This is a genomic window from Paracoccus bogoriensis (genome assembly GCF_019431455.1).
Taxonomy (GTDB): Bacteria; Pseudomonadota; Alphaproteobacteria; order Rhodobacterales; family Rhodobacteraceae; genus Paracoccus; species Paracoccus bogoriensis.
This window is the reverse complement of record NZ_JAHYSR010000026.1, coordinates 1-43,426: the sequence shown is the minus strand read 5'-3', so window position 1 is coordinate 43,426 and position 43,426 is coordinate 1. Positions and strand designations below refer to the sequence as shown.

The following is a 43,426-nucleotide window of genomic DNA, read 5'->3' as shown; positions in this document are numbered from 1 at the left end:
TTCAGCCTGACCGGCCGGATCGCAAATCCGCTGCCCTGCTGGAGCCGCTGGCCGACGCCATCGGACGCCATGCCCTGACCCGCATGGAACGCCTGCGCCCCTACCTCGATCACGGCATCCTGGAACTGGATAACAACGCGGCCGAACGCGGCATGCGCGTCATCGCGCAGGGCCGGAAAACCCATCCTCGTCGGCTCCGAGGCAGGCGCCAAGGCCGCCGCCTTCGCCTGCACCCTGGTCGAAACGGCCAAGCGCAACGCCGTCGATCCCTGTCCCTGGCTTGCCGAAACCCGCACCCGCTTCCCGGACGGCAAGATCAACAGCCTGCTGCCATGGCGATGGAACAGGTAGCGGTCAGGCCGGATGGTGACATCGGATCAGCGGATTTGACCGAATGTATCCGATCTGGGCCGCCGACAAGAGCAAGCGGCCTGGCAGAAAGTTCACGCCAAGCGACATGAATGCGCCGAGCAGCCCTACTGGCGACACAATGATGAACTGGATTGCGAGCAGATTGAAAACGTCCCGACTCATCATCAGCATCTTTCCCGCACTTGCCACGAGCAGCACCAGCAGCAGACCCTGGCCTGCCGAAATTGGCAGGCTCGCTCGGCGGGTCATTATCAAACCCACTTCGCCAAGGGCGGCAGACTCATCAGCACCGCATCCGCGTTGTGCCCGGTCTCCAGACCGAATCTGGTGCCCCGGTCATAAACGAGGTTGTATTCCGCATAGAGTCCGCGATGGATCAGCTGCGCATCTCGGTCGGCGTCGGTGAAAGGCTGGGTCATGCGCGCTTCGGCCAGGGGCAGGAAAGCGGGCAGGAAGGCCTCGCCCACCGCGCGGGTAAAGGCGAAGTCGGCCTCCCAGTCCCCGGTGTTCAGGTCGTCGTAGAAGATCCCGCCGACGCCGCGCGCGCGGCCGCGATGGGGGATGAAGAAATATTCGTCCGCCCAGGCCTTGAAGCGGTCGTAGTAGTCGGCGCCATGCGGCGCGCAGGCCGCGCGCAGCGTGTCGTGGAAATGCGCCGTGTCCTCGGGGTATTCGAGGCAGGGGTTCAGATCGGACCCGCCGCCGAACCACCACGCGCCGGGCGTCCAGAACATGCGGGTGTTCATGTGGACAGCGGGCGCGTGCGGGTTCTGCATATGCGCGACGAGGCTGATCCCCGAGGCCCAGAAGCGCGGGTCGTTTTCCATCCCCGGCACGCCGCGGGCGGCCATCGCGGCCTGTGCGCGTGGGGCAAGGGTGCCGTGGACCTCGGACCAGTTCACGCCGACCTTCTCGAAGACGCGGCCGCCGCGCATGACCGACATCAGGCCTCCGCCGCCATCATCCGCGCGTTCGGTCGGCGTCACCTCGAACCGGCCCGCCGGCAAATCGCCCGGGCCGCGATCCTCCAGCGCCTCGAAGGCGGCGACGATCCGGTCGCGCAATTCGCGAAACCACTTGGCGGCGCGGCGGCGCTGTTCTTCCATGGCGACCCTCATTCGTGATTTGCCTTTACCGCCCGGCTGCGGCTAGCTGTCGGAAAACCTGTAACGAGACCTGCCATGCCTCGCAACATCACCGGTGCCATGATCATGGCCCTGCCGCTCGCGCTTGCCGCTTGCGGCACGCCGCAGGAACGCTGCATCAGCCGTAACACCAGCGAATATCGAACCGTGAACAGCCTTCTGGCCGAGGTCGAAGGCAATCTGGCGCGCGGCTATGCCTGGGGCGAGCGACAGATCGTGCGATCACGGCTTGCGCAATGCCAGACCGTCACGACCGACCGTGAGGGCAAGCCCGTCATCACCACCTATGGCTGCTGGCGCGACGAACTGGAGACCGAGCGTTTCCGCGTGCCCATCGACCCCGTCGCCGAGGCGCGCAAGCGCGACGGCCTGATTGCGCGCCGTAATGCGCTGTCGGCCAGCGCCGCACGCGCGGTCGAGGCCTGCCGCGCGGCCTATCCCGAAGGCTAGAGGATCTGGGCTGCAACCGGATCAACCAGGCTGCGCCCGCCATCAACCGTGATGATCTGCCCCGTGACGAAGCGCGCCGCGTCGCTGACGAGGTAATGCACCGTCTCGGCCAGTTCGTCGGCGGGGGCGATCCGGCCCAGGGGCGTGCCCGCGATGATCTGTGCGCGCTTCTCGGGGATGTCTTTCAACATGCACTGCATCTCGTGCGACATGACGCTGGCGAAACTGACGCCGTTCACGCGAATACGGTGCGGTGCAAGCGACAGCGCAAGACCGCGCACGGCCTGTTCCTGTGCCGCACAGGCGATGGAATAGCCCAGCATCGAGGGCTGCGGCCGCCGCGCCGCCAGAGTCGAAATCGTCACGATGGCACCATTTTGCGGGTGGCCCGGCTCGTCCTCGGCCTGACGGATCATGCGGCGCGCGACCATCTGCGACAGGCGCAACCCGGCCAGCAGGTTCTGTTGCAGCATTTCGTCCAAGGTCTCGATATCGGTGTCCAGCGGGTCAGACGAGCGCACGAGGCGATGGGCGTTGACCAGCATATCCACGCGATCAAAGGCGTCGATCGTGGCCGAAAGCAGATTCGCCATGGCCAGCTTTTCGGCCATGTTGCCCACAAAGCGGCGCACATGGGCGTCACCGTCATAATCCGCGACGGCCTTGTTCAGAACCGCCTCGTCCCCGTCGGCGAACATCACATTGGCGCCGCGTTCGGCCAGATGGCGCGCAATGGCCAGACCCACCCCACGCCCTGCGCCGGTCACGATGGCGGTCTTGCCCTGGATCGACAAACTCATCGCCGCCGCCTCACGGTATTCGCCGGGTTCGCGCGTCGGTCGGCCTGACCTTTGCCGGCGCCTGTCGCCTCGATCACCTTGAAGCGGTTGTCGCCGCCGATCTCGTGATACTGACCGAAATGCTGTGCCAGCACCGTTTCGTAGGGCAGGTGGCGATTCGCCACCATCCACAGCCGCCCTGCCCCCGTCAACAGCCGCGCGGCGGTGGCAATGAAGGCCGCGCCCAGTTTCGGGTCGGCCTGCCGACCCTCATGAAAGGGCGGGTTCATCACCACGCCATTCACCGGATCAGGCAACCGGAAATCGCGGGCATCGGCCCAGTGGAAATGCAGACGCGCATCGTCCAGATTGCGCCGCGCCAGTTGCAGCGAAGCATGGTCGGCCTCGACCAGATGCATCTGCTCGACGCCGGGTCGTGCCAGAACCTGCGCCGAGAGCCAGCCCCAGCCCGCGCCCAGATCGACGACGCGCGTCGGCATCCGTTCCGGCAGATGCGCTACCAGCAGGGCCGATCCCGGGTCTATCCCGTCAGCCGAAAAGACGCCGGGCCCGGTCACGAAGCCCGGCGCGATCTCGGTCCGAGCCGCGCCCCATTCCGCAGGCAGCCAGTCGCCCGAAGGCATCGTCACGCGAAAGATCTTGCCATGCGCCTTGCTGTGCACTTCGTCCACCGGCGCCAATGTGCGCAATTCCCGCAAGATGGCGTCCACGCCATCGGTCTTTTGTCCGTCAATCCAGAGAGCAGCGCCAGGCCGAAGCCGCTCTGCTGCATCGGCGATGGCCGCCCGCGCCGCCGCCTTGGCGCGCGGCAGGAACAGCAGGACCAGATCGAAACTGCCCTGGACGGCCGGATCGACGCGCCAGCCGCGCTCGGTCAGGGCCCGATGGTCCGGGAAATGGCCCTGGAGGATACGGGTGCGCGCGGGATCAAGCGATGTCAGCGGATCGGCGGCACGCGCCCCGATCACAAGAACCTCGCCTCCGGGATGGCCGTCCGGGAAGGCCAGGTCCAGTCTGGATTGTGTCACGGGCTACTCTTTTTCCATGGTGCATTGCAGCGGGTGCTGCTGGCGGCGCGCCAGTTCCATCACCTGCGCGACCTTCGTCTCGGCCACTTCATGCGAAAAGACGCCGACCACCGCCACGCCCTTGCGATGGACGGTCAACATGATCTCGATCGCCTGCGCATGGGTCATGTGGAACAGTCTTTCCAGCACATGAACCACGAATTCCATCGGCGTGAAATCGTCGTTCAGCATCAGCACCTTGTACATCGGCGGGCGCTGAGACCTCGTACGCGGCTTGACCGCGAGTTCGGACTGGTCGTCGGGACGGTCGCTGTCTGTCATCCGGTGGGTCATCTGCGTCTGTGTCGTATCAACGGGGGCGTCATGGGCCGCGAGGGCCGCGCCCGGCGCGAAGCGTGCAAGACCAATATAGTCGAAACCTGCAAGGATGAAAGCCCCCGAGACCGAGGCCAGCCGTCGCAACGCCAGTTCGGACATCCGGATGGAGGGCAAAATATCTCGAATGCGTGGTTTCAAGGAAAAAAGCCCCATGCTATTGTCGATTCATAAACGAAGGGCATGCGAGAAACGACATGCCCGCTGTGGCAGAGAGACCGAGACAGTGAACCGATTCCTTTCCGCATTCCGGCTATGGGCAGTGGCATTTCCTGCGCTGGCTGCACTGGCCGTGACAATGACGCCGACGGCATCGGCTGCCCCTTTCGCGGCCTATGTGATGGATGCCCGGACCGGACAGCCGGTCTTCCGGCAGAATGCCGATACGCGGTTGCATCCGGCCTCGCTGACCAAGATGATGACGCTCTATATGGCATTTGATGCCATCGAAAGCGGCCGGGTCCGGCTGGATTCGCGCTTCACCATCTCGACCAAGGCCGCAAACGAGCCGCCGTCAAAGCTGGGGCTGCGGCCAGGCCAACAGATCGAGCTGCGCTATCTGATCCGCGCCGCTGCGATCCGGTCGGCCAATGACGCCGCCACGGCCATCGGCGAGGGCTTGGCAGGCTCGGAAGAAGCCTTTGCCCAGCAGATGACCCAGATGGCGCGCGCGCTCGGGATGAACAACACCCAGTTCCGCAATGCGCATGGCCTGACGCAGCAGGGGCATTTTTCGACCGCTCATGACATGAGCGTTCTCGGGCGCCATCTGTTTTATGATTTCCCTCAATATTACAATCTCTTCTCGCGCCGCTCGGCGGATGCGGGCGTGGCACAGGTCGCCTCGACCAACCGCCGCTTTCTGGACGATTATCCGGGGGCGGACGGGATCAAGACGGGATATACGAGGGCAGCGGGTTTCAACCTGACCGCCTCGGCGCAACGCGGCAACAAGCGGCTGATCGCGACTGTGTTCGGCGGCACATCGACCGCGCATCGCAATCAGGTCATGGCGGAATTGCTGGATGCCAGCTTCCCGCGTATCCCGGACCGCGTCCGAGAGGTGCGCCCGCAGCGGCCGCGTATGCTGAGCCAGACGACGACCCGCCGCGCGCAGGTCGAGCCGACGCCTGCCGCCACCCAGCCCGAACCGCAACGTCTGGTTCTGGCGGCCTCGCCCGCCCCAGCCGCCCGCCCCTCCGCTGAAGTGCCCACGGCCAGCCTTGTTGCCACGGCAGCCCCCGTGCCCGACCTGACCGAGGCGCTGCGCCAGGCCGGCGCAACGGTTGCCACACCCGCACCAGTCGCGGGTCTGTCATTGTCCAACAGCCTCAGGCCGCGGCCAAGGCCCGGCAGCAGAATGGCCGAAGCCGTTGCGGAAGCCGTTGCAGAGGCGACATCTGCTGTCCCGGCACCCGCTGCCTCGGCCAGCCTCGCCGCGCCGGTCCTGGCATCCTCGGTCCGTCCTCGCGCCGCGCCGAACCGCGCCAGCCCGGTCAACACGACCGCAACGGCCAGTCTGGCGGCTGCCGCCGCTACGCCCGCAACCGCACCGGTCGAGCAGACGCCGTCCGGCAGTCTCAAGCTGAACAGTTCTTCACCGCCGCGCCCGCGATCCGAGACCGTAATCCTGGCTGCGATGGGCGAAGGCGACCTTGGCAACGCCGAGGCGCTGGAAATCGTGCGCCGACCGGCCGATTCGGGACGCGGCTGGGCGGTTTCGCTTGGCCTCTATGCATCGCAGGCCGAGGCTGAGCGCGAGCTTCTCAGCCTTGCGCTTCAAGATGGCGGCGTTCTTGGCACCGCGCGGCGCCAGGTCGCGGACACGCGGCGTGGTTTCGAGGCACAGTTCGTCAATCTGACGCGCTCGCAGGCACAACTGGCCTGTGAGAGGCTGCACAGCAAGGCGCGCGACTGTCAGGTGATCGCTCGCTGAAGTGCCGATCCTGGCCGAAGCCAGCTGCCCTCGGGACTCCCCGGAGAACCGATACGCGATCCATTTCAGGAAGGCGGGTCTTGAGCCTGTCCGCTCGGAAGGAAATTCCCTCTATCGCGTTTGCGCCATCTCGCAGAGCAGTGAATAAGATCGAGCTTGAACGGCAGGGTTACCCGTGCGGCCGGGTGCGTTGCCTGCGGTATCGAAACACCGATAATCGGGCACTTCGGAAAGGCTTTCGCCGCCTAGGATAAGCAACTGACGTGGCCGCGTTTTTTGGTGAGCCACGTCATGCCTTGGCCGGAACAGCGATTTTGCCCCTCGGGGACAGGACACGCAGAAAGGATGACGGGCGGCGATCGAAATCGCCGCCCGCTTCCCCTGATCCGGGGGCTTCTCCCAGATCCAGACCCGCACCCAGACCCGGCAATGATCAGTCCGTCTGACCTCGCACCAGCGCGCCCGGCGTGACCACCTTGCGCTGCCACAGATAGAGCGCGACCGCGACCGATAGCCCCACCAGATCGGTCAGCCAGCCAACCGAGATCATCGACAAGGCCGCCGCCAGAAGGATCACCCGCACGATCGTCGCAGCCGGCCCGAAGAAGTAGCCGATGACGCCCGCCGATAGCAGGAACATGCCCAGAAGCGCCGTCCCCGTGGCGTGGATGATATTCATCGTCTCGCCCTGCATCAGCAATTCGTGCGAGTTGAAGAACATGAACGGCACGATGAAGGCGGCAAGACCCAACTTGAAGGCCTCGACCGAGGTCTTCATCGGGTCCGAGCCGGAAAGCCCCGCCCCCGCATAGGCAGCAAGCGCCACGGGCGGCGTGATCGCGGACATGACCGCATAATAGAAAACGAAGAAATGCGCGACCAGGACCGGAACGCCCAGGCTGATCAGGCCCGGCGCCACGACCGCCGCCGCGACCGCATAGGCCGCCGTCGTCGGCATCCCCATGCCCAGGATGATCGAAATGCACATGGCGAAGAACATCGCCAGCAACTGGCTCTGCCCCGCGATGGTCAGCAGCAGCGCCGAGAATCGCGCCCCCACCCCGGTCAGCGCAATGACGCCGACGATGATCCCCGCCGCCGCGCAGACCGCGACCATCTGGATCGACATCTTGGCGCCCAGTTCCAGCGCGCGGAAGATCCGGATCGGCCCCATCCTGTGCGGCGTGAGCCAACTGACCATCGCGGCCGCCGCCATCCCCATCGCACCCGCACGGATCACGGAATAGCCCGCAAACAGCGTGTAGATCAGGATGATGATGGGCAGGAACAGATAGACCTGCTTCACCAGCACGTCAAAGCGCGGCAGTTCCGAACGCGGCAGGCCCTTCATGTTCAGCTTCAGCGCCTGAAGATCGACCATGAAATAGACCGACACGAAATACAGCAGCGCCGGAATGATGGCAGCGATGACGATGTCGGTATAGGGAATGCCCGTCACCTCGGCCATGATGAAGGCGCCTGCGCCCATGATCGGCGGCAGGATCTGCCCGCCCGACGAGGCTGTGGCCTCGATGGCGGCGGATGTCTTGGGCGCATAGCCCACGCGCTTCATCAGCGGAATGGTCAGCGAACCGGTCGAGACCACATTGCCTGCCGAAGTGCCGTTGATCATGCCCATCAGGCCGGATGCGAAAACCGCGACCTTGGCCGGACCGCCCCGCGCCCGGCCCGCGCAGGCAAAGGCGAAGTTCACGAAGTAATCGCCCACCTTCGAGGCTTGAAGAAAGGCCGCGAAGACGATGAACAGGATGATGTAGGTTGAACTGACCGCGATGGGATCGCCCAGCACGCCCTGATCGGTGAAGATGTAGGTAAAGAACCGGGTCGCCGTATAGCCGCGATGGTTCAGGAATCCCGGCAGCCATGGCCCGAGGAAGCTGTAGGCAATGAAAACACCAACAATGACGACCAGCGCCAGGCCCGTCAGGCGACGCGCCAGTTCCAGGATCAGCAGGACGCCCGTCAGCGCCGCCCACAGATCGCCCGGCTGTGCCAGGGCTGTCCCTGCCCGCATCCGCAATGCGCCAACGACGAACAGGATATAGCCCAGGACCGCGATTGCCGCGAGGCCCAGTAACATGTCGGGCAGATGGATGCGCGACCGCGCCCGGGTCGAGAACAGCCAGCCCGACAGGATCGCAGCCATGGTGCCGATGACCAATGGCAGGCCATAGGTCTGAAAGACCATGCGCGGCGGTTGCGCTACACCCGCCAGCCACCAGCCGCCCCAGGCATAGGCGACCATCAGGACACCGTAGCCGATGCCCCCGACCGACACGGCCAGAAGCGCCAGTTCCAGCGGGCCGCGAGGCCGGTCCTCGGCCTCGGTCGAGGATTGGCTCAGCGCCGAATAGGTAAGAAACCCGATCAGCAGCCCCCCGCAGAGATGGAACATCCGGTAAGTCCACGTCTCCAGCGGGTAAAAGACCATGACCACGAGGTGAAAGACGGTATAGGCGGCAGCGAGAACCGCGATCAGCATTCCCACGCGGCCCTTGGGGTCGCGCTGGTTGGATGCCATCGGCTCGTCATCCACACCTTGTGCGATGACGGGCCCGGTCTCTGCCGATGGGGCAGCTTGGGCTGACATGTCGGGGTCTCCGTCGGCGCGGGCGCGCGATCGGTTGACCGCAGCCGGGCCGTTCAAGGATTGGAACGGACCAGAGGCCCGCCAAACGGGGCCTCCGGCAAGGTCTTGTCGCGATCAGCCGCGCAGTTCGGCCGGGATCTCGATGCCCTTTTCGTCGAAATAGCGCAGCGCGCCGGGATGATAGGGCAGGAAGGTGTTCTGAGCCGCATTCTCGGGCAGGGTCTCGGCGGCAGTGGCATGGATCTGCATCATCGCCTCGTTGTTCTCCATCACCAGCTTGGTGATCTCGTAGGCGAGGCTTTCGGGCATGTCCTCATGCACGATGGCAAAGTTCCACATGGCAACCGTCAGGTGCCCGTCGGGGAACCCCTGATACAGGCCGCCCGGCACGTCAAAGGCCGAGACTTCCGGCAGCGCTTCCAGGATCCGGTCGCGCTGCTCCTCGGTGAAGCCGAAGATGTTGACGGGGTTTTCCGCCGCGATCTGGGCGAAGGCGCTGATCGGCACGCCGGCGGCAAAGGCGAAGGCGTCGATCAGCCCGTCCTTGACCTGGCTGGTTGCGTCATTGGCGCCCGAATAGCTGATATTGGCCTGAACGCCCAGCACCTCGAAGAAACGCGGCCAGTAGGTCGCCGCGGTGCCGCCCGCCGGGCCGACCGAGACGCGCTTGCCGTTCATGTCCATCACGTCGGCGATGCCCGAGGATTGCAGCGCCACCGCCTCGAACGGGGTCTGATACATCGGGAAGAGCGCGCGCATCGAGGAATGTTCGACGCCCGGCGCCAATTCGCTGTTGCCGGTCCAGGCTTCGTAGGCCGGGCCCATCGTCACCAGACCGATCTGGTGGTCGCCCGTCTCGACCAGGGTTGCATTCTGCACCGGCCCGCCCGTCACCTCGGCCGAGGCATTGATGCCCAGGTTCTGGGTGATGAGCCCCGCCAGACCGGTGCCATAGATGAAATAGGTGCCACCCTGGCTGGCCGTGCCGATCGTCAGGCTCGAAGGCCAGTCCGAACGGTCCTCCTGAGCGAAGGCGGGCGACAGGGCAAGGGCGGCGGCGGCCGCAACGGCGGCAGTGGTCAAACGCATGAGATCCTCCCAATGGAAAAGGGGCGAGGCGCTTTGCCCTCCCCGAAAACGCGCCCAGCTAGCGGCTGCCATGCGTCTGGCGCAATTCCGCCATGCGGCCAGACCGGAAATAATCGACCTTTTCAGCGCGTTTATGGGTGGATTTGGTAACATCCGCGCCGGTCGATGGGTGGAAATCCCTACATCAGGGGCTGTCATCCTCGGCTGCATCGACATAGTGGGTCTTGTCGATGCGGTATTTCTGCATCTTTTCGTAAAGCGATTTGCGCGACAGGCCGAGTGTTTCATAGACCGGCTTCAGCCTGCCGCGATGGGCCGCCAGCGTCGCCACGATCAGATCGCGCTCGAAGGCGGCGACGCGATGGGCCAGGCGCATCTGCTCGGGGGCGGGCTTCTCGGCGGGCTGCAGGGCGATGCCAAGCGCGTGGCGGTCGGCGGCGTTGCGCAATTCGCGGACATTGCCGGGCCAGTCGCGTTCCGCGATTTCGGCCAGCAATTGCGGCGGCACCGGAACAGGCACACGGCGATGGCGGGCGGCCGCCTCCTGCACCAGCTTGATGAACAGAAGCTGCACATCCTCGCGCCGGGCCGACAAAGGCGGCACGTTCAGCGTCACGACATTCAGCCGATAGAGCAGGTCCGCCCGGAACCGCCCCGCCGCGACCTCGTCCTCCAGCGGGCGCCGCGAGGTGGCGATGAAGCGCACGTCCAGTGCCCGGTTCTCGTTGGCGCCCAGGGGCGAGATGACGCGGTCCTGCACGACCCGCAACAGCTTGCCCTGCATCTCCCAGGGCATCGAACCGATCTCGTCCAGAAGGATGGTTCCGCCGCGGGCATGTTCGAACTTGCCATAACGTGCCCGCAGCGCGCCGGGAAAGGCGCCTGCCTCATGGCCGAACAATTCGGATTCGATCAGCGCGGCGGGCAAGGCCGCGCAGTCGATGGCGATGAAGGGCTTGCGGGCGCGGGGCGACAGATCATGCAGCGCGCGGGCCACGACCTCCTTGCCGGTGCCGGTCTCGCCCACGATCAGCACGTCGGCTTCGGTCGGGCCGATGGTGCGCAGGCGGCGGCGCAGATCGACCATCACGTTCGAGCGGCCGACCAGCCGCAATTCCAGATCGTCGGCCTGACCTGCCGCCGCCCTCAGGACGCGGTTTTCCAGAACGACGCGGCGATATTCCAGCGCCCTGTCCACGATCTTGGACAATTGCCCGGTATCGAAGGGCTTTTCGATGAAGTCATGCGCCCCCTCGCGCATGGCGCGGACGGCAAGCTGGATGTCGCCATGCCCGGTCAGCAGGATCACCGGGATCTCGGCGTCGATCTCGCGGATGCGGTTCATCAGGGTCAGCCCGTCCATGCCGGGCATCCGGATGTCGGTGATGACGATGCCGTCAAAGCCGAAGCCCACCCGGTCCAGCGCCGATTGCGCGTCGGGCAGGGCCTCGATCTCGAACCCGTCAAGGTCGAGGGCCTGCGCGGTGGACAGGCGCATGTCCTCTTCGTCATCGACCAGCAGGATGCGGCCCCGGCTCATGCGACGGCCTCGTTGGCCGAAAGGCGCGGCAGGTCGATCTGGAGACAGGCCCCGCGCGCCTGCCGCAGCACCCGAAGTTCTCCCCCGAAATCCTTGATGATGTTGAAGGAAATTGACAGGCCAAGACCAAGGCCCGCGCCGACACCCTTGGTCGAGAAGAACGGGTCGAAGATACGTTCCTCAAGCCCCGCAGGAATGCCCGGCCCGTTATCGGAAACCTCCAGGATCAGCCGGTCGCCCGCCTCGCGCAGGGCGATGCGGATGACGCCATCCTGCTGCCCCTCCAGCGCGTCCAGCGCGTTCGACAGCAGATTGACGACGACCTGCTGAAACCGCACGGCACCTGCGCGCACCAGGATCGGGCCCTCGGGCAGGTCGGTCTCGATCCGGGTCGGGTTCTTGCCCATGCGCCAGGCGATCACCTCCAGCGCGTCGCGCAGCACGTCCCTCAGGTCGATCACCGCCAGTTGCGAATTGGGCTTGCGGGCAAAGTTGCGCAGGGTGCGGCCGATTTCGGTCATGCGGTCGGTCAGGCCGATGATGCGGCCGATATTCTCGCGCGCCTCGGGCACGCGACCCCGGTCCAGCAGCCTCTGCGCGTTCGAGGCGAAGTTGCGGACCGCGCCAAGCGGCTGGTTCAGCTCATGCGACAAGGCCGCCGACATCTGGCCAAGCGCTGCCAGCTTGGCCGATTGCACCAGATGCCGCTGTGTGCGGCGCAGTTCCTCCTCGGTGGCGCGGCGCTCGGACACCTCGGCCTCGAGGCGGGTGTTCAGCGCGGCCAGTTCGCGGGTGCGTTCGGCCACGCGGGTCTCAAGCTGGCTCTGCGCCTCGCGCTGCAATTGCAACCGCTCGCGCTGCCGCGCGCGGCGCTGCGCCAGCGCAAACAACCCCGCCACGCTGAGACCCAGCAGCAGCAGCGCCCCGACCAATGCCCAGAAAGCCTGCCGATAGGCCGGCGCCGTGTCCAGCAGGACTTGCACCGTCCAGTCGGCCTCGGGCATGGGTTCCGAGATGACGACGAATTCGCGCATTCCCTCGGGCAGGGCCAGCCGCATCAGGCGGTGGCTGCCGACCCAGCCCAGCTTCTGCAGCGGCAAGGGCTCCAGCGGCTGATTGTCGTAGCGCCGCGTCTCTTCGACCCGCATCCGGGCCGAGGGCGACAGCGCCGAGAACGCGCGGAAATGCCAATCGCGGCGGCTGGCCAGAAAGACGACGCCCTCGGCATCGGTGACGATGATCTCGTATTCGGCGGCCCGCCAACTGTCCTCGATCGCGTCCACATCGACCTTGAGTGCCAGAACGCCCACGATCCGCCCCCGGTCGCGCACCGGCGCGCCGAAGTAATAGCCCCGCTTGCCCGAGGTGGTGCCAAGTGCAAAGAACCGCCCCTTGCCGCCATTGGCGGCGTCGCTGAAATAAGGTCTGTAGGCGAAGTTCTGACCGACGAAGCTGACATCGTCGTTGAAGTTGCTGGCCGCGATGGTCGTGCCGTCAAGCCGCATGATGTAGCTGTCCGACAGGCCCATCATCCGGTTCACATGCCGCAGATAGAGGTTCGCCGCCGCGATCTGCGCACGCGGCGCATCATCGGCCAGGGCATCGGCCAGCACTTGTTCCTGGGCAATCAGTTCCGGCAGGCGTTCATAGCGCGCCAGCTCGCCGCGCAGGCCGGACAGCGACAGGCGCAGCACGTTCTCGCCCTGCGGAACCGAAGCCGTGATGAAGGCGCGGCCAAGCTGATCTGCGCCCACGGTCAAAACCAGCGCCGCCAGCGCCAGGACCGCCCCGGTCAGCGCAAGCCGCCGCCCCCATCGTCTGTGACCGCCGCGCGTCATCAAGCCTTCCGTCATCCCTGCGCCATGATTGCGCGCCACGCGCCGCCGGGCAAGCCTTCAGGCGCGCGGACGGGCGGCCTGACGACGGCGGGCAACCTCATAGGCGATGGCGCCCAGCACGGTCGCAACGATGATGACCAGCGCCAGTGCGTTCACGGCGGGCGTCAGCCCGGTGCGGACCTTGGTGGCGATGAACACGGTCAGCGGCGTCTCGAAGCCACGCACGAACAGCGTCGTGTTGTAGTTCTCGATGGATTGCAGCACCGCCAGGCCGCCCGAAGCCAGCAGCGCGGGTTTGAGGAAAGGCAGGGTCACGCGCCGGAACACCATCCCGCGCGAGGCGCCAAGGCCAAGCGCGGCCTCTTCCTGCGTGCGGTCGAAGCGTTGCAGACGCGCCGTTACCATCAGCATGACGTAGCAGATGATAAAGGTCGATTGCGCCAGCACGATCAGAAACACGCCTCCGCCCACGCCAAGCTGGCGCCACAGGATCAGCGTCGAGATCCCGATGACGACGCCCGGCGTCAGCAGGGGCGAGACCATGACCGCATAGGCGAAGCTGCGCGCCCGCGCATGAAGCGAGGTCAGCACCAGGGCCGCCGCCGTCCCCACCGGCACCACCACGATCACCACGCAAGCCGCCACCAGAACCGAGGTCCACAGCGATCGCCACATTGCGCGGTCGGCCGACATCGCGCCGAACCAGTCGGTCGTGGTGCCCTGCCACGGGATCACGGTCGGAAAGCGGCTTTCGTTGAAGGCTGCCGCACTCATGATGATCAGCGGCGCAAAGAGATACAGCGCAAAGGCCGCGAGATAGAGGACGAACAGCCCCCTGAAGATCCGGTCTGCCACGCTCATTTCGCGACATCCGCCAGATTGACGCGCGCGATCCGCAGCGTGATCAGAACGACGGCAAGGCAGAGCACAAGCAGCACCAGCGCATAGGCCGCGCCGCGGTTCCAGTCGCCGCCCTCGAAGAACCAGTTGTAGATGATCTCGGTGAACCAGCGGCTGCCGGGACTGCCCAGCAAAGCGGGCGCGACATAGCTGCCCGCCGCCAGCATGAAGGTGAAGACGAAGCCCGTGGCGATCCCCGCCTTGGCATGGGGGATCACCACGCGGGTATGGATGCGCCAGGACGAGGCGCCCAGGTCGCGCGCAGCCTCGATCTGCGCTTTTTCCAGCGATTCGATGGCGTTGTAGATCGGCAACAGCATGAACAGGATATAGGCATAGACCATCGCCGCCAGCACGCCGCCATCGCCCTGCCAGCGGATTGGCGCGTCGATCAGCCCCAGATTGGTCAGCACCGCGTTCAGCGGCCCGCGATAGGCCAGGATGATGAACCAGGCCAGCGTCCGCAGGACTTCGTTGATGAAGAAGGGAATGATGATCAGCAGCAGCGCAAGCGAAAGCTGCCCGGTCGTCGCATGTTGTGCCATCCAGTAAGCGACCGGATAGCAGACGAGAAACGTCACCAGAGCCACAAGCGCACTGGCCCAGATCGTCTTGAGGAAGATCGCGCGATGCGTCGGCTCGCCCGCCAGATAGAGGATGTTGTCCAGCGAATAGCTGTCATCCGGCCCACCGATCGCGGCGGGTGGCAGGTTCGGGCGCAGCGCATAGTCGATCATCATCAGGTTCGGCGCCAGCACCATCCCCGCCAGCCAGATGAAAACCAGCGACAGGAAGACGGTCGCAAGCCAGGGACCGAAGCGGCCGTAGAGATCACGCATCGCCCAGCACCACCGCATGTTCGGGGGCAAAGCCGAAGCGCGTCTCGGCGCCCGGTGCGGGGGCCTCGGCAAGCCGGGTCGAGGGGACCGAGGCCGCAAGCGCCGCGCCATCGGCAAAGCGGCCATGGACCAGAGCAAAGGCGCCCTCGAAATCCACACGTTCGATCCGGGCATCCAGGGCATTGACCGGATCGCCGGGCATCAGCGCCTCGGGGCGGATATAGATCGTGCCCTGCGCGCCGGTGCGGGCGCCCTGCCCCGCCCGGCCCGTCAGGATGCCAAGCGCCGTGTCGATCCGCGCGCGCCCGTCCTGCACATCCGAAATACGGCCCGAAATCGCGTTCGTCTCGCCCACGAAGCGGGCGACAAAGGCGGTGGCGGGGTTGTCGTAAAGCTCGCGCGGGGTGGCGACCTGCTGCAAGAGGCCCGCCGACATCACGGCCACGCGGTCGGACATGGCCAGGGCCTCGGATTGGTCATGCGTGATATAGATGAAGGTGACGCCGGTGCGTTTCTGCAGCGCGCGCAACTCGGCCCGCATGTGCTGGCGCAGCTTGAGGTCCAGCGCGGACAGGGGCTCGTCCAGCAGCAGGACGCCCGGTTCGACCGCAAGCGCGCGGGCGATGGCCACGCGCTGGCGCTGGCCGCCCGACAATTCGCCCGGCATCCGGTCGCCGTAACCCTCCAGCGCGATCAGGCGCAGAAGCTCGTCGGCCTTGCGGCGCCGTTCTGCCTTGCCGACGCCGCGCGCCTCGAGCCCAAAGGCGATGTTTTCCCAGACCGGCATCAGCGGAAAGAGCGCCAGCGACTGGAAGATCATCGCGGTCGGGCGCTGATTGGGGCCCAGGCCCTTCATGTCGCGCCCGCCGATCAGCACCCGGCCCTCGGTCGGCTCGGTGAAGCCCGCGATCATCCGCAGGATTGTCGTCTTGCCGCAACCCGAAGGCCCGAGGATCGAGAAGAACTCGCCCTGTTCCACCTTGAAGCTGACATCGCTGACCGCGCGGGTCGTGCCGAAGGTCATGCCGATCTGGGCAAGCTCGACCGAATGGGACATGGGCTCTCCTGCATGTGAAGGGGGCGGCCTGCGCCGCCCCGGTCGTGTTTGCTGTCAGGGATCAGGCCGACAGGAAGCGGTCCTGATATTCGTTGCGCTTGGTAATATACCAGCTTTCCTGGATCGGCCACCACCACAGCTTTTCGAGCGCATCGCCCGGATAGGCAGCGGCAAAGAACGCCTTGGCCTCGTCCGAGATCAGCTGGTCGGAACCCACCGCGGTCGAGTTGATCGAGGTCGCGTTGGTATACATCGCGCCAGCTTCCGGCGTCAGGAACCAGTTGATGAAGGCATAGGCCTCATCCAGGTTTTCGGCACCCGAGGGGATCGACAGGCCTTCCATCCAGGCCAGCGCGCCTTCGCGCGGCGCGATGAAGCCGATGGGCAGCCCCTCGCGCGCAAGACCTGCGGCGCTGCTGTCCCAGGTCTGGCCGATCGTGGCGCCGTTGACCCGGAAGGCGGCCTGCGCCTCGTTCTCGTTCGACCAGAACTGGATGATGCTGCCCTTGCGGGCGATGGCCTCGGCCAGGATCACGTCGAAGATCTCGACCTGCGCATCGGGATCGGTGAAGGCATCCAGCAGCGGACGGGGCAGACGGCCTTCGGCCTCCAGCCAGAGGCCCAGGCCCACCAGCGAGGAATGGCCGCGCACGGTTGCCTGCGCGCCCTCGGCCCACAGATCGCCATAGGAGGCGGTGCCGTATTCCAGCGGGTTCTGCTCGCGGTCGAAGGCCAGGGCCTCGGTGCCCCAGTCGGTCGGCACCTGATAGCGCGCCCCGTTCACCACGGCGCCCAGATTGACCGAGTTCTCCCACGCGCTCGGCAGGACGCGGTCCACCTCGATGCGCGATTCGTCGATGGGCTGGACCAGGCCGAATTCGACATAGTTCGGCACGCGGTCCACGGTCGGCCAGATCAGGTCGAAGCCAGCGCCGTTATTCGCGCGCAGCTGGTTCAGCAGTTCGTCATTCGTGCCATAGGGGGTGTAGTTCGTGGTGATCCCGGTGGCCTCGGTGAAGGCGCCAAGGATCTCGTCGTTCAGATAGCCGGCCCAAGCGAAGATATTCACCGTGCCCGCACCCTGCGCCATGGCGCGCCGCGCCAGATAGGGCGAGGCCAGGGTGACACCGGCCGTCGCGGCGGCACCCCGCAAGAGGCTGCGACGATTCATGCGATTCATGGAAAGAACCCTCCTGTCTGTGGTCAGTCCCGCTGTCTAGCGCCGCCCCGCGACACTTGCGTGACAGTGCAGGCCGCAGCCGGTCCGGCACGATGCTAGCCCGTCAATCCGTTTTCGCAAGGCCTGCAATTCGCTGATCCGTCGCGCAAAAGCGAAAGGGCCGCGAAAACGCGGCCCCTGGCTGGCTTGCGATGCGGTTTGGCTCAGCGCGCGGTCTCGCGCAGGATTTCTCCGGTCGGGTCCAGTTCCAGCGTCACCGGCTCGCCATCGGGATTGGTTGCCTGAAGCGACAGACGCGGGCCGCGTTGCTGCAAGAGGCCAAAGTCGCCATAGCCTGCCTCAGACAGGCGCCGATTGATGGCTACCGTGTCGATCGGCGCCGCTGCCCCGCCCATCATCGGAGCAGCCGGGCCGCCCATCGGGGCGCGATGCTCGCCCGCGCGGCGGCTACCCTCGTCGCCGCGCCGCTCCATCCGCTCTTTCATGCGGTCATGCATCCGGGCACGGGGATTGCCGTCATCGTCGTCACCGCGAAAGCGCAGAACCGCGCCCGAGGCATCCAGCTGCGCCCGCATCCGCGCGCCCGACCCGTCGCGGCCCCGCAGACCGTAGCTGTCGCCCTCGGCCCGGATGCTGCCCAGACTGGCAAAGGTGCCGAAGATTTCCGCATTGCGCACGGCAGGAGGCAGGATCTCGTCCACAAGCGCCTGCGGCAGGGCACCATGCTTGATCTCGGCACCGATCAGACGGGCCGAGGAAGGATCGAACCGCAGCTTCATCTCGATGCCATCGGCATCGCGGCCCTCGATCTCCAGATGGCGGGGATCGAACTTGATTTCGGTCACGCGGGCCAGAAACGCCATGCCGGAATGGGCACGAACAGGCGCGGGCAGCGCGGCCTCGACCAGGGCAGCGGGCAGGCTGCCGTCATCGGCCTCAAGCTTGACCAGGTTGCCCGCAAGGTCGAACCGTGCCTCGATTTCCGTGCCGTCGGGCAGGCGACCTTCATATTCGCGCTGCCCGTCGCGTTTCGTCTCGACGCTGAGGCGGCCCAGGTCCAGCCCTTGAAGCAGCGGCGGCAGATCCTGCGACAGCGCCGGGCCTGCGGCCAGAAGGGCGGCCATCGCGGTGGCCAGGGCGAAAGGTTTCATCGTCATTCCTGTAGTCCTTTGTGGTGATGGGCCGAATCGATCCGGCCCCTGACAAGCCCGGTCTGGCGACTGGTTTCCGAATGGGATGAAAACGCGTCATTTGGTTTTCGTTTCCACGCAATCGGCGATGATGGCGCCATGACCCGCCCGATTCTGCCCCTGATGCTGACGGCCCTGCTTTGGACGCCCCTGCCCGCGTCGGCGCAGGCGGTCTGGTCCGGCACGCCCGGCCCTGCCGCAGAACAGGCCGATGCCTGGAGCGACGACCCCGCGGCGGATGCCTGGACCGATGCTTTCCGCCCGATGCCCCTGCACGAGGCGGCCGCGCGCGCCGCCGCGCGCTATGACGGCAGGCTGATTGCGGCACGGACCCTGCCCCCGACACCCGAAGAGCGTGCGCTTGGCGCCGATCTTGTCTATCACTTCCGCCTGCTGACGCCCGGCCGCATGGCGCTGGACATCCGCATGGATGCACGCGATGGCCGGTTTCTGGACGTGACCGGCCGGGGTCAGATGCAGGCCCGCCGTCCCCCTGCCCCCAACGCCGACTGAGCAAAGGACAAACCGATGCGCGCCCTGATCGTCGAAGATGACCCGACCCTCTCTGCCCAGCTGGCCGAAGCGATGGCGGGCGCGGGCTTCGTGACCGACCGCGCCGCCGACGGAACCGAGGGCGAGTTTCTGGGCGCGACCGAAAGCTATGACGTGGCGATCCTCGATCTGGGCCTGCCGGGCCTTTCGGGGCTGGAGGTGCTGACCCGCTGGCGCGACCAGGGTATCGCCATGCCGGTCCTGATCCTGACCGCGCGAGGCGACTGGACCGACAAGGTTGCAGGTTTTCGTGCCGGGGCCGACGATTACGCGGTCAAGCCTTTTCGCCTGGACGAAATCGTCCTGCGCGCCCAGACCCTGATCCGGCGCGCAGCCGGCCATGCCCGGCCGGTGATCCGGGCGGGGGCGCTGGTCCTCGACGCGCAGCTTGGGGTCATCACGCGCGACGGTGTGGCCTTGCGCCTCACGCCCTTCGAGGCGCGTATCCTGACCTATCTGATGCACCATCAGAACCGCATCGTCAGCCGGACCGAATTGTCGGACCATCTCTACGAGGCCGATTCCGACCGCGACTTCAAATCCATCGAGGTTGTGATCGGCCGCCTGCGCCGCAAGATCGGCGATGGCGTGATCCAGACCCGGCGCGGCGAGGGCTACGTGCTGCATTCCGACCCGGTCGGGACGGGGCTTGCATGATCCGTTCGATCCGGGGCCGGCTGCTGGTTCTGGGCGCGGTCTGGCTGACGGTGGCGCTGCTGGCGGCCTTCGTGATGATCGCGCATCTGCTGCGCGACTTCATCACGGACCGTTTCGACGCCGAGGCCGCCGCAGCGGCAGACAGCCTGACCGCCCGGATCGAGACCGACGCGGCCGGCCGCATCACCCTGAACGGCACGCCATGGGATGCGCGCTTTTCGCTGCCGCTCTCGGGGTGGTATTGGCAGGTCGATGCGGGCGGCGTGGCGGTGGCTCGGTCGGCCTCGCTTCTGGACGGGCGGCTGGAGGGCCCCACTGACGAGGCGACCGGCGCGCCCGGTCTTGGGGCCGATGGCGCACCGCTGCGCGTGATGCGCCGCAGCTTCGGCATCCCCGGCAGCGACGCGCCGATCACCGTGACCGTGACCGCCCCTGTGTCAGAGATCCGGGCAAGCCTGGCGCAGATCGTGCGGCCTCTGGCGCTGGCGCTGGCTGCGCTTTGGCTGGGGCTGGGGATCGCGACGCTGGTCCAGGTGACCGCGGGGTTGCGCAGCCTGGACCGGTTGCGCGACGATCTGACCAGGGTGCGCGCGGGCCGAGCCGAGCGGCTGGCCTTGCCCGATGTCCGCGAACTACGCCCCCTTGCCGCCGAGATCAACGCAGCCCTCGACCAGAACACTGCCCTTCTGGCGCGCTCGCGACAACATCTGGGCAACCTGGCCCATTCGCTGAAAACGCCTCTGAGCGCGCTGTCGAACGAATTGCCCCAGAATCATGCCGGTCAGGCGCTGCTGGCGCGGATGGATCGGCTGATCGGCTGGCACCTGCGCCGGGCGCGACAGGCCGGGCCGGGCCTGCTGGGCCAGCGCAGCCCCGTCGCGCCGGTGATCGACGACATCCTGCTGGTGCTGCGCTGGCCCATGGCCGACAAGGGCATGACCGCCACCGTGACCTGCCCGCCCGATCTGGCCTTTGCCGGCGAACGCCAGGATCTGGAAGAAATGATCGGAAATCTCGCGGAAAACGCGGTGAAATGGGGCGCATCGCGCATCGGCATCCACGCCGCGCGGCAAGGCGACCGCCTGCGCCTGCGGATCGAGGATGACGGGCCGGGCATGGCGCCCGACCGCGCGCCTCATGCACTGGTGCGGGGGGCGCGGCTGGATGAACAGGGGCCGCCCGGCGCGGGTCTGGGTCTGGCGATCGTGGCCGATCTGGCGGCGCTGCACGGCGGATCGCTGGACCTGGGGTGCAGCGCATGGGGCGGGCTTGCCGCGACACTGGATCTGCCTGCCTGAAATTTCCGCAATGTCGCGCCGCGATTATTTTACCATTTGATAAAAAATATGACCTGTGTCAGCCTGATTCCACCAACAGGGAAGCCAGGAGACGCAAATGTCCCAAGCAAGATTGTCGCCCGGCGTCGTGCCGGGGCGGCTGACGGCCGATGCGCTGGCCGCGAATTTCCGTGATGTCGCACCTCCTCTGGACCGCCACGAGGCTCAGGTCGCCGCGGACCGCTGTTATTTCTGCCATGACGCGCCCTGCGTCACGGCCTGCCCGACCTCGATCGACATTCCGCTGTTCATCCGCCAGATCGCCACCGGCACGCCGGATGCTGCGGCGCGGACGATCCTAGAAGCCAATATCTTTGGCGGCATGTGCGCCCGGGTCTGCCCGACCGAGAACCTCTGCGAAGGCGCCTGCGTGCGCGAGATCGCCGAGGGCAAGCCTGTCCAGATCGGCGCGCTTCAGCGTTATGCGACCGACGGGTTGATGGCCAAGGGCGTGCATCCCTTCGCCCGCTCGACACCGACGGGCCGCCGTGTGGCCGTTGTCGGGGCCGGGCCGGCAGGCCTTGCCTGCGCGCATCGCCTGGCGATGAAGGGCCATGACGTGGTGATCTTCGAGGCGCGCGAGAAACCGGGCGGGCTGAACGAATATGGCATTGCCAGCTACAAGGCCGTGGACGATTTCGCCCAGGCCGAGGTGGCCTGGCTTCTGAAGATCGGCGGGATCGAGATCCGGCACGGCCAGCGCCTTGGGCAGGACATCACGCTGGACGGCCTGCGCGCCGAATATGACGCGGTATTCCTGGGGATGGGTCTGGGCGGTGTCAACGCCCTGCGCGCCGAGGGCGAGGACCGCCAGCATGTGCTGGACGCCGTCAGCTTCATCCGCGACCTGCGGCAAAGCCGCGACCTGACCACCCTGCCCGTGGGCCGCGACGTGGTAGTGATCGGCGGCGGCATGACCGCGGTGGACGCCGCCGTGCAGGCCCGCCTGCTGGGCGCCGAGAATGTCACCATCGTCTATCGCCGGGGGCAGGACCGCATGTCGGCCAGCCGCCATGAACAGGACCACGCCACGGCCAGCGGCGTGCGGATCATCTGCAACGCCGCTCCCGTCGCCCTGCATGGCAACGGCGCCGTGGCCGAAATCGAATTCGCCTATACCGAGGACGGGCCCGCGGGCCTGGTCCTGACGGATCAGCGATTCCGGCTGAAGGCCGATCAGGTGTTTCGCGCCATCGGTCAGCGCCTTGAGGGCACGCCCGAAGGCCTGGCGCTGGAGGGCGGCAAGATCGCCGTCGAAGGGCCTGGCCGGACCTCGATCCCCGGTGTCTGGGCGGGGGGCGATTGCGCCTTGGGCGGCGACGATCTGACCGTGACCGCCGTGGCCCAGGGCCGCGACGCGGCCGAAGACATCGACGCTCGGCTGTCCGGCCGCGCCGGCGACAGCGCATAGAGAGGATCACATCATGGCGGATCTGCGCAGCACTTTCATCGGCATCAAGTCACCCAATCCCTTCTGGCTGGCCTCGGCCCCGCCCACGGACAAGGAATACAACGTCCGCCGCGCCTATGAGGCGGGCTGGGGCGGGGTCGTCTGGAAGACGCTCGGCTCCGAAGGGCCGCCCGTCGTCAACGTCAACGGCCCCCGCTATGGCGTGATCCACGGCGCCGACCGGCGGGTTCTGGGCATCAACAACATCGAACTGATCACCGACCGCCCGCTCGAGGTGAACCTGCGCGAGATCAAGTCGGTCAAGCGCGACTATCCCGACCGGGCGCTTGTCATCAGCCTGATGGTGCCCTGCGACGAAGAGAGTTGGCGCGACATCCTGCATCGGATCGAGGACACCGAGGCCGATGGGGTCGAACTGAACTTCGGCTGCCCGCATGGCATGGCCGAACGCGGCATGGGCAGCGCCGTCGGCCAGGTGCCGGAATATATCGAGATGGTCACGCGGTGGGTCAAGAAGCATTCGCGAATGCCCTGCATCGTGAAGCTGACGCCCAACATCACCGATGTGAGAAAACCGGCCGAGGCTGCGAGACGCGGTGGCGCCGATGCGGTCAGTCTGATCAACACCATCAACTCGATCACTTCGGTCGATCTGGACCTCTTTGCGCCGCAACCGACCATCGACGGCAAAGGCAGCCATGGCGGCTATTGCGGCCCGGCGGTCAAGCCCATCGCGTTGAACATGGTGGCCGAGATCGCGCGCAACCCGGCGACCGCAGGCCTGCCCATCAGCGGCATCGGCGGCGTCACCACCTGGCGCGACGCGGCCGAGTTCATGGCGCTTGGGGCAGGCAATGTTCAGGTCTGCACGGCGGCGATGACCTACGGCTTCAAGGTCGTGCAGGAAATGATCTCGGGGCTTTCGGATTATCTGGACGGCCACGACATGACCCTGCCCGACCTGATCGGCCGCGCGGTGCCGAACGTGTGCGACTGGCAGGATCTGAACCTGAACTATGTCACCAAGGCGGTGATCGACCAGGATGCCTGCATCGGCTGCGGGCGCTGCTACGCCGCCTGCGAGGATACCAGCCACCAGGCCATCGCGATGAAGCCCGGCCGCGTCTTCGAGGTGATCGAGGAAGAATGCGTCGCCTGCAACCTCTGCGTCGATGTCTGCCCGGTCGAGAACTGCATCACCATGCGCGAACTGGAAATCGGCGAGATCGACAAGCGCACCGGCATCCCGCGCGGCACCTATGCGAACTGGACGACCCATCCGAACAACCCGATGGCCCGCGCCGCCGAGTGATCCGCGACATGCCAGGGGGCGGGGCTCCGCCCCCTCAGTCCCGGCCAGAGCCCTTGCTACAGGCCGTAGATGCAGCCGAATTTCTGTTCGAGATAGGTCAGCAGCGGCTCGGGGCCGATCCCGCTGCCCGAGGCCTGTTCGATCAGGCGCGCAGGCTTCATCAGGCCGCCATGGCGTTGCAGGTTTTCGCGCAGCCATTCCGTGCCCGGCGTCGCATCGCCGCGCGCCAGCGAGGCGTCCAGGTCGGGAACGGCCGCGCGCAGCGCCTCGTTAAGACAGCCGGCATAGACATTGCCAAGCGCATAGGTCGGGAAATAGCCGAAAAGTCCCACGGCCCAGTGGACATCCTGCATCACGCCATGGGCGGGGCGGTCCACCGCCACCCCGAAATCGTCCCGGAAGCGCGTGTCCCATGCCTCGGGCAGGTCGCGCACATCCAGGCGCCCTGCGATCAGGTCGCGTTCAAGATCGAAGCGCATCATGATGTGCAGGTTGTATTGCACCTCGTCGGCCTCGGTCCGGATAAAGCCGGGGGTGACGCGGTTCACGGTCGCGTAGAAGGCGTCCGCATCGGCGATGTTCAGCCCGCCAAAGGCGTCGGACATGCGCTCGAACAGCCAGCCGGTAAAGGCGCGGCTGCGGCCCATCTGGTTTTCGTAGATGCGGCTCTGGCTTTCGTGGACGCCCATCGACACGCCGCGGCCCAGCGGTGTGAAGGCATAATCGGGGTCGATGCCCAGTTCATAGCCGGAATGGCCGACCTCGTGGATGGTCGAATAGAGGCAGTTGAAGGGATCGGTCTCGACCACCCGCGTCGTGATGCGGCTATCCTGCCAGCGGCCCGAACTGAAAGGATGGACGGCAAGATCGATCCGGCCGCGCGCCCAGTCATAGCCGAAGGCCGTCGCGCAGGCGCGGGCCAGGCGGAGCTGGGTTTCCTGCGGAAAGTGCCCGGTCAGGGGCTGCGGCTGGCGGTCCGCGCCCAGCACAGCGTCGCGCAGCGCGACAAGGCGCGGGCGCATCGCCTCGAACAGGCTGGCTATGGCCGCGCCGGTCATGCCCGGTTCGTAATCGTCCAGAAGCGCATCGTAGAGATCCCCGCCCTCGGCCAGGGCTGCGGCCTCTTCGCGCTTCAGCATCAGCACATTGTCCAGCGTCGGCAGGAAATCCTGCGGCGCATCCTTGGCGCGGGCCTCGGCCCAGATAGCCTGCGCCAGCGAGGTGGTGCGCGCCAGTTCCTCGGCCAGACGCGCCGGAATGCGGCTGGCGCGGCGGAAATCGCGGGCGATCAGTTCCATTGCGCGCGCCTCGGTCTGGGTCCGGGGGCGGGCGGCGTCCAGCCATTCGCCGATGCGCGGATCGGTGCGGCGTTCATGCAGCACCGATTCCATCGCCGCCATCTCCTCGGCCCGCTGCTCGACGGCGCCGCGCGGCATCACGGTCTCCTGATCCCAGCCCAGCCGTTCGGCCACCGAGGACAGCGCCTCGGTCTGGCGCTGAAAGGCCATCAGATGGTCGAGTGCGCTCATGCCCCTGCCCCCCGGATCGAGGTTTCAAAAGGATAGCGCGCATGGTGGCGCGCCCGCAGGATCGCGACGAACAGCACGACCGCGCCGAATTGATGCGTCAGCGCCAGATAGAGCGGCGAGGCATGGATGACGTTCAGGATGCCCAGCCCGATCTGTGCCGCCATGGCGACGATCATCAGGCTGAAGGCCCCGCGCGTCGCCGGATGGGGCGAACGCCGCGACCTGATCCAGACGACGACCGCCAGAATCGCCAGCAGATAGCCGGTCATGCGGTGGATGAACTGGACCAGCGCGGGGTTCTCGAAGAAATTGCGCCAGCCGATCATCGGATCCCAGATCGCCTCGGGAATCCATTCGCCGCCCATCCTGGGCCAGCCCGTATACATGCGCCCCGCGTCGATCCCCGCGACCAGCGCGCCCAGGATGATCTGCACGAAGGTCAGGTGCAAGAGCCCCGTCGAGATGCCGAAAAGCCGCGCCTCGCCCGCCCGGCGGGCGCGCAGCAATTCGGCCTCGCTCCGTGAAAGTTGCATCACATACCAGGCGATGAGGCCCAGGATCAGGAAGGCGATGCCCAGATGCGTGGCCAGCCGGTAAGAGGCCACGCGCAGCATCCCCTCGTTCAGGCCGGAACTGACCATCCACCAGCCGATCGCACCCTGTAGCCCGCCAAGCGCGCCCAGCCCCAGAAGGCGCGGCGTCCAGCCCGCCGGAATGCGCGATGTCGCCCAGAAGAACAGGAAGCCCAGCCCCCAGACCAGCCCGACCACCCGGCCCAGTTGCCGGTGGCCCCATTCCCACCAGTAGATGAACTGGAATTCCGACAGCGACATGCCGCGGTTCAGTTCCTGATATTGCGGGATCTGGCGGTAGAGGTCGAATTCGCGCTGCCAGTCTGCGGCGTTCAGGGGCGGGATGGCGCCGGTCACGGGCGCCCAGACCGTGATCGACAGGCCCGAGCCGGTCAGCCGCGTGGCGCCGCCGACCACGATCATGGCAAGGACCAACAGGAACAGCACGCAGAGCCAGGCCCGGATCGCGCGCCGTGCCCCGCGGGGCCTTGCGTCGATCATGCCGGTGGTCGTGGCGGGGCGGGACGCTGCCGGGTCCGAGACTTCCTGAAAGACAGGGCGCTTGGCCATGGCTTGGCTCCTTTCGGGCTGAGGTTACTGGCCGCCGGAGCGGCGGGTCAACTGGCGCAGGATGCCGTGCAGGATGCGCACATCGCCGCGCGTCAGGGCCAGGCGCGACCACATGTTGCGCAGGTTCAACCGCATGGAAGCCGCCTTGGTCTCGGGAAAGAAAAACCCGGCCTGGGTCAGGCGCTCTTCGTAATGATCTGCCAGATGCTCGATCTCCAGCCGGTCGGCCATCGCCTCGGCATCCTCGCGACCGGCATGGGGGGCAGGCTCGGGGGGCAGGATCTCGCGGCCGTATTCGTAGCCCATCAGCAGCACGGCCTGCGCCAGGTTGATCGACGGAAAATCGGGGTTCACCGGCACGGTCACGATGGCATTGGCGCGCGCGATGTCGTCATTTTCCAGCCCGGTCCGTTCGGGGCCGAAGATGATCGCGCTGCGGCCCGGACGGGAGCGGGTCTCGGCCATCGCGTCCTGGGGGTTCAGGACGGGCTTGGTCAGCTCGCGCCCGCGCGCGGTGGTGGCATAGGCATATTCGATGCCCTCCATCGCGGCCGCCAGCGTCGGATAGACCCTGGCCCGATCCAGCACGCGACCCGCCGCGCCCGAGGCCATGGCGACGGCCCTGGGGTTTGGCCAGCCGTCGCGCGGCGCGACCAGCCGCATTTCGGTCAGGCCGAAATTCAGCATCGCGCGGGCGGCCGCACCGATATTTTCGCCCATCTGGGGGCGGACAAGGATCATGACGGGGTGACGATCAGTCTGCATGTCCGCGCAATAGTCCGTCTGGCGGCAGGCGGCAAGCTGCGCTATCTGCGACAGAAAGGAGACGCGCGCATGAGTGATGCCCCGCAGCTTTATCTGATGACCCCCGCCGGCGCCCAGGCCTCGGCGCTCGGGCCGCTTCTGGCCGAGGTGATGGACCGCTTTCCCCCCGCCTGCCTGCGCATCCGCGCCGGCGCCGAAGAGGACGAGCTGGGCCGCCTGGCCGATCTGGCGCGGGAAATCGCCCATGCCCGCGACGTGGCCGTGGTGATCGACGACCACATCAAGCTGGCACAGCGGCACGGGCTGGACGGGGTGCATCTGACCGACGGCGCCCGCGGCGTGCGCCATGCCCGTAAGGAACTGGGCGAAGATGCCATCGTCGGCGCCTTCTGCGGCGCCTCGCGCCACGAGGGGATGAACGCGGGCGAGCATGGGGCCGATTACGTCAGCTTCGGTCCGGTCGGCGCCTCGGCGCTGTATCGCGGCGAACCGGCAGGGCTGGAATTGTTCCAGTGGTGGTCCGAAATGATCGAGGTTCCGGTCGTGGCCGAAGGCGCCATCACCCGCGAATTGCTGGCTGACCTGTCTCCCGTCACCGATTTCGTGGCCATCGGCGCCGAGATCTGGTCCGAGCCCGACCCGCTTTCGGCGCTGACCGCGCTCTGGGGCGCCTGAGGTCGCCCCGGCCGTGCCGAATGCTCAGTCCGGCTGGCCGAAATCGGCCGTTGCAGCCAGGTGCGACAGCGCCAGCGGGATCGTCAACAGCACGGCAAGGCCCAGATAGATGGCCGAGAAGCTGACACTTTCGGCCAGAAAGCCGATGGCGCCGGGCGCGACCAGAATGCCCGAATAGCCCATCATCGTGACGACCGACAGGCCGATCCCCGCCGCCAGGCCCGGCACGTTGCCCGCCGCCGAAAAGGCGATGGGGACCATGTTGGCAATCCCGATCCCCGCCAGCGCGAAACCCGCGATGGCCCAGGGCGCCGAGTCCGCCAGACCGGCCATGGCCAGCCCCGCCATCGCGGCCAGCGTGCTGAGGCGCAGCGTCCTGACCGCGCCCAGCCTGCGCCGGATCAGGTCGCCCAGAAAGCGCATCGCGGCCATGGTCGCCGCGCAGGCCGCAAAGCCCCAGCCGGCCACAGCCAGCGAAGCGCCCAGCTCGCGCTGCATAAAGACCGCCGCCCAGTCCAGGATCGCGCCCTCGGGGACCATCGCCATCAGCGCCATCACGCCGATCAGATAGGGCAAGGGCGTGCGCGGCAGCCGCAGCGGCGGGCGCGCGGCGCCCGGCTCGGGGCCGTCCTCGATGATCCGGCGCCGGACCACCAGCAGGACCAGCGCGAAGAGGGCCGACACGGCGATGGCGTGGGGGATCTCTCCGAAACGCTGGATCGCCATGCCGCCCGCCCCCGCCCCGGCAAAGGCGCCAAGGCTCCAGAACCCGTGGCAGGATGACATGATCGCCCGGCCCCGCGCCCGCTCGACCGCGACGGCATTGGCGTTCATTGCCACATCCATCCCGCCGATCAGCCCGCCGAACAGCGCCACGGCAGCGCCGACCGTCCAGAGGTCTGGCGCAACCGAAATCCAGATCAGCGCGGGCGCCGCGCCCCAGGCGGCGATCCGCACGGCCCGCGCCGATCCGCGCCGCGCCACCATTGCGCCGAAGGCGGGCATCAGGCACAGCGAGCCCGCCCCCAGCATCACGACCAGGATACCGGCCATGGCCTCGGTAATATCAAGCCGCGCCATCAGCGCCGGGATCTTGGGCGCCCAGCTTCCCACCAGAAGCCCGTTGATGAAGAACAGCGCCGAAACGGCGACGCGACAGGGATACATGTCACAGCATGGTCGGCAGAACGACATCGGGCGGCGTCTGCCCGTCGGCCATGCTGCGGATATTCACGATGACGCGCTCGCCCATCTCGATCCGGCCTTCGACTGTGGCGCTGCCCATATGCGGCAGCAGCACGACATTGGGCAGGGCGCGCAGGCGCGGGTTGATCTCGTGGCCGCGCTCGAACACGTCGAGCCCCGCCCCCGCGATCTCGCCTGCGCGCAGCATCCGGGTCAGGGCGTTCTCGTCGATCACCTCGCCGCGCGAGGTGTTGACGACCACGGCCGAGGGCTTGAGCAGCTTCAGCCGCCGCGCATTCAGCAGATGATAGGTCGAAGGCGTATGCGGCACGTTCACGCTGATGATGTCCACCCGGCCCAGCATCCGGTCGAGACTGTCCCACCATGTCGCATTCAGCGCGGCCTCGATCTCGGGGCGCAGACGTCGGCGGTTGTGGTAATGGACCGCCATGCCGAAGGCGTTGGCCCGGCGCGCGACGGCCTGCCCGATGCGCCCCATCCCCAGGATACCCAGCGCCCGACCCCGCAAGCGCCCGCCCAGAAGCGCGGTCGGCGACCAGCCTTTCCAGCTGCCCCCCTGCATCTGGGCCAGGCCCTCGGGGATGCGGCGCGCCACGGCGAGGATCAGCGCCAGCGTCATGTCGGCCGTGTCCTCGGTGACAACGCCGGGCGTGTTCGTGCAGACGATGCCCAGTTCGCGCGCGGCCAGCACGTCGAGATGATCCATCCCCGACCCGAAATTCGCGATCAGCCGCAATCTGTCACCCGCCTCGGCCAGCATGGCAGCGTCGATCCGGTCGGTGATGGTCGGCACCAGCACATCGCAATCGCGCATCAGCGCAACCAGTTCGTCGCGCGACAGGCGGCGATCCTCGGGGTTCAGGACGCAGTCGAACAATTCGCCCATGCGCCGTTCCACCGGCTCGGGCAGGCGGCGTGTCACGGCCACCCTGGGCCGCGATCCGGTCAGGGCTGCGCGCAACGGCATCATCACCTCATTTTCTCGCAACCGTGTCGGCGGCGCCCTTTCCATGGGGGACCGCTTTTGGCAAACTGCCCGCGACAGGGGACGGACACAAGCCCCCGCAAACAGGGCGCAGAGGCCCGGGCAGGAACGGAAGCGGACCGATGACAGCACGGATGACGAAACCAGGCCAGCGTTTCGGAGCAATCTGGCTTGGCGCCTGCACCGCCATGCTGATCCTTGCCGCGCCGCTGTCCGCCGCCCCGGTCCGCGCTCCGGTCCCGGCCCTGGTCCCGATGGACAGCGCGCCGCTGATCCGCACTCAATCCGAAGGCGACCAGATCCAGCGCGGGCCGGTCACGAACCTGCCCCTGCCCCGCTATGTCAGCCTCAAGGGGAACGAGGGCAATGCCAGGCGCGGTCCCAGCCTCTCGCACCGGATCGACTGGGTCTTTCGTCATGCCGGGATGCCCTTGCGCGTCACGGCGGAATTTGGCCACTGGCGTCGGGTCGAGGACAGCGATGGCGCGGGCGGCTGGGTTCATTACGCGCTGCTGTCGGGCGTCCGCACGGTGCTTGTGACCCGGGACATGCTGGAACTGCGCACCCGCCCCAATCCGAATGCCGATGTCGTCGCCCGCGCCGAAGCCCGCGCGATCCTGCGTCTTGGGGAATGCAATCCCGGATGGTGCCGCGTCTCGGGTGGAGGCCAGCGGGGCTGGGTTCCCAAGGACGCCATCTGGGGCGTCGATCCGGACGAGATCCGCGACTGACCCATCAGGCCGCCGGCAGGCCCACGGGCGCAGCGCGGCGCGCGGCGCGGCCCTGGTCGATTCGGCCGGGGGCTTGTGTCGCCAGATCAGCCCGCGCCCCTTTCCCTTCCGCCAAGCCGCATAGCGGGCATCCTGACCCGGCAGACCTGCCACAGCTTACCCGTCGGCGCCGAGCCATTGAGCGACAGGATCTTGTCGCGCAACCGCCTTGAAGGCAGGGGCAGGTTCGGCCCGAGCAGGCGGCAGGTCATGTCGGAGACCGCGCCAGCCATGGCCCCCGGCGTCAGGCAGCGCGTGCCGCGCCTGCATCCCGCCTGAGGCTTCATCGGCCGTTTCCATCGCAGCGATCATATGGGCAAGACCCGGGAAAGCGCGATTTGCCGCAATCGGCTCGACCCGCGCCAGCGCGGCGGCCGGTTGGCGGTTTGGGACCGGGCGAAATCCTCGTTCGGATGTGGTTGCAGCGCGGCAAGCCCTGGATCGGTCCGACCGGTCGGTTCGGGATCGGTGGGCGGCTCTACCGGGCGGCGTTTTGTCGGTCTGTCCCGGCCCGGGACACGCCGCCCGCCTGCGCGAGAGCCGCACCCGCCCCGCAGACCTTGCAGCCGGGATCGCGGGCGCATTCGATCAGCCGCGTTTCCGAATGCAGCCCGTCATAAAGAACCAGCCGCCCGGCCAGCCCCAGCCCCGCCCCCGTCAGATGCTTGATGGCTTCCAGTGCCATCATGCTGCCGATGATGCCGGGAAGCGCACCGATCACGCCCGCCTCGGCGCAGGGCATTTGCGCGGCGGGGGCGTCGGGAAACAGACAGGCCATGCAGGGCGCGCCGCGCACCGGGTCGAACAGCGTCACCTGCCCTTCCCACCGGGCGATGGCGCCGGAGAGAAGCGGCACACCCGCCGCGACGCAGGCCGCGTTCACAGCCGCGCGCGAGGCATGGCTGTCGGTGCCGTCGATCACCAGATCGTGGCCTGCCACGAAATCGGCGTCATCCGCACCGATCCGGCGGATCAGGGGCGTCACATCGACATGCGGGTTCAGCGCCATCATGGCCTGCGCGGCCGCATAGGCCTTGGGTTCGCCGCGCAGATCATCGCGATAGATCACCTGACGTTGCAGGTTCGAGCGGCTGACCACGTCATCATCGACCAGCGTGATCCGACCCACCCCTGCCGCGGCCAGATAAAGGCAGACCGGCGCGCCAAGCCCCCCCGCTCCCACAACCAGCACCCGCGCCCGGCGCAGGCGCATCTGGCCGGGACCGCCGATCTCGGGCAGGACAAGATGGCGGGAATAACGGTCCAGTTCGGCCTCGGACAGAGTGTCCTGGCGAAGCGCGGGCGCGGGTGCGGGTGCGCTTCGCGCGCGCAGGCCGCCAAGCAGGCGGCGATAGGCCAGGATCACCGCAACGAAGCCCCCCAGCACCAGCCAGCCCGCCGCCGTGCCGCCCATCAGCGCAGCCGCGCGGCTGCCCGGCGCCAGCAGATGCAGCAGAACCAACAGCACCCAAAGCGCCGCGATCGGCCCCCACATCACGCGGCGCGGCAGCCGCGTGATGCGCGCGAAGAACAGCCACATCGCGGCGATCCACAGCGACAGCATTCCGCTAGCTCCGACCGGTCGAACCGAAACCGCCCTGCCCGCGCGCCGTCTCGGAAAGGGACGCCACCTCGGCAAGGCGGGCCTGCGGGGCGGGCGCGACGATCATCTGCGCGATGCGGTCGCCGTGGGCTACCGTAAAGGGCGCATCGCCCAGATTGATCAGGATGACGCCAAGCGGGCCGCGATAATCGCTGTCGATCGTGCCGGGTGCGTTCGGCAGCGCGATGCCGTGCTTCAGCGCAAGGCCCGAGCGGGCGCGGATCTGCACCTCCCAACCTGGAGGGATCTCGAGCGCGAGGCCGGTCGGGACCAGCGCGCGCGCGCCCGGCTGAAGGACCAGCCCCGTCTTGCGCAGATCCTCGGGCAGGTTCGCGCAGAGATCGGCCCCCGCCGCGCCCGGCGTCGCATAGCGCGGCAAGGGCAGCGTCGGATCGTGCCCGTCAAGGCGCTGGACGCGGATCGTGGGGGCGGTAAAGGGCGGGTTGCTCATCGAGTCATTCCCCTGTCAGGCCGTCATTCTGTCATGCAAAGGCCGCGCGGCAATGCCTGCGCGGCCTTGGGGGTCTTCATGTCGCAGCCATTCAGCGCGGGGCGATCATCATGACCATCTGCCGGCCTTCCAGCTTGGGCATGGATTCGATCTTGCCCGCCTCGCCGACATCGTCGCGCACGCGGTTCAGCAATTCGAGGCCAAGTTCCTGGTGCGCCATCTCGCGGCCCCGGAAACGCAGCGTGACCTTGACCTTGTCGCCGCCCTCCAGGAACCTGAGCACGCTGCGCATCTTCACGTCGTAGTCATGCGTGTCGGTGCCGGGGCGGAACTTGATTTCCTTGACCTCGATCACCTTCTGCTTCTTGCGCGCTTCGGCCTCGCGCTTCTGCTGTTCGTATTTGTATTTGCCGAGGTCCATGACCTTGCAGACCGGAGGGGTCGCGTTCGGCGAGATTTCCACGAGGTCCAGCCCGGCTTCTTGCGCCATCCGAAGTCCCACCGAAGGCGGGACGACGCCGACGTTCTCTCCGTCGGGTCCGATCAGGCGGATTTCGGCAACCCTGATGCGTTCGTTGGTGCGGGGGCCGGTATCACGGGTGGGCGGTGCATTATGCGGACGGCGGGCTATGGCGTTGCTCCTTGTGCTGCCAATCGAAAGTGCAACGAAGTTAAGGCCCGAACGGGTCCGATTCAACCGATTTTGATGCAGGCGGGCGCTTGAAATGCAGGCACGACGCTGGAAAACGCCCCTTGGGGCGCCGCGTGACGCTTTCAGGCCCGCGGCGGCTGTGCCATTAAACGATCAAGACGCGGCCGATGGGCCGGTGACGCACCAGGACGGGGATTTTCGATGAAGAACATGTTGCTGATTCTGGCGGTGGTTGTGATCGCGGCAGGCGGGCTGTGGTTCTGGACGCAGAACCGGCACGCGGCACCGGAAGCGCTGCCGGTGACGGCGGCGCCCCAGGCTCCTGCCACGCCTGCGGGCGAGGCCGCGCAGATCGCCGACGACACCGCCCGTCAGGCCGCCGAAGCCGCAGCCGAGGCCGCCCGCAACGACGAGGCCGCCGAGGCCGCAGCCGATGCCGCAGCCGACGCGGCCGCCATCGCCGCGGACGCGGCCGCCGAGGCCCTGCGCGCCGCGCAAGAAGCCGGCGCGGCGATCGCCAGCGATGCCGCCCGCAGCGCCGAAGCCGCAGCCGAGGCCGCGATCGAGGCCGCCGACCGCGCCGCCCGCGCCGCCGCCGAATCCCCCGCGGGCGAGGCCGCGTCCCAGGTGGTCGAGGCCACGCGCGAGGCCGCCGAGGCCACGCTGGACACGGCCGACGCCGCCGCCACGGCCGCCCGGATCGAGGCACTGCTGACGCCTCAGGGCTTTGACCGCGCCGAGGTCGCGCGCCTGATCGACCAGGCCGCCATCAGCGACGCCCAGAAGGCCACGCTGCACCGGCTGATCGAAACGGCGGGCAACAACCCCCAATTGCTGGCCGCCGCGCTGGAGCAGGTCAAGGCCGTCATGCGCTGATGAACCTGCCCGTTCACGACTTCGGTCCCTTTCTGGCCAGAAAACCCGCTCAGATCGCCAAAGGTCCGCTGGCCATCATCCTGATCGAGGATGACAAGGCCGTGGCCGCAACATTGTCGCATCACCTTCGGCGCGGCTTTCGGCACATCCTCGCGCTGTCCGACGCGCCGTTGACCCTGACCGAGGCCGAATTGGCGCCCCTGGCCGGGAAGGTGACGAATCTCATCCTGAACACCCGCCGCCCTGACGCGCATGTCGAGGCGGTGAACGCCGTCATCGCGGCCGTCCCCGAGGCGATCTGGCTCTATTACTGCTACAACGCCGAATTCCTGTTCTATCCTTTCTGCGAGACGCGCAGCGTGGGCGAGATGCTTGCCTTTCACAGCGAGGAACGCCGCAGCGCGATGCTGACCTATGTCATCGACCTCTACTCGGGGAATCTGGGCCGTCACCCGGACGCGGTCGATCTGGAACAGCCGCTGTTCGACCGCACCGGCTATTACGCGCTTGGCCGCAAGGGCGCGGACGGGCGTCCTCTGGAACGGCAGCTGGATTTTCACGGCGGCCTGCGCTGGCGCTACGAGGAATTGTTGCCCCCCGACCGGCGCCGCATCGACCGCATCGCGCTGTTCAAGGCTGCGCCGGGATTGCAGCTTCTGCCCGATCATCGCTTCTCGGTCGAGGAATACAACACCTATGCCTGCCCTTGGCATCACAACATCACCGCCGCCATCGCCTCGTTCCGGGTGGCCAAGGCGCTGGTCTGCAATCCGGGCTCGCGCGATCATGTCCACGACATGACCTGGCGCAACTCGCATCCCTTCCGCTGGCACAGCGAACAGCTGATGGAACTGGGCCTGATGGAGCCGGGTCAGTGGTTCTAGCCCCCTGCCCGATCCTTCTGCGCCGCGGGCTGGCACGCCCTTGCGCCTCGCGCATGGCCAGTGATAGACCCGATGCCAATCTGAACATGGCCCCCGCGGGGCCGATCACGCAAAGGCACGACCCGGATGGCACTGAACAGGACCAGCTTCGACCGCGACGATCTGCTTGCCTGCGCGCGCGGAGAGCTGTTCGGCCCCGGAAACGCGCAGTTGCCCGAACCGCCCATGCTGATGATGGACCGCATCACCGAGATTTCCGAGGATGGCGGCGCGCATGGCAAGGGACATGTCGTGGCGGAATTCGACATTACCCCGGACCTGTGGTTCTTTGCCTGCCATTTTCCCGGCAACCCGATCATGCCGGGCTGTCTGGGCCTTGACGGGCTGTGGCAACTGACCGGCTTCAACCTGGGCTGGCGCGGCTGGCAGGGGCGCGGCTATGCGCTTGGCGTGGGTGAGGTCAAGCTGACCGGCATGGTCCGGCCCGACCGCAAGTTGCTGCGCTATACGGTTGATTTCACGAAAGCCGTTCAGACTCGTCGCCTGACCATGGGCGTGGCCGATGGCCGGGTCGAGGCCGACGGCGAGGTAATCTATCAGGTCAAGGACATGAAGGTGGCCCTTTCGGCCAGCTGATACCATTTGCACAAGGAGGCCCCCATGCGACGCGTCGTCATCACCGGGCTTGGTGTCGTTTCGCCCATCGGCAACAACGCGGCCGAGGTCACGGAAAGCCTGCGCGCGGGCCGTTCGGGCATCGTGGCCGCCCCCGAATATGCCGAACACGGCTTTCGCAGCCAGGTCCATGGCAAGCCGCAGATCGTGCTGGAAGATCATATCGACAAACGCAACCTGCGCTTCATGGGTCCGGGCGCGGCTTACAACTTCATCGCCATGGAGCAGGCGATCAAGGATAGCGGCCTTGAAGACAGCGATGTGTCGAACCCGCGCACGGGCCTGATCATGGGATCGGGCGGGCCGTCCACCAGCAACTTCTTCGAGGCGCACCAGATCGTCATCGAAAAGGGCGCACCCAAGCGCATGGGCCCCTTCATGGTGACGCGCTGCATGTCGTCCACCAATTCGGCCTGTCTGGCGACACCGTTCAGGATCAAGGGCGTGAACTACTCCATCACCTCGGCCTGCGCGACCAGCGCGCATTGCATCGGCAACGGGGTTGAACTGATCCAGATGGGCAAGCAGGACATCGTCTTTGCCGGCGGCGGCGAGGAACTGGACTGGACATTGTCCTGTCTGTTCGACGCGATGGGCGCGATGTCGTCCAAATACAACGACACGCCGGAAACCGCGTCCCGCCCCTATGACGCCACGCGCGACGGTTTCGTCATCGCGGGAGGCGGCGGCGTGCTTGTGCTTGAGGAATTGTCTCATGCCCTGGCGCGCGGCGCAAAGATCTATGCCGAGGTGACGGGATACGGCGCGACCTCGGACGGCTATGACATGGTGGCGCCGTCCGGCGAGGGGGGCGAGCGCGCGATGCGTCTGGCTCTGTCCACCCTGCCCGAGGGGCGCAAGGTCAGTTACATCAACGCGCACGGCACTTCGACCCCGGTCGGCGATATCGGCGAAGTCAAGGCGATCCGGCGCATCTGGGGCGAGGGTGCGACCCCGCCGATCAGCTCGACCAAATCGCTGACCGGTCATTCGCTTGGCGCGACCGGCGTTCACGAGGCGATTTACAGCCTGCTGATGTTGCAAAATGACTTCATCGCGGCTTCAGCGAATATCACCACTCTGGACCCCGAGATTCAACCGGGCGAAATTGTCACGACGCGCGTGGACAATGCAGGGTTGGATTCGGTCCTGTCGAACAGCTTCGGCTTCGGCGGCACGAATGCGACGCTGCTGATGTCGCGCTATATCGACTGACACCGGAACCGAGGGCATTCATGGGCGATCTTCTGAAGGGCAAGCGCGGGCTTGTGATGGGGGTCGCCAATGACCGCTCCATCGCGTGGGGTATCGCAAAGGCGGCCGCCGCCGAAGGGGCCGAGCTGGCCTTTTCCTATCAGGGCGAGGCCTTCGGCAAGCGGGTCGAACCCCTGGCTGCCTCGGTCGGGTCGGATTTCCTGCTTGATGTGGACGTGACCGACGACGGCACGCTGGACGCAGCCTTTGCCGCCATTTCCGGGCGTTGGGGCCGGCTGGACTTCCTGGTTCACGCCATCGCCTTTTCCAACAAGGACGAGTTGACCGGCCGGTTCATGAATACCAGCCGTGCAAATTTCAAGCGCAGCCTCGAGATCAGTTGCTATTCGCTGATCGAGGTCGCCCGACGCGCGCATCCATTGATGGCCCCGGGCAGTTCGATCATCACGCTGACCTATGGCGGCTCGAACCGGGTGACGCCCTTCTATAACGTGATGGGGGTGGCCAAGGCCGCGCTGGAATCCAGCGTGCGCTATCTGGCCAACGATCTCGGTCCCGACGGCATCCGCGTGAACGCGATCAGCCCCGGCCCCATGAAGACGCTGGCCGGCGCGGCGATCGGCGGGGCGCGCAAGACCTATCGCCATACCGAGGCCAACGCCCCCCTGCGCGCCAATGCGACGCTGGAGGCGATCGGCGGCACGGCCTGCTGGCTGCTGTCGGATTGGGCCGCCTGCACCACGGGTGAAGTCGTGATGGTCGATGGCGGCTATCACGTTCTGGGTATGCCTCAAAGCGAGAATCTCTGACGGGATGGGCCATTTCACCGCAAGCGACGGGGCGCGGATCGCCTATTCGGATCAAGGGGACGGGCTGCCTGTCCTGGCGCTGGCCGGGCTGACCCGGACGGGGGCGGATTTCGACTATCTTGCTCCGCATCTGGATGGGGTTCGCCTGGTCCGCATGGACTATCGCGGCCGCGGCGCGTCGGATTGGACCGGGGCCGCGACCTATACCGTCCCGCGCGAGGCGCGGGATGCGGTCGAGCTGCTGGATCATCTGGGAATCGGGCGCGCCGCGCTTCTGGGCACATCGCGGGGTGGCCTGAACGGGCTGTTCCTGGCCGCGACGGCGCATGAAAGGCTGCTGGGGCTGTGTCTCAACGATGTCGGCCCCCGGATCGAGCAGGCGGGCCTGCAAAAGATCTTTGACTATGTCGGGCGCAATCCTGCCGCCCGCAGCCACGCCGAACTGGCCGCCCGCCTGCCCCAGTTGATGCCGGGCTTCTCGGATGTGCCCGAAGGTCGCTGGCTGGAGGATGTGCGTCGCCATTATGTGGAAACGCCGGACGGATTGCGAATCAATTACGACCCCGCCCTGCGCGAGGCCTTCCTGGCCGCCTTCCAGGGCGAGGCGCCGGATCTGTGGCCACTCTGGCAGGCTACGGGGGATTTGCCCGTGGCGTTGATCAGGGGGGCGAATTCGGATCTCCTGTCGCAGGCGACGAGCCAGCGGATGGCGGCGATGCGGCCCGACCTGATCATGGCCGAGGTGCCGGGCCGCGGCCATGTCCCCTGGCTGGACGAGCCGCAATCACTTGAGGTGATCCGCCGCTGGCTGGCAGCCTGCGCGGCGCGCGTCTGACCGGGTCGTGATGTCTTACTGTCGGACAAGGGCACGGCCCAGCCTTTCCGGTCGCGCAACAGGCTTTTATCTTTACGATATGCAGTTCCCTGATCTTGTGAGACCGCTTGGCTTTGCATAGGCTCTTGGAGGGTAATTCCACCTTGGGCGAGGCTTGGTCGAATGATGCGGGATGCCCTGATGCCGCCCGAACCGCTGCGCGCTCAGATCGCGCGGTCGAATGTGGCCTTGGCGCTGGCCACGACCGAGGTGGACGACATGCCGCTGATCATGGTCAATCGCGGCTTTCTGCGACTGACGGGGTTCGAACCGGACGCGGTGATCGGGCGCAATTGCCGCTTTCTGCAGGACGAAACGACTCCGCGCGACCAGATCGCGGCCATGGCTGCCTTTCTGCACGACGATACACGCGATGACGGGCGTTTTCCCGTGCTGAACCGGCGTCTTGACGGGACGAACTTTCTCAACCTGGTCTTTCTGTCCAAGCTGCGCGACCGCAAGGGGCAGATCCGCTTTGTGATCGCCTCGCAATTCGACATCACCGCCGCGCGACAGACCGCGGCCCTGGCGCATAATGACGCGGCGCTGATCGGCACATTGCAGACGATGCGCCAGACCATCGGCCAGTTCGGGCTGGCCATGACCGATTCCGCCGGGCTGATTGCCCGCTCGATCTCCACGCTGGCCAGATTCGCGGTGCGCGATGAATGACGCTTCGGGGAAAGAAATGACAGGACAGAGAGCCACGCCCGGCTTTGCCGTGGTGGGGATCGGCGCATCCGCCGGCGGCCTGGAGGCATTGCAGGATTTGCTCCGCACGGCCCGGCGTCAGGATCCGGCGGCCTATGTGGTGATCCAGCATCTGGACCCGAATCATGACAGCGTGCTGGCCGAATTGCTGGACCGGCGCACCGAGCTGACGGTCGAACAGGCCGAGGACGGCACCAGAATCCTGCCGCGCCATGTCTATACGATTCCCCCCGGCGCACGCATGTTGATCGAGGGCGGGCGGCTGAAGCTGACCGAATTCGACCAGCCGCGCGGTCTGCGCCGTCCGATCGACGACTTCCTGGAAAGCCTTGCCCTTGATCGCGGCGCTTCGGCGGCATGTGTCATCCTGTCGGGGACCGGAGCGGACGGCACGCTCGGCCTCAGGGCCATCAAGGAACATGGCGGGGTCTGTGCCGTGCAAGAACCTCGCACCGCGCGCTATGACGGGATGCCCCTTTCGGCCGAGGCCACGGGCCTGGTCGATCTCGTGCTGCCGCCCGAGCAGATCGTCCCGGCGATCCTGCAATTCTTCCAGAGCAGCCACGAGAACATGGCCGAAGAATCAATGATCGGCGATACCCGCCGCATCTGCGATCTGCTGCGCGACCGAACGGGCCATGACTTCCGGGGCTACAAGATATCGACCCTGTTGCGGCGCATCCGGCGGCGGATGCAGGTGCACGGGCTGACCAACAGCCGCGCTTATCTGCGCCATCTGGATTCCAGCCCCGATGAATGCGAGGCGCTGGTGAACGAGTTTCTGATCAATGTCACGCGCTTCTTCCGCGATCCTGCAGCCTTCGAGGCGCTGCGCAACAAGGCAATCCGGCCGCTGGTCCAGGCGCATCAGGGCGAGGATCTGCGTGTCTGGGTTCCGGGTTGCTCCAGCGGCGAAGAGGCCTATTCCATCGCCATGCTGCTGGATGCCGAAATGCGCGCGGCAGGCCACAGGCCGCGTTTCACCGTCTTTGCCTCGGATATCGACCGCCGCATGATCGAGATTGCGCGTGGCGGCACCTATCCGATCAGCGCGCTGGCCGATATCCCCGAAGAGCTTCGCCACGATTATACAAGCCACCACGACGGGCTGATGCGGATCGTGCCCCGGTTGCGCGACCGGGTGCGCTTTTCGCTGCATTCTCTGGTGCGCGATCCGCCCTTCAACCGGGTGGACCTGATCTCGTGCCGTAACCTGCTGATCTATCTGGACGAAGATCTGCAATCGCGCATTCTGCCGCTGTTTCATTATGCGTTGCGTCCAGGGGGCTATCTGCTGCTGGGTCCGTCCGAAGGCGTTCGCCGCGAGGCGAACCACTTTACCGAACTCGACCGACAGGCACGGCTCTACCGTCGGGACGAGGCGCTTGCGCGGCTGCCGCTGGACCTGCCCTTTTCCACTGCCCGCGGTGAACGCCTGCCCGACATGCCGGGGACCGTGCGCCGATACCCTGCCCTGTCAGAGACCGCACAAAGCGCGCAGCGCCGTATCCTCGACCGCCACGCGCCGGCAGCCTTGCAAGTCTCGCGCTCAGGCGAGGTTCTGTGGTCGTCCGGGCGGCTGGCGCGCTTCGTGACCGTCGATCCGGCGGCGCGAGGGCCGGTCCTGGCGTCTGCGCTCGTCGCACCGGGCCTGCGCGAGGCCGTCACGCGAGCCATAGAGGAAGTGGCCTCGACCGAACGCGCGCTGATCCTGCGCGATCTGGTCGCGCGGTCCGAACTGGGGCGGCAGCCGGTCACGCTGACAGCCGAGCCGCTGCCCGACCGCTCGATCCTGCTGGTCTTTCGCGAAGCAGGCCCGCTTGCCGCAGCCGAGCAGGACCTGGCCGATTACGACGAACTGATACCAGGCGAAAGCCAGAGCCAACGGCTGGAGGAGGAACTGCGCCTGACCCAGATGGAGCTACGCAGCGCCATCGAAGAGCTTGAGACCACGAATGAGGAACTCAAATCCTCGAACGAGGAAATGATGTCCATGAACGAGGAACTTCAGTCCACGAACGAGGAACTCAGCACCGTCAATGATGAACTGAAATCCAAGATCGACGACCTGACTCTGGCCAATTCGGACCTTCAGAACTTCTTCTCGGCCACCAAGATCCCGCTTCTGGTGGTGGATCGCGACATCCGGGTGCGCAATTTCACTGACGCGGCCTTGCAGATCTTTCCGCTGCGCCGCTCGGATCATGGGCGGCCCCTGGCGGATATATCGAACGTCTTTGGCGGCGATCTGCTGGAACGGATGGCCCGCGAGGTCGTGGAACGGGGCGAGGCGCAGGGCTGCGAGAGCGCAGAGAGGCGCGGCGATCGTGCCTGGCGGGTGGATGTGAAGCCCTATCGCGGCCCTGACGGGCATCTGCAAGGCGCGATGCTGGTATTCGAGGACGTGACCGCCATGCGCGACCTTCGGCACGCGGTCGAGCGTCAGAGCCAGCGCCTGAAGGCCGTTCGCAATCTGGCGCGCATCGCCGTCTGGCAGTTCGATGCGGACAGCGGCAGCGTGACGATCGACGATTCCTCGGACCTGCTGGGGGTCGGGCGCACGGCGAACCTGCCGCTTGCGGCTTTTGCCGCGCTGATCGATCCAGCCGACCGCGAGGCCTTTCTGGCCGATATCAAGACCTGCCTGACCGGTGCCAGCCTGCGCCGCGTGCTGACGCCTGCCACCGATCCGCAGTGCCGGATCGAGGCCGCCGGGCAGCGGCTGTCCGAAGACGCCGATTGCGTGTTGGGCGTCATGCTGGATGTGACCGCTGTCGAGAACTCGGCCCGGCTGCGCGAGGCGGTTATCGCCGAGATGGACCACCGGGTGAAGAACCTCTTTACCCAGATCTCGGCCATGCTGCGCATGGCGGCTCGCGAGACCGACAAGGTCGAAACTCTGGTCGAACAGGTTTCGGCACGGATCAACGCGCTGGCGCAGTCGCACAGCCTGACGACGCGGCGCGGCGCTTCGGCCGAGCTGGATCTGACGGAACTGGTCGCCACGACGCTGGCACCCTATGACGCGGCCCGATCCTCGCATGAGGGCCCGCCGGTCAAGGTGCGCGCGGGGCAAGTCGTGCCCTTGTCGCTGATCCTGCATGAACTGGCGACGAATACCTTCAAGTACGGCGTTCTCGGCCCGGTCCCCGGCCATCTGGCCGTAAGATGGACCTGTGGCGAGCGGACGGAACTGGTCTGGACGGAAAATTACAACAGCGACCGCGAAACCGAAACTCAGAATGAGGGCTTCGGCTCGGCGCTGCTGGAAGGCGCCGCCGCCCAGCTTGGCGCCGCGCTGGAGATAGAGCAGCGGTCCCGCCAGCGCATCACGCGATTTTCCTTCTAGCGGCCCGTTTCAGTCGTCGGACAGCGCCATGCGCGGCGCGCTGATGCTGCGGGACGTTCGGCGCTTCCCTCATCGGGACAGAGCTCGCCTGCACCGTGATCGCGCAACTCCGTCCTGCGCCGAAAACGCGGGCCGGCTGGCGCCGGAGCAACTGACTTGTCGGCCCTTGCGGCCATGGCTGAACAAGGTGCGCTCTCTCACCTGGGCGGCTGTGGCGCGGGCCGGGTTCTTGCGCAGCACGGCCTTCTGAGGGATCGGAGCATCGTGCACAAGGTCAGGCGCCGCGCCCATCCGCGCCGACATGCGCGAATCCACCGCACCCGTCTTCGCCCGCACCCCGCAGGCCAAGGCGACCCGGCGCGCCTGCAACGGGTTCCCCTGGCAGAGCGGCAGATGGCCCGTCAGACCGGCCTCGAACAGCCGGTGACAGGATCTGGTCGGCTCATGGACCACCCGCGCCAGCGGTCGGAAGCCGAGCCAGCGTCGCAGCCGCGCAAGGCCGGCCCTCGTGTTCTCGAACCGGGCCGCCCCCTCCTCCTCCAGATCGAAGACGGGGATATCCCGATGAATGTTGAAATCGGGTCGGGGCAGCGTTGCCGGGCTCATGGTTAGGCGGCCGCTGCGGTGTGGTCGGCG

At 66.7% G+C, this 43,426-nt stretch carries 42 protein-coding genes; 18 read left to right on the top strand and 24 right to left on the bottom strand.

Annotation, left to right across the window (positions count from 1 at the left end; translation table 11 throughout):
* Positions 1 to 108: 108 nt before the first annotated feature.
* A complete protein-coding gene (locus KY389_RS15885; RefSeq protein ID WP_425517194.1) occupies positions 109 to 351 on the top strand; it encodes a transposase domain-containing protein in 243 nt (80 codons plus the stop codon).
* Between the two features lie 3 nt (positions 352 to 354).
* On the opposite strand, the gene KY389_RS12520 is transcribed toward KY389_RS15885, so the two are convergent.
* A complete protein-coding gene (locus tag KY389_RS12520) occupies positions 355 to 621 on the bottom strand; it encodes a hypothetical protein (protein WP_219831329.1) in 267 nt (88 codons plus the stop codon).
* Between the two features lie 2 nt (positions 622 to 623).
* Positions 624 to 1,490 (bottom strand): oxygen-dependent coproporphyrinogen oxidase, encoded by an 867-nt coding sequence (gene hemF, locus KY389_RS12515; RefSeq protein WP_219831328.1) that lies wholly within the window; start codon positions 1,488 to 1,490, stop codon positions 624 to 626.
* A 63-nt stretch (positions 1,491 to 1,553) separates the two neighbouring features.
* Here hemF and KY389_RS12510 point away from each other — a divergent pair, with 63 nt between their 5' ends.
* Positions 1,554 to 1,967, top strand: a complete 414-nt coding sequence (locus tag KY389_RS12510; RefSeq protein ID WP_219831327.1) for a hypothetical protein — start codon at positions 1,554 to 1,556, stop codon at positions 1,965 to 1,967.
* On the opposite strand, the gene KY389_RS12505 is transcribed toward KY389_RS12510, so the two are convergent.
* From KY389_RS12505 to clpS, 3 genes are read right to left on the bottom strand one after another with little or no spacing between them, the layout of a single operon-like run.
* A complete protein-coding gene (locus tag KY389_RS12505) occupies positions 1,964 to 2,767 on the bottom strand; it encodes an SDR family NAD(P)-dependent oxidoreductase (RefSeq protein WP_219831326.1) in 804 nt (267 codons plus the stop codon). The two genes, KY389_RS12510 and KY389_RS12505, sit on opposite strands and share 4 nt — an antisense overlap.
* The gene (locus KY389_RS12500; protein ID WP_219831325.1) at positions 2,764 to 3,795 is read right to left on the bottom strand and encodes a class I SAM-dependent methyltransferase; all 1,032 of its coding nucleotides are present in this window, start codon (positions 3,793 to 3,795) and stop codon (positions 2,764 to 2,766) included. The genes KY389_RS12505 and KY389_RS12500 overlap by 4 nt, the downstream gene beginning before the upstream one ends.
* A 3-nt stretch (positions 3,796 to 3,798) precedes the next feature.
* Positions 3,799 to 4,116, bottom strand: a complete 318-nt coding sequence (gene clpS, locus KY389_RS12495; protein WP_304617546.1) for an ATP-dependent Clp protease adapter ClpS — start codon at positions 4,114 to 4,116, stop codon at positions 3,799 to 3,801.
* Between the two features lie 316 nt (positions 4,117 to 4,432).
* Between clpS and KY389_RS12490 the strand changes: the two genes are divergently transcribed.
* On the top strand, positions 4,433 to 6,106 hold the full coding sequence (locus tag KY389_RS12490) for a D-alanyl-D-alanine carboxypeptidase family protein (RefSeq protein WP_343222955.1): 1,674 nt from the start codon (positions 4,433 to 4,435) through the stop codon (positions 6,104 to 6,106).
* A gap of 433 nt (positions 6,107 to 6,539) precedes the next feature.
* Here the strand turns inward: KY389_RS12490 and KY389_RS12485 are convergent, their stop codons facing one another.
* The 9 genes from KY389_RS12485 to KY389_RS12445 all read right to left on the bottom strand — a co-directional run bounded on the left by KY389_RS12485 (position 6,540) and on the right by KY389_RS12445 (position 18,317).
* Complete coding sequence (locus tag KY389_RS12485; RefSeq protein WP_246588105.1) at positions 6,540 to 8,648, bottom strand: TRAP transporter permease; 2,109 nt, start codon at positions 8,646 to 8,648, stop codon at positions 6,540 to 6,542.
* Between the two features lie 183 nt (positions 8,649 to 8,831).
* Positions 8,832 to 9,806 (bottom strand): TAXI family TRAP transporter solute-binding subunit, encoded by a 975-nt coding sequence (locus KY389_RS12480; RefSeq protein WP_219831323.1) that lies wholly within the window; start codon positions 9,804 to 9,806, stop codon positions 8,832 to 8,834.
* Positions 9,807 to 9,990: 184 nt separating this feature from the next.
* Positions 9,991 to 11,346 (bottom strand): sigma-54-dependent transcriptional regulator, encoded by a 1,356-nt coding sequence (locus KY389_RS12475; RefSeq protein WP_219831322.1) that lies wholly within the window; start codon positions 11,344 to 11,346, stop codon positions 9,991 to 9,993.
* Complete coding sequence (locus KY389_RS12470; RefSeq protein ID WP_219831321.1) at positions 11,343 to 13,184, bottom strand: sensor histidine kinase; 1,842 nt, start codon at positions 13,182 to 13,184, stop codon at positions 11,343 to 11,345. The genes KY389_RS12475 and KY389_RS12470 overlap by 4 nt, the downstream gene beginning before the upstream one ends.
* Positions 13,185 to 13,241: 57 nt before the next feature.
* Positions 13,242 to 14,045, bottom strand: a complete 804-nt coding sequence (locus KY389_RS12465; RefSeq protein WP_219831320.1) for an ABC transporter permease — start codon at positions 14,043 to 14,045, stop codon at positions 13,242 to 13,244.
* Positions 14,042 to 14,923, bottom strand: coding sequence for an ABC transporter permease (locus KY389_RS12460; protein ID WP_219831319.1), 882 nt, complete (start codon positions 14,921 to 14,923; stop codon positions 14,042 to 14,044). Before KY389_RS12460 ends, KY389_RS12465 begins: the two co-directional genes overlap by 4 nt.
* Positions 14,916 to 15,980: an ABC transporter ATP-binding protein gene (locus KY389_RS12455; protein ID WP_219831318.1), complete on the bottom strand. Its 1,065-nt coding sequence runs from the start codon at positions 15,978 to 15,980 to the stop codon at positions 14,916 to 14,918. Before KY389_RS12455 ends, KY389_RS12460 begins: the two co-directional genes overlap by 8 nt.
* Before the next feature lie 61 nt (positions 15,981 to 16,041).
* Positions 16,042 to 17,160, bottom strand: coding sequence for an extracellular solute-binding protein (locus tag KY389_RS12450; protein ID WP_219831317.1), 1,119 nt, complete (start codon positions 17,158 to 17,160; stop codon positions 16,042 to 16,044).
* Positions 17,161 to 17,363: 203 nt separating this feature from the next.
* On the bottom strand, positions 17,364 to 18,317 hold the full coding sequence (locus KY389_RS12445; protein ID WP_219831316.1) for a PepSY-like domain-containing protein: 954 nt from the start codon (positions 18,315 to 18,317) through the stop codon (positions 17,364 to 17,366).
* A gap of 132 nt (positions 18,318 to 18,449) precedes the next feature.
* Between KY389_RS12445 and KY389_RS12440 the strand changes: the two genes are divergently transcribed.
* The 5 genes from KY389_RS12440 (at position 18,450) to preA (ending at position 23,619) form a co-directional block, all read left to right on the top strand.
* Positions 18,450 to 18,863 (top strand): hypothetical protein, encoded by a 414-nt coding sequence (locus KY389_RS12440; protein WP_219831315.1) that lies wholly within the window; start codon positions 18,450 to 18,452, stop codon positions 18,861 to 18,863.
* A 15-nt stretch (positions 18,864 to 18,878) separates the two neighbouring features.
* Positions 18,879 to 19,559, top strand: a complete 681-nt coding sequence (locus KY389_RS12435; protein ID WP_219831314.1) for a response regulator transcription factor — start codon at positions 18,879 to 18,881, stop codon at positions 19,557 to 19,559.
* The gene (locus KY389_RS12430; protein WP_219831313.1) at positions 19,556 to 20,857 is read left to right on the top strand and encodes a sensor histidine kinase; all 1,302 of its coding nucleotides are present in this window, start codon (positions 19,556 to 19,558) and stop codon (positions 20,855 to 20,857) included. Before KY389_RS12435 ends, KY389_RS12430 begins: the two co-directional genes overlap by 4 nt.
* A 97-nt stretch (positions 20,858 to 20,954) precedes the next feature.
* Entirely contained in the window at positions 20,955 to 22,307 is a 1,353-nt protein-coding gene (locus tag KY389_RS12425; RefSeq protein ID WP_219831312.1) for an NAD(P)-dependent oxidoreductase, read from the top strand.
* 13 nt (positions 22,308 to 22,320) lie between these two features.
* Positions 22,321 to 23,619, top strand: coding sequence for an NAD-dependent dihydropyrimidine dehydrogenase subunit PreA (preA, locus tag KY389_RS12420; protein ID WP_219831311.1), 1,299 nt, complete (start codon positions 22,321 to 22,323; stop codon positions 23,617 to 23,619).
* Positions 23,620 to 23,675: 56 nt separating this feature from the next.
* On the opposite strand, the gene KY389_RS12415 is transcribed toward preA, so the two are convergent.
* From KY389_RS12415 to KY389_RS12405, 3 genes are read right to left on the bottom strand one after another with little or no spacing between them, the layout of a single operon-like run.
* Positions 23,676 to 25,148, bottom strand: a complete 1,473-nt coding sequence (locus tag KY389_RS12415) for a carboxypeptidase M32 (RefSeq protein ID WP_219831310.1) — start codon at positions 25,146 to 25,148, stop codon at positions 23,676 to 23,678.
* Positions 25,145 to 26,290: a heme A synthase gene (gene ctaA, locus KY389_RS12410; protein WP_219831309.1), complete on the bottom strand. Its 1,146-nt coding sequence runs from the start codon at positions 26,288 to 26,290 to the stop codon at positions 25,145 to 25,147. Before ctaA ends, KY389_RS12415 begins: the two co-directional genes overlap by 4 nt.
* A 24-nt stretch (positions 26,291 to 26,314) precedes the next feature.
* A complete protein-coding gene (locus tag KY389_RS12405) occupies positions 26,315 to 27,055 on the bottom strand; it encodes an RNA methyltransferase (protein WP_219831308.1) in 741 nt (246 codons plus the stop codon).
* Positions 27,056 to 27,124: 69 nt separating this feature from the next.
* Between KY389_RS12405 and KY389_RS12400 the strand changes: the two genes are divergently transcribed.
* Positions 27,125 to 27,730, top strand: coding sequence for a thiamine phosphate synthase (locus KY389_RS12400; RefSeq protein WP_219831333.1), 606 nt, complete (start codon positions 27,125 to 27,127; stop codon positions 27,728 to 27,730).
* Between the two features lie 24 nt (positions 27,731 to 27,754).
* On the opposite strand, the gene KY389_RS12395 is transcribed toward KY389_RS12400, so the two are convergent.
* Complete coding sequence (locus KY389_RS12395) at positions 27,755 to 28,897, bottom strand: MFS transporter (RefSeq protein WP_219831307.1); 1,143 nt, start codon at positions 28,895 to 28,897, stop codon at positions 27,755 to 27,757.
* 1 nt (position 28,898) lies between these two features.
* Positions 28,899 to 29,903: a 2-hydroxyacid dehydrogenase gene (locus KY389_RS12390; protein ID WP_219831306.1), complete on the bottom strand. Its 1,005-nt coding sequence runs from the start codon at positions 29,901 to 29,903 to the stop codon at positions 28,899 to 28,901.
* A 152-nt stretch (positions 29,904 to 30,055) separates the two neighbouring features.
* Here KY389_RS12390 and KY389_RS12385 point away from each other — a divergent pair, with 152 nt between their 5' ends.
* Positions 30,056 to 30,652: an SH3 domain-containing protein gene (locus KY389_RS12385; RefSeq protein WP_425517192.1), complete on the top strand. Its 597-nt coding sequence runs from the start codon at positions 30,056 to 30,058 to the stop codon at positions 30,650 to 30,652.
* 86 nt (positions 30,653 to 30,738) lie between these two features.
* On the opposite strand, the gene KY389_RS12380 is transcribed toward KY389_RS12385, so the two are convergent.
* The 4 genes from KY389_RS12380 to infC form a co-directional block, all read right to left on the bottom strand.
* Positions 30,739 to 30,978 carry a hypothetical protein gene (locus KY389_RS12380; protein WP_219831305.1) on the bottom strand — a complete coding sequence of 80 codons (240 nt, stop codon included), beginning with the start codon at positions 30,976 to 30,978 and terminating at the stop codon, positions 30,739 to 30,741.
* A gap of 191 nt (positions 30,979 to 31,169) precedes the next feature.
* The gene (locus tag KY389_RS12375; protein WP_219831304.1) at positions 31,170 to 32,255 is read right to left on the bottom strand and encodes a HesA/MoeB/ThiF family protein; all 1,086 of its coding nucleotides are present in this window, start codon (positions 32,253 to 32,255) and stop codon (positions 31,170 to 31,172) included.
* Positions 32,256 to 32,259: 4 nt separating this feature from the next.
* Entirely contained in the window at positions 32,260 to 32,745 is a 486-nt protein-coding gene (dut, locus tag KY389_RS12370; protein WP_219831303.1) for a dUTP diphosphatase, read from the bottom strand.
* A 91-nt stretch (positions 32,746 to 32,836) separates the two neighbouring features.
* Positions 32,837 to 33,442: a translation initiation factor IF-3 gene (gene infC, locus KY389_RS12365; protein ID WP_246588104.1), complete on the bottom strand. Its 606-nt coding sequence runs from the start codon at positions 33,440 to 33,442 to the stop codon at positions 32,837 to 32,839.
* A 156-nt stretch (positions 33,443 to 33,598) separates the two neighbouring features.
* Here infC and KY389_RS12360 point away from each other — a divergent pair, with 156 nt between their 5' ends.
* The 8 genes from KY389_RS12360 (at position 33,599) to KY389_RS12325 (ending at position 42,790) form a co-directional block, all read left to right on the top strand.
* On the top strand, positions 33,599 to 34,273 hold the full coding sequence (locus KY389_RS12360) for a hypothetical protein (RefSeq protein WP_246588103.1): 675 nt from the start codon (positions 33,599 to 33,601) through the stop codon (positions 34,271 to 34,273).
* Positions 34,273 to 35,157, top strand: a complete 885-nt coding sequence (locus tag KY389_RS12355; RefSeq protein WP_219831302.1) for a glycosyltransferase family 2 protein — start codon at positions 34,273 to 34,275, stop codon at positions 35,155 to 35,157. Before KY389_RS12360 ends, KY389_RS12355 begins: the two co-directional genes overlap by 1 nt.
* Before the next feature lie 126 nt (positions 35,158 to 35,283).
* Positions 35,284 to 35,793 (top strand): bifunctional 3-hydroxydecanoyl-ACP dehydratase/trans-2-decenoyl-ACP isomerase, encoded by a 510-nt coding sequence (gene fabA / locus KY389_RS12350; protein ID WP_219831301.1) that lies wholly within the window; start codon positions 35,284 to 35,286, stop codon positions 35,791 to 35,793.
* Between the two features lie 24 nt (positions 35,794 to 35,817).
* A complete protein-coding gene (fabB, locus tag KY389_RS12345; RefSeq protein WP_219831300.1) occupies positions 35,818 to 37,047 on the top strand; it encodes a beta-ketoacyl-ACP synthase I in 1,230 nt (409 codons plus the stop codon).
* A gap of 20 nt (positions 37,048 to 37,067) precedes the next feature.
* The gene (locus KY389_RS12340; RefSeq protein ID WP_219831299.1) at positions 37,068 to 37,856 is read left to right on the top strand and encodes an enoyl-ACP reductase FabI; all 789 of its coding nucleotides are present in this window, start codon (positions 37,068 to 37,070) and stop codon (positions 37,854 to 37,856) included.
* A gap of 4 nt (positions 37,857 to 37,860) precedes the next feature.
* Positions 37,861 to 38,691, top strand: coding sequence for an alpha/beta fold hydrolase (locus tag KY389_RS12335; RefSeq protein WP_219831298.1), 831 nt, complete (start codon positions 37,861 to 37,863; stop codon positions 38,689 to 38,691).
* Between the two features lie 162 nt (positions 38,692 to 38,853).
* Positions 38,854 to 39,402, top strand: coding sequence for a PAS domain-containing protein (locus KY389_RS12330; protein WP_219831297.1), 549 nt, complete (start codon positions 38,854 to 38,856; stop codon positions 39,400 to 39,402).
* A gap of 16 nt (positions 39,403 to 39,418) precedes the next feature.
* Positions 39,419 to 42,790 carry a chemotaxis protein CheB gene (locus tag KY389_RS12325; protein ID WP_219831296.1) on the top strand — a complete coding sequence of 1,124 codons (3,372 nt, stop codon included), beginning with the start codon at positions 39,419 to 39,421 and terminating at the stop codon, positions 42,788 to 42,790.
* Between the two features lie 69 nt (positions 42,791 to 42,859).
* On the opposite strand, the gene KY389_RS12320 is transcribed toward KY389_RS12325, so the two are convergent.
* On the bottom strand, positions 42,860 to 43,396 hold the full coding sequence (locus KY389_RS12320; protein ID WP_219831295.1) for a hypothetical protein: 537 nt from the start codon (positions 43,394 to 43,396) through the stop codon (positions 42,860 to 42,862).
* Positions 43,397 to 43,426 lie beyond the last annotated feature (30 nt).

What these genes read in the sequence shown, in the direction of transcription:
- KY389_RS12520 (WP_219831329.1), bottom strand. Translation starts at nt 621, where the DNA reads ATGACCCGCCGAGCGAGCCTGCCAATTTCGGCAGGCCAGGGTCTGCTG.
- hemF (WP_219831328.1), bottom strand. Translation starts at nt 1,490, where the DNA reads ATGAGGGTCGCCATGGAAGAACAGCGCCGCCGCGCCGCCAAGTGGTTT.
- KY389_RS12510 (WP_219831327.1), top strand. Translation starts at nt 1,554, where the DNA reads ATGCCTCGCAACATCACCGGTGCCATGATCATGGCCCTGCCGCTCGCG.
- KY389_RS12505 (WP_219831326.1), bottom strand. Translation starts at nt 2,767, where the DNA reads ATGAGTTTGTCGATCCAGGGCAAGACCGCCATCGTGACCGGCGCAGGG.
- clpS (WP_304617546.1), bottom strand. Translation starts at nt 4,116, where the DNA reads ATGACAGACAGCGACCGTCCCGACGACCAGTCCGAACTCGCGGTCAAG.
- KY389_RS12485 (WP_246588105.1), bottom strand. Translation starts at nt 8,648, where the DNA reads ATGGCATCCAACCAGCGCGACCCCAAGGGCCGCGTGGGAATGCTGATC.
- KY389_RS12480 (WP_219831323.1), bottom strand. Translation starts at nt 9,806, where the DNA reads ATGCGTTTGACCACTGCCGCCGTTGCGGCCGCCGCCGCCCTTGCCCTG.
- KY389_RS12475 (WP_219831322.1), bottom strand. Translation starts at nt 11,346, where the DNA reads ATGAGCCGGGGCCGCATCCTGCTGGTCGATGACGAAGAGGACATGCGC.
- KY389_RS12470 (WP_219831321.1), bottom strand. Translation starts at nt 13,184, where the DNA reads ATGACGCGCGGCGGTCACAGACGATGGGGGCGGCGGCTTGCGCTGACC.
- KY389_RS12465 (WP_219831320.1), bottom strand. Translation starts at nt 14,045, where the DNA reads ATGAGCGTGGCAGACCGGATCTTCAGGGGGCTGTTCGTCCTCTATCTC.
- KY389_RS12460 (WP_219831319.1), bottom strand. Translation starts at nt 14,923, where the DNA reads ATGCGTGATCTCTACGGCCGCTTCGGTCCCTGGCTTGCGACCGTCTTC.
- KY389_RS12455 (WP_219831318.1), bottom strand. Translation starts at nt 15,980, where the DNA reads ATGTCCCATTCGGTCGAGCTTGCCCAGATCGGCATGACCTTCGGCACG.
- KY389_RS12450 (WP_219831317.1), bottom strand. Translation starts at nt 17,160, where the DNA reads ATGAATCGCATGAATCGTCGCAGCCTCTTGCGGGGTGCCGCCGCGACG.
- KY389_RS12445 (WP_219831316.1), bottom strand. Translation starts at nt 18,317, where the DNA reads ATGACGATGAAACCTTTCGCCCTGGCCACCGCGATGGCCGCCCTTCTG.
- KY389_RS12440 (WP_219831315.1), top strand. Translation starts at nt 18,450, where the DNA reads ATGACCCGCCCGATTCTGCCCCTGATGCTGACGGCCCTGCTTTGGACG.
- KY389_RS12435 (WP_219831314.1), top strand. Translation starts at nt 18,879, where the DNA reads ATGCGCGCCCTGATCGTCGAAGATGACCCGACCCTCTCTGCCCAGCTG.
- KY389_RS12430 (WP_219831313.1), top strand. Translation starts at nt 19,556, where the DNA reads ATGATCCGTTCGATCCGGGGCCGGCTGCTGGTTCTGGGCGCGGTCTGG.
- KY389_RS12425 (WP_219831312.1), top strand. Translation starts at nt 20,955, where the DNA reads ATGTCCCAAGCAAGATTGTCGCCCGGCGTCGTGCCGGGGCGGCTGACG.
- preA (WP_219831311.1), top strand. Translation starts at nt 22,321, where the DNA reads ATGGCGGATCTGCGCAGCACTTTCATCGGCATCAAGTCACCCAATCCC.
- KY389_RS12415 (WP_219831310.1), bottom strand. Translation starts at nt 25,148, where the DNA reads ATGAGCGCACTCGACCATCTGATGGCCTTTCAGCGCCAGACCGAGGCG.
- ctaA (WP_219831309.1), bottom strand. Translation starts at nt 26,290, where the DNA reads ATGGCCAAGCGCCCTGTCTTTCAGGAAGTCTCGGACCCGGCAGCGTCC.
- KY389_RS12405 (WP_219831308.1), bottom strand. Translation starts at nt 27,055, where the DNA reads ATGCAGACTGATCGTCACCCCGTCATGATCCTTGTCCGCCCCCAGATG.
- KY389_RS12400 (WP_219831333.1), top strand. Translation starts at nt 27,125, where the DNA reads ATGAGTGATGCCCCGCAGCTTTATCTGATGACCCCCGCCGGCGCCCAG.
- KY389_RS12395 (WP_219831307.1), bottom strand. Translation starts at nt 28,897, where the DNA reads ATGTATCCCTGTCGCGTCGCCGTTTCGGCGCTGTTCTTCATCAACGGG.
- KY389_RS12390 (WP_219831306.1), bottom strand. Translation starts at nt 29,903, where the DNA reads ATGCCGTTGCGCGCAGCCCTGACCGGATCGCGGCCCAGGGTGGCCGTG.
- KY389_RS12385 (WP_425517192.1), top strand. Translation starts at nt 30,056, where the DNA reads ATGACGAAACCAGGCCAGCGTTTCGGAGCAATCTGGCTTGGCGCCTGC.
- KY389_RS12380 (WP_219831305.1), bottom strand. Translation starts at nt 30,978, where the DNA reads ATGAAGCCTCAGGCGGGATGCAGGCGCGGCACGCGCTGCCTGACGCCG.
- KY389_RS12375 (WP_219831304.1), bottom strand. Translation starts at nt 32,255, where the DNA reads ATGCTGTCGCTGTGGATCGCCGCGATGTGGCTGTTCTTCGCGCGCATC.
- dut (WP_219831303.1), bottom strand. Translation starts at nt 32,745, where the DNA reads ATGAGCAACCCGCCCTTTACCGCCCCCACGATCCGCGTCCAGCGCCTT.
- KY389_RS12360 (WP_246588103.1), top strand. Translation starts at nt 33,599, where the DNA reads ATGAAGAACATGTTGCTGATTCTGGCGGTGGTTGTGATCGCGGCAGGC.
- KY389_RS12355 (WP_219831302.1), top strand. Translation starts at nt 34,273, where the DNA reads ATGAACCTGCCCGTTCACGACTTCGGTCCCTTTCTGGCCAGAAAACCC.
- fabA (WP_219831301.1), top strand. Translation starts at nt 35,284, where the DNA reads ATGGCACTGAACAGGACCAGCTTCGACCGCGACGATCTGCTTGCCTGC.
- fabB (WP_219831300.1), top strand. Translation starts at nt 35,818, where the DNA reads ATGCGACGCGTCGTCATCACCGGGCTTGGTGTCGTTTCGCCCATCGGC.
- KY389_RS12340 (WP_219831299.1), top strand. Translation starts at nt 37,068, where the DNA reads ATGGGCGATCTTCTGAAGGGCAAGCGCGGGCTTGTGATGGGGGTCGCC.
- KY389_RS12335 (WP_219831298.1), top strand. Translation starts at nt 37,861, where the DNA reads ATGGGCCATTTCACCGCAAGCGACGGGGCGCGGATCGCCTATTCGGAT.
- KY389_RS12330 (WP_219831297.1), top strand. Translation starts at nt 38,854, where the DNA reads ATGATGCGGGATGCCCTGATGCCGCCCGAACCGCTGCGCGCTCAGATC.
- KY389_RS12325 (WP_219831296.1), top strand. Translation starts at nt 39,419, where the DNA reads ATGACAGGACAGAGAGCCACGCCCGGCTTTGCCGTGGTGGGGATCGGC.
- KY389_RS12320 (WP_219831295.1), bottom strand. Translation starts at nt 43,396, where the DNA reads ATGAGCCCGGCAACGCTGCCCCGACCCGATTTCAACATTCATCGGGAT.